This is a genomic window from Clostridium sp. YIM B02500 (genome assembly GCF_022324665.1).
GTDB lineage: Bacteria > Bacillota > Clostridia > Clostridiales > Clostridiaceae > Clostridium > Clostridium beijerinckii.
This window is the reverse complement of record NZ_JAKGTE010000002.1, coordinates 173,014-230,684: the sequence shown is the minus strand read 5'-3', so window position 1 is coordinate 230,684 and position 57,671 is coordinate 173,014. Positions and strand designations below refer to the sequence as shown.

Genomic DNA, 57,671 nt, shown 5'->3' with positions numbered 1-57,671 from the left:
CCACCATTGTAATAGATATCCACCTAATTCTTCATGGTCTATTTTGAATTTTTCTTTCTCTAAAGTACTTATCTCACCTAAAGATTTGTCAGCTGCTAATTTATAAATGTCATCATACTCCCTATCATATATCTTAAAGAAAGCTACTTTTCCTATATCATGAAGTAGACCTGCCGTACCGTAATAATCAGGAATCTTTTTACCTAAAGCTTTATTATATAGTTCTATTAGTATCTTATTAGTTAAGTTAGAGTGCTCCCATATTTCATTTTTATTATAAAAATCATTTCCTGATTTAAAAACTTCCGCAGTTGCCATAATTGCCTTTAAATTTACCAGTCCAAGGCTTAATACTGCTGTCTTTATTGAAGCTGTCTTAATCCCATAAAAAGCTGAATTTATAATTCTTAGGACTTCAGAACTTAAAGTTATATCTGCTTCAATTAATCTTACTATCCTATCTATATTGTGATCATCATGTTCAACAACGTCGCTTATTTCTTGCAGTACAGAAGGAATTGTCGGAAGCTTGCCCATTTCCTTTATATGGTTTAAGGATATATTATTATGTAATAATTCCTCAGTCTTAAAAACCTCATCAATAGCCCTTCTAAAGTCATCCTTTTTCCAAGGCTTAGTTATAAATAGCTTTGCTAAATTATTATAGATAGATTTAAAAACAGTTTTTTCATCTGTAAAGCCACTTAATATTAATCTTGTTACCTCTGGGTATAATAATTTAACTCTTTTTAATAATTCATACCCATCCATTTCAGGCATTCTCATATCACTTACTATAAGATCAATATGGTTTTTTTCAAGAATATCTAAAGCTTCTCTTCCACCATTTGCTATATATACGTCATAAGGACTGTCAAAAAATTCTCTTCTGATTGAATTCAAAATAGCTTTTTCATCATCTACAAATAAAATAGACTTACTCATTTTGGGTCACCTCTCCCTGTTCTTCATGTCTAATAGGAAGTTTTATAGTAATCTTTGTACCTTCTCCTAAAACACTGTCAACAATCAACTCTCCCTTATGAGTATTTTTTATAATATCATAAGCAATACTTAAACCAAGTCCAGTCCCCTTACCTATAGGCTTTGTTGTAAAAAATGGTTCAAATATTTTATCTAAATTTTCCTTAGGTATGCCTGTACCATTATCTTCTATAACACAACTTACAAATAAATCATCACTGAAAGTATAAATTTTTAATAATCCAAAGTAGTCTATATCCGCCTTCTCTTGTTTTTCCTTTATAGCATGGGAAGAATTAATAATAAGATTTAATATAACTTGGTTTATTTCGCTAGGGATCGCCTCAACTTGAGGTATTTCATCTAGCTCAATTTCAATATTAGAGTTATATTTAATTTCATTTTTAGCTATAACCAAAGTATTTGTTATTCCATAGTTTAAATCATATTGTTCAAAATTCTTTTCTACAGATGAATGAGCAAAATTTCTCATTGCAGCTATTATCTTTTGAACTCTTTCAATTCCACCTTCAGTGTCCTTTAATAATTCGTCAATGTCATCCATTATAAAATCTAAATTATATTTTCTTTCTAAACTCTCAACATTTGCCACTTCATCCTTAACCAAGCACATTCCTTCTTCCGAATTAGCCAGTAAACTTTTATATAGCAATATTATCTCATTAAGCTTTTCAACATATTTTTTTAAAGTTCCAAAATTACTTATAATAAAACCTAATGGATTATTAATTTCATGAGCTATTCCAGCAGATAGATGACCTAAGTTTGCCAATTTATCTTCTTCAATCATCATAAATTGAGCATTTTCTAAGTTCTTAATACTCTTTTGCAATTCTTCATCTTTAAGTTTCAATTGACTTAGGAGGTTTACCTTTTCTTCAATATTTTCTGAAATAACAAGATATTTCTTAACATTTGAATTTTCCTCAAAAATTTGACATATAGATATCTTTAGACAAAATACAGAATTTTCTTTATTTTTAGCATAAATTTCACCATTCCAGTTTTCAAATAGAAATAGATCGCTTATTTGACTTATCTTACTATCTTCTGCATAACTACTTTCAAAATAAAATAAATCATTAATATTCATATTTTTAAGCTCTTCCTCAGAATAATTCCACATTTTTTCTGTTGATGCATTAAAGAATTCTAACTTTCCATTAGAATCGGTGATTAGTAAGGACTGCTTGATATTTTTGATTATAGTCTCAAATAAATATTTCATTTCCATAAAAACTCAACCCCATTTTTAAATATTCTTTTATATTATTATAATTTCTACATCAAATACCAAAATCCTTCAACTTTACATTTATTTATAACTTATTACACGACAAATTATATTCTATCTTTAAAATTCCATTTATTTTTTCTATTTATTGTTAATTAGAAGTAAACTAAACCTAAAAACTTATACAAAATAAATAAAGCTAAGACTTTCTAAATACAAGAAAGCCTCAGCTTAACTAATTTTTCATTACATTTTTTTTGTACCCCTAATCTGAGGTCATATACATTTTTCAAATCACAATAAACAATCATTTGAAATTGGATTACTTAAATTTATTAGTGTACAGTTGTTTAACTTGACACTTATCTTAATGATTTAGAGGTACGCAGAAATATGTTATATTTGAAATATCCCAAGCATAGAGCCAAAATTTTTGATTGTGTGAGAATCACTTAATCAGCAAACGAACATGAGTCAATTTTCTGCTAGAGCTTGTTCCATTTAGTACTTATCACACTAAAAGTGGCAACATGCAGTTATGGGAGGCAATCCTTAATTTAGAGCTTTCCAGCGAAAATTTTTCCTGCAATTCCTAATGCGCTGCAAGCTTTAGGAAAACCTACATATGCTGCACATTGCAAAATAATTTCTAAGATCTCTTCTTGTTTTAATCCAGCTTTAAGAGCACCTTTTATATGGAAGTCTAATTGTTCAAATGCACCTTGTGTTATAAGAGCAGTTATAGTTACAATTTCTCGTGTTTTTAAATCCAAATTTGGTCTTGCATATATTTGACCAAATCCAAAAGAAATCATTTTATCCAAAAAGTCTGGAAATATCTCTCCCACAGAATTTATCATCTGTTCACCATTTTCATCTGTCATTTGTTTTAACATATTGATTCCGTTTTCATAATCTTTATTCATTTTACTATCCCCTTTTCATAGTTGGTGGTATTTCATTTGGATCAACCATAACTTCTATTAGAATTGCTTCCTTATGTAAATTTGAAATTTCTAACGCTTCTTTTAATTCAAGTTCATTACAACATCTATATGAGTTTACCCCAAGTGACTCACCAAATTTTTTACCATTCAATGGCACATTATAATTGGTTCCTACTGTCTTTCCAAAAAACTTTATCATAGCTTTTTCTGGCATATCTAATCTTCCATTATTTATTACTATAAAGGTAACTGGAATATTATAATTTGCTGCTGTTGAAATTTCAGCTCCCTGCATAAAGGTACATCCATCACCAGTTATGCAAACAATTCTAGAATTATAGTTTGCTAGTTGTGCTCCAATTGAGTAACCTATGGCATGTCCCATAGCTCCAAATACGTCATCAAAAAAGAATGTACCTGGTTTTCTGATATTAAAATATCTTATTGCATAAAAAGAATGACTACCATCATCGCCAAAAACGACAGCATCATCTGGTAATACTTTTCTTATTATTTCCATAGCATGAGCAGATGAAAGATACTTATTGTTTTCTTTAATATTATTTTTAAATTCATAAATCTCTTCTAATAAAGTATATTCTTTTCTTCTCTTATCTTTAGCTTTATCTAATACTAGATGTAGATTAGCTTTGATATCGCCAATAATAGGTAGAGTTTTAACTGGTAATGCTTTTTCTATGAATGTATTATCATAATCTAAATGAACTACTTCTTTAGGATAATTGTCTGGTGATATTCCTACTAAAGACATATCAGATAGTTTACTTCCTATGATTATCATTAAGTCTGTATCATTCTTAATATATTCACTTGATTTATCTGTACCGCCTAAGCCTAATGCGCCAAGTGATAAAGGATGGTTCTCAGAAAATGTTCCTTTTCCTCCTGGAGTCGTCATAACTGGTATGTCCCAAATTTCAGCTATGTTTTTAACTTCTTCGTAAGCTAGACTTGAATGTACTCCTTTGCCTGCCAATATAACAGGTTTTCTAGCATTATTTAGTTTACTAACAAATTCATCTAATCTCGAGGATATTAGTTTATCCATATTGTTAGGTAAATCAAGTTCAAATTCATCTATTTCTTCATCAAGTATGTCAAGAGGTATTGATAAATGAACTGGCCCTTTGGCACCTGAATAAGCTTTTTCTAATGCATGTTTTAATAATATTTGAAACTGATCAGCTCTTTCGACTCTAGCACTAAATTTAGCAACTGATTCAAACATCCTAACTAAATCTGTACCAAAAATTGTTGAATCTTGTCCTATAGCTTTTCCAACATTATGCATAGATTGCTGCCCAGTAATAAATAGTACTGGTACATGGTAAGCTTTAGCCTGTCCTGCAGCAGTTAGAGCATTTGTACCACCTGGACCAGAAGTTACAAGAGCAACCCCCAATTTCTTGTTAATTAACGAGTAACCTGCTGCTGCGTAACCAGCGCCACTTTCATGTTTACTTAAAATAAAATTAATATCTTGTCTATCCAATTCCATAATCAAAGAAGCAAGAGGTCTTCCTGGTACTCCAAAAACATTATTAATCCCCCATTTTCTAAAATTGGATACTAAAATAGATGCTATGTTTCTCATATGTATCTCTCCTTTTATAATTAATATTAATATTAATATTAATATTCTAAAAAGTAATTTTGGAATATTAATCATCTTATCTGATGCCCAGCTACACTAACACTTATATGCTTCCTGAATCAAGTTTTACCTTATTCCAAACTAATTGCTGCATAAAATCCCATACGCACAGCTGTACCAACGTTCCCAACTTTTTCACAATCGCCTATAAACCTAGTTTTTGTATAATATTTTGCTTTTATTGCCTCTGCCAGTTTATTGTTCATTACCATGCCCAAGGCATTAATCATACTATCAGCTTTTATAAATTCAGATGAACCATCATGTGTTTCTATATAAACGCCGTTACTATCAATTGATGTAACTTTGCTATTTGTATGAATTTTCACTCCAGATTTATAAAGCATAGGTATTAATGATGCTGCATTAACAAACAAAGCATCCTTTGCAACTGAATCTGACATTTCAATAATCGTAACTTTCTTACCATATTCAGTAGCTAGTTCCAAAGCACTATCACAGCCTGATAAGCCGCCCCCACATATAACAATATTTTCACCTTTTAATAATTCTTTATTTTTATGTACCTCAATTAAATTAATAATATTTAAACCGTCGATACCATGAATTTGAGGATTAGCTGGAACTGCACCTGTTCCTACGATGATTTTATCGCACTTTGCTAATATCTCATCAGCAGCAGAAACTTCTGTGTCTAGTTGAATTTTAACATTCAATTTCTTAAGCTGAACACCATACCAATCTATTAATCTGCATAACTTATTCTTAAAAGCAGGTGTCGAAACTGCTGCAATCTGTCCTCCAATTACTTTTTCTTTCTCAAATAGAGTAACCTTATGTCCCTCAATTGCAGCAACACGTGCTGCCTCCAACCCTGCTGGCCCCGCTCCTATAACTACGACGTTTTGTGGAATTTTAGTATGCTTAATATTAAAACGCTTTTCATTACAAGCTTGCGGATTTACAGAACAACTTAACTTAGTAAATCTAGCTGCAATGCGTCCTATACATCCCTCATTACAGCGAATGCATGGTCTTATATCTTCACGATTACCACACATAAGCTTATTGGGCAGTTCTGGATCTGCTATTAGAGGACGTCCAAACATGACAAGATCAGCATTTCCAGATTCTATTAACCTAACTGCTGTTTCGGGCGTATGATTTCCTGAATTAAGTATTGGAAGATTAACAGCTTTGCGTGTAGGCTCACATAAATATTCCATACATGCATCTCCCAAATATGAAGGTGGAAAAACATATTCAATTGCTTCAGACGATCCTGCATCTATATCTATTGCATCAACTCCTGCCTCTTCTAGTAGTTTAACAAGATGCATACTGTCTTCTATAGTACGCCCACCTTCAAAGCGATGATCAAGTGACATACGAAATAATATTGGCATATCTGGTCCAACAGCATTTCTTATTGAACTAACAATCTCAATAGGAAAGCGAGCTCGTTTTTCATTTGTTCCACCATACTCATCCTCACGTTTATTCCATATTGGAGACATAAATTGATCTATTAAATCGCCAGCATGTCCATGTATCTCAATAGCGTCAAAACCTGCATTTTTGACATTTTTGGCAGAACATGCAAATTTTTTAATAATTTTTTTTATATCGTAATGACTCATAGGCCTACAATTAACTTTTCTATTATATGCTGCTGGTATAGGTGATGCTGACATCGGTGGCTCTCCATATTCGTTTGGAAGTGCATCACGTCCTGTACCACAACATAATTGGGCAGCTATTCTTGCCCCGTATCTTTGCACAGTTTCACAAAGAGTAGTAAGTTTTGGTATTACATACGTATGCTCTAATATACCTGAAAGAGGACCTTGTGCTATATCATGTGAGATAAACTGAGCGCCCATAATTATAAGTCCAGCTCCGCCTCTTGCACGTTCTTCATAATAATCAATTTCATCATTTGAAATAGTACCATCACTATTGGATGCATTAATTCCTATAGGCGAAAAAACTATTCTATTTTTAACCTCCATGCTTCCAATTTTAAATGGTGTAAATAACTTCTTATAGTCCATAATAACTCTGTCATTCCCTTCTGGATACCTATCACAATCTATATAGATACATTAAATAAATAACTCACTACTTAAATAGCTTAGTTTATAAAATTTTTTCATATATTACTTTTATAAATATCACTTTAAAAATAAATATCAGAAAATTCAACATTAATGGCATTTACTAATCCATTATCTGAAGATATAAATGCTCTATTTTTCTCCTCAAATGTAACTTCTTTAATAGGTAGGGTTATTGTGAATTTACTGCCAATTCCTAATTCACTTTCTACCTCAATGCTTCCTTCTAATATTTCTACCAGCATCTTTACTAATGCTAAACCAATCCCACTACCTTCTGCCTGTCTTGAAAGATTATTATCAACTTGTCCAAATCGTTCAAAAATCACTTCACGCTTATCTTCTGGAATCCCTACCCCAGTATCAATCACAGCAATTGACACTGTTTTATTCTTCATATTTTCTGTAATTTCAACTGTTATATTTCCACCTTCTGGTGTGAATTTTATAGCATTTGATAAAAGATTCAAAATTATGCGTTCATATTTTTCATCATCTATTGAAGTATTTATACTATATGTGTTAGTCTTAAATCCAAACGTGATTTTCTTTTGCTCCGCATATATTTTTATAGACTCTGTAATTAATTGTGTTATAAATACAATATCTATATTTTGGGGGGTTAATTTAAATTGATCTGCTTTTAACTTAGTAATATCCAATAAATTATTTACAAGCCTCAACTGCCTGAAAGCATTTCGCTTTATGCTTCCTATTAAGTTTTTGACTGATTGAGGAATCTGATTAATATATACCTGTTCAATCAATTGAATAGCTGAATAAATTACATTTATTGGTGTTTTGAATTCATGAGTAATAAGGGTTATAAATTCATCCTTCATCACAAGGTCTTTTTCTAAAAGCTCCCTTTGCTTTTTTTCGGATTCATATAATAGTTCTTTTTGCTTATTAATCTTACGATTTTGTTTTCTAAGCAATAGCTCTCGTTCTATGGCATCAACTACAGTAGTTAATGTCATTAGGAAAAATGGATTATGGAGTATAACAGCAGTCATTATACATATAGTTCCAAGCAAATTGTCATCATCTGAATAGTGAAATGGTACTCCATAACATGCGCTCTTCTGTAAAGAATTATGATAATGATCCTTTCCTATTATCTGTATTGGATGATTTTGTTTAAGAGTCAAACTAACAACATTTGTTCCCATATCTTCCTCACGAAATTGAATACCTGGCTTAACTCCAAATTCAAACATTGTTTCGCCTATAGCTTCGTCCCCAAGAATTTCTAATAAATACCCATTCTCATCAGTAATAGTAACTAATATAGGCGTACCTTCTAAAGATTTAATCATTTTATTGCCAAAAAATTTAACAACATCTAAAACTTCTTTATATATATCTTTCTTTTTAGCTAATTCTAATTCTGATATAGCATTAGGAGACACTCTAGGTTTGTTGGGATCTAATCCTAATTTTCTACACTTCTTTTTTGATTCTATAATATAATCAGCTTCTTGTTCATCTATATCTTGCAACGTATATTGCCTCCTCAAAAGAAATCTTTAGTAATTTATGTATATCAATTCACTTTTTTACATAATTTACCCAACTATTATATCACTAAGTTTCTATTATCGGAATATTTATTCTAATTAATTTCATAATTTACAATAAATTCATATATATATTATATTTTGCATTCATAAAGTCACAAAAAAATATAAGGATGCAACCAATGTTGCTCAAAATAATTCAAATTAGCAAAAACAATTTTCCAACCATTTTTATTATTCTCTTATTTCATAACAATTGTCTTTTAGAAAATCTTTTAATGCATCTTAACTCTATGCCTAATATAAATTGTTACATTGTTAACTTCCTTTGTTTTTAAATTCTTAACTTTTTTCCTTTTTAAATTGTAAAAAAGTTTTATTTAAACCAATGTTCATTCAAAAAAATATTTAATGGAAACTTACTTTTAAGCGCTTCGATCTATCATATAAAAAATATTACTATTATTTAACTTAATCCCTCAATCACAAATAAAATAAGCGTAAATGCTAATCAATTTCTTAATTAATGCTTGAATATATTGATTTTGTATAATCGTAAAACGAATATTATGTAAATTAATTGATTGTTTTCCATTATAGGGATATAATTAATTGTACGGTAAAAAGACAAACTTAGTCGAATTTAAATATTACTATCTAAGTTTCATATACCAAAAGAACCACAAATAAAGCTAATACCATACTGTTCTTGGCTAAGTTCGAGAACCAAATATAGTAAAGGAAGTTAAGTCGCTTAAGCAACTTAACTAAGTTCGAGAAACCAAATGTAAAATTTGGACTCTCACTTATTACTTATTACTTATTAAGTATTTAGTTAGGGGGAAAATTATCAATGATAAACAAAAAAATTAGTAAATTATTAGGACCAGTTCTCGGAATTATGGGATTTATGTTAACCATGGGTGCATTAGAAATGCCAGCTTTAGCAGATGATAATGTACAAGCAATTTCTTCTTACACAAGTAGTACAACTTCAGCTGCTGCAACTTATAAAGATTATTCAGTTGATATAAATAAGAGCGTTACTCAAAATGGATTAAAAGTAACATTAGAAAAGGCAACGGTAACAAAGCATAAATTAAATGCAGTAATTAAAGTAGAAAGCACACAACCTTTTGATAAAACTAAAAATGATAATTCGATAATTCAATTACTTTATGGTGAAACTCAACGAGGCAGCGAAAGCATGTCAACAGATTTTATAGATGATCAAACTCTATTAATTACTATAGATCAAGATACTCATGACGAAGAATTCCCTAAAAGTGGTAACATAAGGCTAGATGTAGTATTTCCTAATTATAAAGTTAACATAGGAATGGATGCAAACGTAGATTTTTCAGGATCTTTTAATAACATAATTGAAAAAGATTTATCAACAAAAATTTCTGGTTCTGACGGGACCTTAAATAAATTAGAATCTGATGTTTTAGGAACAACAGTTACTTATAGTGAACCTCAAAAAGACCATGATGATAGGTATATGGATTCTTCAATGATCTTAAAGGTTGGCGATAAAATGTATAAGTTAAGATCCTCTGGAAGTTCTTCAGAGGATAAAGTAATAAAAGGAAGATATGAATCAAAGACAGCTACTTATGATATTCTTAAAGACCAAAAAGATATAAGCCTAATACCTTTAACTTGTAATATAACTTGGGACGAATTTAGAAAAACACATGAAAATGTTAATAAAAAAGAGGATACAAATAAAGAAACAACTAATAATGTAACCTATTCAAAATCTTTCGATTTCTCTGATGGAAGTAAAGGAGAAATATATAATATTGAAAGAAATGATAATACTGTAAAAGTATATTGTAAGGGAAGTTCAGAAAAGGCAAGTTTATTAATGGCAAGTAGCATGAGTATGTATTATAATTTTACAGAAGGTCAAGTTTATTACTCTAATTATGATAGCGATAAACATATGAGTTTTTATAAAGATCCAAATGTTGCTCTTGGATATATCGTAGAGTTTAATGATGTAGAAAAAGATAAATCATTAGATATAATTTCCAGAGATAATATAGAACAAATAGATAGATATAATCTAGGAAGTGAAATACAAATTTCTAAAAAAACTATAGATTGTATATTTCTATAGTTTTTTTATTAAACACCCATTAATCTTAAAACTGAATTTATGATAGTAAAAATTTCATTTTATTTAGAATAATAGAGTAGCTTTTATGCTACTCTATTATTCTATTTTTATAAAAGTATTCTTATAGCTTAATTTGCTCCTTCGTTGCCTTTCCTCAATATTAATTTTAACGTTTAATCTTCATCATTAATTTCTATTTGCTCCTTTGCCCAATCACTGAGACCTTTTAATGAAGGAATCAATTTCTTACTATTCTCCGTTAATGAATATTCCACACGAGGAGGCATTTCTAGGTATTGTATACGTTTTACTATTTTATACTGTTCTAATTCCTGCAAGCAGTTACTTAGTGACATATTAGTAATTCCATTTAGTTCTCTTTTTAATTCATTAAAACGTACTACTTCTTTTTTGGTTAATATACATAGTATAGTCAATTTCCATTTACCACCAATTACTTTAAGTAAATATTGTAGATGAGTATTTATGGACTTATCCTTTCTTTCATCGTTCATAATAAATAATCTCCTTAGTAAAATTAAATATACCTAGTCAAAAAAAGTTGAGTACTAGTATATTTTTGATTTAGTAATATAATTATATCATAATATAAATTTTATTTTAAATGAAAAGGAGCAAAACATTTATGAAAATTATCGCTATTAACGGGAGTCCACGTAAGAACTGGAATACAGCAACATTGTTAAATAAGTCTCTTGAGGGTGCAGCGTCAAAGGGTGCAGAAACTGAACTTATAAACCTATATGATTTAAAATATAGTGGGTGTATAAGCTGTTTTGCATGTAAAAGAAAAAATGTTGAGCATGGTAAATGTGCACTAAAAGATGATTTAACCCCTATTCTTGAAAAATTAAAAACAGCAGATGCAGTTATTTTGGGTTCTCCGATTTATTACATGAATATTACAGCTGGAATGACCGCACTTTTAGAGCGTTTCTTATTTTCTAATAGCATATATAGCGATGAAATACCAACTGTTTATCCTAAGAAAATACCTGTAGGATTTATTTACACTATGAATGCTACAGAAGAACAAATTGATCAATTTGGAGTTAAGCAAAGTTTTACTTTACGTGAAAATATGATTGCAAGAACTACAGGAAATCCACTAGAATCATTATATAGTTATAATACTTATCAATTCACTGATTATGATAAATATGAGGCTTCTAAATTCTCTGAAAAAGAAAAAGCAAAACATAAAGCTGAACAATTTCCTGTTGATTGTCAAAAAGCCTTTGACATGGGAGTAACGCTTGTCACAAATGCATAATGAAGCAGTAGCTAATCAAGCTACTGCTCTATTCTCCGTTTCACTGTTCTCTTTAACATTGAAACGTATAATCCAATTGCATATCATAAAAAACTGCTTTATCTATATGAATTATTCTGCATGCTTATACAAAATCACACTTTCAATATAATTTATATACCTTCTTAATTCATTTGATTCTTCTCTAGTAATTTCTCCTGATTCATACATATTACGAACTGCTGAACGCTCTATATCCATGGCTTTAATTCTTAGTTCTTCCTTTTGTTTTATGCTTTCCTCATTATATTTAACCACGTTTCCTTTGAATCTATTAATCATGGTTCTATAATATAAAATTACGTCTTGTGCAGCGTTTGATCCTTCATGACTTCTTAGATATTCCTCTAAGGCTTCAATTGCAGCTTGAAAGGATTTTAATTGAATATCTTTTACTAATTTCAAATTATCTAGCTTGATTTCTTTCCTCTTTTTGAACTTTTTGTAAAAAATCTTTGTTGCTCTCATTAATTTCCTTACAAGAAACATAGTATCTTGACTAGGATTTCTTAGAAAGACTTCTTCTCTATAATCTAAAGATTTATCAAGTGCTTTAAATACTTGTTCATCAATCTCACTTTTACCCATTAATTCATTAATATATTTTCGTTCTGCCTTTAACGCTATTAATTGTATTTCAACCATTTCTTGTTGATTAAAATTTCTCTCGACTGCGTTTGAAGTTTGCTCAAATCTAAGATTTTGAGATATATGTTTATATTCATGAATTAATTCATAAGCTACTGCTTCATTTTTATCATTTATTTCTGACTCAATAGCTTTAATACCGGCTGATAAGAGTCTGTTTTTTGCATCAATTAAGTTTTTATCAATAATCTTTTCGTCTTCGTTCAACTCATCTTTACATAAAAATGGCAAGAACACTGTTGCACATATTAATGTAAATAATATTACACCAGCAGTTAAAAAAAGTATAAGTGAGCGTTCTGGAAATGCATCTCCATTATCCAAGAAAAAAGGTATTGATAGAACTCCCGCCATTGTAACCGTACCTCTAACACCTGTTAAACTAGTTAATAACGCTATCTTTACATTAGGTACTTCTATATCTTTATTTTTGCTTAAACGATATTCATAAAAAGCTGAAATATAAGACCAGACAAAACGAATTGCCAAAATAACAAACCCAATTGCAATAACATATCCAATAGCCTTTAAATTCCCTATATTGGGATCAGCTATTGTTTCACTCATTGATAAAGGAATATTTAATCCTAATAATAAGAATACAATTCCATTTAACACAAATAAAATAATGGACCATATATTTTCTGTAAGTACCTGCTCTTCCGCTATGCTAGTTTCAAATCTTCTGCTAATAAGTGAATTAACAATACCTGCAACCACTACAGCAATTACTCCTGATGCGTGTAAAAGTTCTTCAGTGATTATAAATATTACAAATGGAGCTAATATCTGCAGAAGGGAGTGAAAGACAACATCATTTATTCCCTCTTTACGTAAATTAAATCTTATTAATGTCAAAATCAAGGCAAAAATCAACCCTAAGGCTGCCCCCGCTAAAAATAAATACGAAAAATTTAAAATTGCGTCTTTTAATGAGAAATAGCCTGTTACTACAGCAGCTATAGCATAATTAAAGGCTACTATACCTGATGCATCATTAATCAAAGATTCTCCTTTAACAAGATTTAGCACTTTTTCAGGTATATGAATTCTCTTTGCTATACCATTTACAGCCACTGGATCAGTTGGTGATAAAATAGCTGCTAATGCAAAGGCAGCTGCAAGAGGAATTCCTGGTATCATCCAATGAATGAAATATCCTCCACCTATAGTTGTTAATAAAACTAATATTAAAGAATTTCCAAATATTGAACGCCTCATTTTCCATAACTCTTCTCTTGGAAAGTATTTTCCATCATTATATAAAATCGGTGCTACGAATAAGAGAAAAAACCATTCTTCTTCTAATTCAAAAGAAGTGTGTTTAAATGCAAATGCAATAATTACACCAAAAACAATTTGTGTCAAAGCTGTAGGTATAGATGGAACATAGTGACTAATAATATTTGAAATTAATAAACATCCCATCAACAATAATATCGTCATTAGTAAATCCACTTCATATCCCCTCCTCTGGTCTATTTTAACTTATATGTTATTACTATTATACATGATAAAATTGCTCAACAATAACATTTTTTTATAAATTAGTATTTTAGGTATGTAATCATATTTCTAGTTTGCCCTATAAATATAAAAAAACTTACTAGCTTTTTAGAAGCTAATAAGTTCTATTTTATCGAAGAAATTTAATATAAACTATTAGAATGCTTTTACTGATTTTAACACTTATTCTTTGCTAAATAGTAAAGAGTCCTTACACCAACTCCTGTACCGCCTTTAGAACAATAGCTACTTTCCTTTTCAGTCCATGCAGTACCTGCAATATCTAAATGTAACCAAGGCTTATTTTGTACAAATTCACCTATAAATAATCCAGCAGTAATAGTACCTGCATGCCTGCCTCCAGTATTTTTTAAATCTGCTATATCGGACTTAATAAGTTTTTTATAATCATCAAAGTTAGGTAATCTCCAAATTTTTTCATCAGCTTTGAGTGATGCGCTTTCTAACTCTTTATAAAACTCATCGTTATTAGATACTACAGCTGTTGTAGTAACTCCAAGTGCAACTAATGCAGCTCCTGTTAATGTAGCTAAATCTATAACCTTATTAGCTTTTTCCTTTTCAATTATATAATGTACTGCATCTATAAGAGTAAGTCTTCCTTCTGCATCTGTATTTAAAACTTCAATATATTTACCAGCCATAGAACCAATTATATCTCCTGGTTTATATGCTTTGCCAGATATTAAATTTTCACATGCAGCAATTACTCCTACAATATTTATCTTTAGCTTTTTCTTTGCAATAGCACTTATTGCTCCAATAACTGATGCAGCTCCACCCATGTCTGATTTCATTGAATCCATGCTGCTAGTTGGCTTGATAGAATATCCACCTGAATCATAAGTGACTCCCTTTCCAACTAAACCTAATATGTCGTCCTTTTTGCTTTCATCTCCAAAATATCTCATTACAATAAGTCGAGGAGGAAGTTCTGATCCTTTAGCAACTGATAGGAAAGATTCCATTCCAAGTTCATTAATTTTCTTTTCATCGAATACTTCAACTTCAAATCCATATTTGTTTCCGGAACCAATAACCTTTTCTGCAAGAGTTTCTGGATATAATACATTAGCTGGTTCATTAACTAAATCCCTTGCAAATTTAGTTGTTTCAACAAGTATCAAAGCTTCATCTATATATTCATCTATTGAGTTTGGCTTTCCATTTTCATCAGTACAGATACTTACTTCAATTTCCGAATTTTCATTAGCTTCAGTCTTGTATTTGTCAAATCTATATTCTCCAAAACCAATTCCTTCAACCATAGACTTTGTAATATCTTCAACTGATAACTTCTCATTAGATATTATATTTAATGCTATTTTTTTAGCTTTTAATTCAATTGCCTTTTTTATTGCCTTTCCAAAAGAGCCTCTTATAATTTCTGTTGTCAACTCATCCTTGCTTCCAAGTCCAATAAATATTATGTCTTGAACTCCACTTTCAACTACATTGGTAGCCACACATATTTCCCCAGCATTACCTTTAAATTTATTGCTTTCTTTAAAGTGCTTATATATCACTGTAAGCTTTTCATCTTGTAAATCTTTATTTTCACGATAAACAGGAAGCATAACTAAGTCAGCTTCATTAACTTTAATTGTATTAATTTTAAATTCCATACTATTCCCTCCATCTATAAAAGTTAGTTGATATTCGTAATTTTATATTTACTGTTCACTACGTGTACAAACACTAGAAATATTTCATTCCTTTATAGTTTATTATTTCAATCATAAACTTTTTATATGTTATAGATAACACAATCATAAGCTATGAAATATCTTCCAACTAGAAATAGGTAATATACTTTTGTGGAATGTTTCATTGGTAATTTTGATGAATATGATTCTTAATTGAAATTCCAAATCTATGATTTGGTCAATTGAAATCACTCAGTGAACGAAGTGAGTCGAGTTTCCTTTGAACTATTCCAAATGTGCTAGTTCACAGCTTGTTCTTTGAGGCTAGCACTTTGGGTGCAACTTTATATTCTTAGAATCACCCATCAGAATTACCTAAAAACTGGAACAAAAGTATATTATTCATTTCGGCGAGTTATATGCATAAGTTCAGGTCTTAGTTGGGTTATCTATATTGAAATAATAAATCTGCACTAAATGCTTACTTAAGCCTGGAATGTAGAAACTTGATTCCAACATGCGTATTAAAATTGTAAACAGTATAGATATAATTTGTTTAAGCCTTAACATCTATCATTGATGTTACGCTTTTATTGTAGTTATTATACCATATAATACGAATATGAATACTTTTTTCCATCTTTATTCAATTGGTTCTTTTCAAAACAATTGAAAATCATATTATATAAGTTATAACTTCAAATAAAGTACAACAGCAGCAAACTTAACTAAATTATAATTTACTACGAGATAAAGCTATTATTATAGTTTCTGAAAGCTTTGCCTTAATAGGTAGTTCCCAAATAATGAAAAGCACTGCACTAAATATATTATTTTAGTAAAATGCTTACATATTAAAAATAGTTTTATTCAATTATACTGTTGAGCTTTAAAGAATCACGCTTACTTGCTTTTGTCATCATTATAGAACTTCTCATCGTCATTTATCTTTTTATCTAGATAAATTAAATATTCTCAAAACTTCTTCCACAGAATTAGTTCTATTCATTTCATCTATAAAATCATCTTGTTCTATTATTTTCATTAATTCCTTCAAAGCCTTCATGTGACTTTTATTATCTATTACTGACATAGTTATTATTACCTTTACCGGATCATTTTCAAGGTTTCCAAATTTAATTGGATATTTTAATGTCATAATACTAAAGCCAATTTTATATACTCCATCTTCTGGCCTTGCATGAGGCATTGCTATTCCTGGTAAAATAACTATATACGAGCCCAATTTTTCAACATTATTTATCATAGCATCAATATAAGAGTCATTTATGCAACTGTTTCTTTTAAGGATTTGTCCACCTTTTACTATTGCATCTTTCCAGTTTTCTGCTTCTTCATTTAGTTTAATGTATTTATCATTTATTATTTCACTTAATGAAGGCTGAATTATTTCTTTGTATGAACTTAAGCATGTCACTATTTCTTTTTCTAAATTTGAGTAGTTATTTATTATGCAGTTCTTATCAACTATATTTAGTATATTTTTTATGACACTTCTTTTTGATTCCAAATTCATATTATAATATTCATCATCTTCATTAAAACATTCAGAAAAACTTTCTTCACTTTCAGACTCTTTCTTATTTTCAATATCATCAAGTGCTTGTGAATATTTTGAAAAGAATAAGCTTAACTCACTGATATTTTTTTCTGTCAAAAATGGACTTACTAAAATACATCTTATACCTATTATATTAATTGGGATTGTTGTTATAATTAAATCTATAGGTTCTCTTTTTGCTATCTTTTCAATATCGTGGCTTGAAACTGTATCTATTATGTTTATGTCAAATATGGATTTAAGCTTTATTGATACAAATTTTGATGTCCCAGCTCCAGTAGCGCATACCACTAAAACTCTAGGCTTTATCTTGTTTAAATTCTTTATCCTCTCTAAAGATGCCATAAAGTGCAAAGTTATATAGCCAATTTCTTCTTTGCTTATTTCTGCATTTAAATCCTTTTCCAAAAATATCAGACTTTCTTCTACTAAAGTAAAAACTTCCTTATATTTATATATAATTTCATCAAGAAGAGGATTATTTATACTGACTCCATGTTTTAATCTATAAATCATTGGTCTTATATGCTGAATTAATCCTTCTAAAAGATGCTCATCCGCTTCAAAATTATACTTTGTCCTTTTTCCAACTTCACTTATCAATGTAGCGGAAATAAGCTGTATATATACTAGATCATCATTTTTTTCTTCTTTTAACATTACGTTACTTCCAAGAAGATGTATTGTCATATACCCAATTTCACTTTTTGGTATTTTTATATCATATCTATTCTCCAGCATTCTTGCCATTGCAGAAGCTATAGAAAATTCACAAGTTTTACTTAAATTTTTAAGCTCATTATCATCCATCACAATATCTTTAGCAAGTTCAATCCTCTTTATGGCAATTGCAATATGAATTAATAAATTGTTAAATGAATAATCAGATAATGTACTTTCCAATTGATCTTCTGCAGTCTTTATTACATTACCAATAAATTCTATATCCATATCCTTAAATAACTTTTTAAAATTAACACCAATCAAATCTGAGTCAGCTACATTTTCAAGCATAAGATTCGAAACAACTTTTCTAAGATCTTTCTCATCTCCAATAGCTTTTATTCCTTTGGATTTTTCACTTTGAAGCTTTATATTATTACCTTCAAGTAATTTTCTTACTTCTTTAAGGTCATTATTAATAGTTCCCCTGCTGACGAACATATTTTCAGCCAGGCTGTTTATTGTTAGATAGCTATTTTTTTCTAATAACTTATAGATTATATAAATTATTCTTTCCTTTTGAGACATAACATAATCATAGCTGTTTATGGATTCCATTAAGTTTAAAAGTCTCTTATTCTCATCTTGCCTTAAATCTATTGATATTCCCTCATTAGGTTTCCTAACTAATGGTTTTAAATTTATTTCTTTTAAATATTCATCTATTCTATCTAAATCATATCTTATACTTCTAGAACTTATTTTAAACTTAAGAGCAATATCCTTTATAGTTATAGGTACACTGCTGTTTGCTATGAGTTTTAGTATATCTGAACACCTGCTATTTAGCATATTATACACCTGCTTTTAATAAGATCACTCACTTTTTTATGACTATGAAAGAAAATAACTGCCCTAAATATACCATCGACTTGCTATTCCTTTGATAATACCTTAAATATTCATTAACTTAAGCAAATGAGTTGAAAGCTTAATTTACTTTCAACCCACTAATATTATTTATATTGAAGAGAAAGGATATTATGTCATTAAGATAAATTCCTTTAATTTATTAGAAATATCAATCTAGATTATTAATTGCTTTTGATTTAGTTTTTATGAAATTAGGAACAATTAAAACTACTAGTAATATAACAACAATAGCTATAACACCAAATTTACCTATTAATTCTGATGCTTTACCAAGTATAATACCTAAAACTCCAAAATCAAAATCACCAAAAGTTGTGTTTTGGAATCCTAATGAACCAAGTACAGGTAAAAGTAATGCTGGTGCAAAAGTAATCAAAAGCCCGTTTACAAGTGAACCTACCATAGCACCTTTACGACCACCAGTTGCATTACCAAATATTCCAGCAGTTGCTCCACAGAAAAAGTGAGGTACTAGTCCTGGAATTATCAATACTCCTCCTGCAAATCCTAAAAGAATCATGCCAATAACACCACCAATGAAAGAAGATACAAATCCTATAACAACAGCTGTAGGTGCATAAGTAAAGAATACTGCACAGTCAACAGCTGGTACGGCATCAGGGATAATTCTAGTTGCAATACCTTGGAATGCTGGAATAAGATCACCAAGAATCATTCTAACACCACTGTAAACAATTGTTACTCCAACTGCAAATTTTAATCCTGCCATAAGAGCAAATAATATAGGTGAAGTACCATCTGAAATAGTTGCTACAAAAGTTGGACCTGCCGCTATTGCTGCAATTAAATAAAATATCATCATTGTTAATGCAGTAGAAATAGTTGTATCTCTTAAAAATCCCCATTTCTCTGGTATTTCAATTTTTTCAGTACTTTCTTCAGGTTTTCCTACCTTAGATCCTACCCATGCTGAAATATAGTACGCTAAACTACCAAAGTGACCTAGTGCAATATCGTCACCATCAGTTACTTTTCTAGTAAATCTTTGTCCTATCGCAGGAGATATTGAACTCCATGCTCCAAGTAAGAATCCACCGAATAATATTAATTCAGTTCCGCTCATACCTGTTGTCCCAAGAACAGCTGATAAAAGGCAAGCCATGAAAAAACTATGATGACCTGTTAAAAAGACATATTTAAATTTTGTAAATCTTGCTATCAATAAATTAATTAAAAGTCCTACAATTAAAATTGTCATTGTCTCTACGCCTAATACTTTTTGTGCAACAGAAACAATAGCTTCATTATTTGGAACAACTCCATTTATATGAAATCCCTCTTGTATCATTTTTCCAAGAGGATCTAGGTTAGAGGTAATAAAATCTGCTCCAGCGCCAAGCATCAAGTAACCAAGTATAGGTTTTAAAGTTCCCGTCATAATTTTATGACCAGGTTTCTTAAGTGCAATAAGTCCAACGAATGACATAATTCCCATTAATAAAGCCGGCTGTTTCAATACGTCTCTAAAAAACTCAAGAACTGACATATACTTACCCCCTATTTATTTAATTCCATATACTTCTTTTTAATAACTTCCAAAACATCTTCTGTTATCTTCTTTTTATTTATATAACTTCTCACTACTGCAACATCTCTATTATCAAACTGCTGAGCAAGTTCCTTGACAGTAATTATCAAATCTGCCTTCTTCCCTTGTGCAGAATTAAAATCAGTTGATTCAACATTAGCTTTTATATTATTTTCCCTGCAGATTTCCTCAATCTTCATAGCTAACATTAAACTGCTTCCAATTCCATTGCCACAAACCGTTAATATTTCCATTTTTCTATCTCCTTTATAATATTACTAAAAATCCTTTAAGCTAATTTAAAAGCTTTTTGAATTAATATAACTAAGAACATCTTCTTTTGAAGATGAATTTCTTACAATGCTTAAAAATTCATTATCCTCAATAAGTGTCATAAGTTCGGCCAAGGCTTTTAAATGCGAAGTCTTATCTATTGCACATATAAAAATCAATATATCAACAGGATCATATTCTTCATTACCGAATTCTATAGGCTTCTTAAGTTTTATAAGCCCCATACCAATTTTCTTGACTCCATCTTCTGGTCTTGCATGCGGCATAGCTATTCCCTTTTCAATAACAATGTATTGTCCCATATTTTTTACTGTATTTATCATTGCATCAGTATATTTCGCTTCAGTATTTCCATTCTTAACAAATAGACTTCCACAAAATCTTATAGCATCTACCCAATCATTTACTTCAACATTTAATTCAATTGTTTCTTTGTTAAATAACTTTTCAATCATAGCCTTGCCACCTTCCTTAATGCTACAAAATAGAAAATCCTAAACTTGATGCATCCTTATAAAAACTTCGTACAGTTTCCAAAGAATATTCGTATAAATCTTTTCCCATAGTAGGGAGTTTCTTTAATATATCATTAGTTACAGTAATTATTTCACAACCACATTCATCTGCTTCAACAATATTGTATAATTCCCTACAGCTTGCCCATAAAAGTTCTACACCTTTATTGGCTTTACATAGCCTGCTACTAGTCATCATAAGCTTCATTGGATTAGTTCCAGCATCTGCTATTCTTCCTGCAAATACAGACACAATACTCTTAACTTCTGGATTTAATGAAGTTACCGCATCTTTTACCTGATCCAAAGTGAAAATTGCAGTAACATTAAGATGGTATCCTTTTTCCGATAACTTTTTAATTAGCGGAATTGAAGATTCTCCCTTAGTATTCATGATAGGTATCTTTACATAAACGTTTTCACATAGTTCAGATAAAACGTCTGCCTCCCTTTCCATAGTCTCGAAATCATCTGAGAAAACTTCGAAAGATACTGGTAAATCTTTAATTTCTTCTAAAACATTTTTGGCAAATTTCTTATAATCATCAATTCCTGCCTTTTTCATAAGCGAGGGATTTGTAGTAAAGCCTTTAACAATACCTCCCTTATAAACCTCCAACATTTCATTTAAATTTGCCCCATCTGCAAATATTTTAATATTTAAATCCCTAAAATCCATTTATCTCCTCCATCAAATTACTTGTTTTACTTTATAACCCAATTATATATTCCAAGTAACCACCAGTAAAGCTCAATATATTTCATTTCGATTGTGGCAATTTTGTAGTTTTTAATAATCTATTTTTATAAGCTTGTATCATTTGGTAGTGATATAATAATTATTATATGAAGCTATAATCTAATGGATAATATGATTTTTCAAAATTTATATAATGAAGTAAATTAAAAACTATATAGAAAAGAGGAATATATTTGGAAGTAGTAAATGCAACCCACAAAAGTATCGATATTTTTTCAAAGGTTTTAAATGACTCTGCCACATGGCTTAATTCTATTAATCAGCCAATGTGGAAGTATGAAGATATAACAAGTGAGGAATTGCTAAAGAAATATAGTATTGATGATATGAAATTATGCTACGAAAACGGAACCTTAATTGGAGTATATATTTTGCAATGGTATGATCCTCTATTTTGGGCAAACTTACAGAAGAATGAATCTGGAATAATGCACAAGTTAGCTGTTTGTAGAGAAAGTGTGAAAAAGGGATATGGACACAAACTGATACAATCTGCTGAATTAATTTGCAAGGAGCATAATGTAAAATGGTTACGGTTGAATTGTGGTACATTTAGAGATAGGCTGAGAAACTTTTACGAAATCAATGGTTTTAAGATGGTAGACAGAGTATTTATTGATAATAGAGATCAAATTAGATATGAAAAATTTCTAAATCTATAGAAAATAAGAATATGCTTAAATATTCTTATATATAATTAAATGACTTTAAATTTAGATAAACATTATATATTTATCTATGAAAATGTTTCTATTATAATAAACCGAATTTACATGCATTTCTGTATAAGCACTCAGAAAGTTTAACAATAATAGATTTATACTATGAAATATAGCCCAACTAGAAAGCAGAAACATTTTTATGCAGTAGGCTTTTGAAAATAAGCTGTTAAAAGTTCTTAATTGTAGTTTGTTCTACTAATGCTTGTCACAATTAAATTTGGAGCAAGCATTAGTAGAACAAACTGCAATTTAGCACTTTCAGCAAAATTTTCATAGTCCTGCGAAATAACAATGTTTCTGCTTTCGGTGGAGTATGGCATAAATCTAATGTTGTTTATAAACTTAAAGCTTTTTCATCTTATCCTTAATCAAGCTAACATAACTTCCAAGCACCGCAAGAATTTTCACCACTTCATCCAGATCAAAATTCAAAGAGTGTCTTTTCATTTTTAGAGCTTCCTCCAGCTTAAAAAGCATATATGCTCCTTCCTTTAATCCAAATTTATCACAACTTACTGCGAGTCTATTAACTTCTCTTAAAGTACCGTCTAAAGTTACACTTACTCCACTTAATAAAATTCCATCCAAAAGCATTTCTATGTCATCAACCATAATTTTCAAGTCTTGATTATTTTCCATAAAATCACATCCTTTATGTAATTGAATTAAATAAACTACCGTATACATATTGATAGCTATATTACCTATCTTTTCTGTAAGATAAGAAGACAAGGCAAGCTAACTCAATTACTGTCTACATAGTCAAATTCACTAATGTACCATTTTTATAATAAGCTGTTATAGGGAATGCAGTAAGTCCAGTTTCGTTAAGGTATACTTTAGTCAAGAGCATAAACGGATAGTTTTTCATTCTTTCCATTCTCTCCAGCTTTTCTATAAGACTTTTATTATTAATAGAATACTTAACCTTAATGGTTACACATTCTTCTTTTTCATCATATAATGGCATTTTGAATAGCTGCTGTATTTTATCAAAGCTGCTTTCTCCAAACTTCAATGGCTTTATAAGAAATAAATTATAATTTTCTTCTCTTTCATTAAAATATAATCCTGAGTTATTAGAAACTGCTGAAAATAAATCCTTCCAAGAATTAAAGGTCTTGTCCTTAAGATAAATACTTTGAATATCTGTGGTACCTACAATTTCCCCTTTGCTATTTTCACTAGAAGATAACCTAAAATCTCCATTTATTTTTCCATTAATAAGCTTTACTCTAACTTTAGAGAAGCTTTCTATATCAGAAGCAATCCCCCAAGGACAGCTTTCTCTGCTATAGCTGTTTTTATTATTGTAGGATGAATTTCTAGATATAGTGTAAGTAAACCATTTGTTAAAGCCTTCTACTGTAAAACAAAATGTAGTTCCTTCATAGCCTGACTCTGTTATCCACTTGCTAGCTCCTACTGCTGCAAGTTCTATAGGATGAATTTCATAATAAGAACTTTTATGCTCTCCCATTAATTCTCCTAAAGTTTTTTCGTCGCTGTAATTTTCCATAGCCATAGTTAATATATAAATACTTTGTAGCAAATACCTAAAACCTTCTACAGAAAAAGAAGCATTTTTATTAATATATAATCTAAGTTTTCCTTGAAGTGCTTTTATCTTCTTCTCAATACTTGGAATATCGCTATTATGACAAATAATTGATACTTGTTCCAACTTATCTAAAAAGCTTTCAGGCATTCTTGCAAGACCTGTAAAATATATTTCCTCTAGAGTTTTTCTAACTTCTTTTATACAGCTTTCTAAAGTTTCCTTGCTTACAATTTTGTCCTTAGCAATTAAATAAATAACTTCTTCTTTCTTTAACATGCCTTTGTAAAGACCATAGTGAATTACTGCCTCTGCCTTGTGTCTACAAAGTGCTTTACTCTTGCAGCTGCACAAAGCATTATTGACTATACTGCTATCCTTTATGGATATTTCTTTCTCTTTTTCGCCATTCACAGAAATAAACTTTACAGTTTCTTCTCCTGCAAATTCCACCTGAAGAAGGGCATCTTCTTTTATATCTGCTCTTAATCCAAACTCCATTCTCTTAACAATATTTCCAAATTCTCTGTCACCCAAAGCAGTTTTTATACTCTTTAAGTTTATATTTAAAAGTTCTGAATAATCTGGACTAAATTCTTCATGTTGTTTTGATATTTCCATTTCTTCACTAGAACTCTCATTTAAAGAAGAGGACTCTCCAAAGATTTCTTCCATATGATTCTTTATATATAAGTAACTCATTACAGTATGCTTACAAATACTCCTCGAAGGACAGCTACACTTAAACGCTTGTATATCTTCATTTACGCTACATGAATTTCCATCTGGCAGTTCACATTTTATAGATGTTTCTTCCACTGTAATTTTAACACCAGCATCGGAGTTTAAGTCCTTTGACGCTCTATTAAATATACCTTTATTGGTAACTCCAATAAGATATTCATCATTAATAGAAAGAATATAAGATTTTAACTTACTTAGGAAATTATCTTTGCTATCCATTTAGCTAACCCTCCTGGCGTCATCGCTGCAACCTCTGCTCCAAGTGCAGTCATCTTAGCTGCAGCCTTCTTATCATAAAAGCCATTAGCTTTATCATCCAAGGCTGTAAGAATTATAAGCTTAGCTCCAGTTTCAATTATTGCCTTAGCCCTTGCATACATTATGTTGTAATTATACCCATCATAAAGGTCTGTCACCATTACTACCATAGTTCTTAAAGGACTTTCTATCAATTTTTCCGCATAACCTAAAGCCTTTCCTATATTAGTCCCTCCTCCCAGCTGAACACTCATAAGTGTTTGAACTGCATCATCCACATAAGAAGTTAAGTCTACTATTTCCGTGTCAAAAATAAAAAGGCTGGTTTTTAACATAGGGAGCTTTGAAAATATGCCTGCCATTATAGCACTGTGAATAACAGAAGAGAGCATACTGGCACTTTCATCTACAGCAACAACTATGTTCCAAGGATTGTATTTTCTTACTCTTCCATAAAAATAAACTTTGTCTACAATTATTCTCTCTTCTTCTTTATCATAATTTTTTAAATTAGCTCTTATCGTTCTTTTAAAATCAATGTTTCTAGCAGACTTCACAGCACTTCTTTTGTTTCTGTCCACTTTTCCCATAATAGTAAGCTTTACTTCATTTTCTAGACTTTTAGTTATTTCATCGACTACCTTTTTAACTATTTTTCTTGCTGTATCTAAAACATCTCCCTTCATTAAATGTTTCATCTGCAATATATTTTTTAAAAGCTCTGCATTAGGCTCCATGGCCTCTAGCACTTTTTTATCTGTTAAAAGCTCCTTCATGTTATATTTTTCTAGAGCATGCTTTTCTAATATTTCCACTGTTTCTTTAGGAAATAAGCTTCTAACCTTTGTTATCCAAGAAGGCACTGTAAGCTTAGAGCTTCCTCTTCCTCCTCTTGGGTCATCTACTCTTATTCCTCTTTCTTCATCATAATCTCTATCATATAAGAACTCTAGCAGATCACTAAGCTCTGAGTAATTGCTACTATCTTCTGAAAAACCTATTCTATCCTCTGCAAACTTTCCAAGTACTAATCGCCATCTATTTAAACCAATTAAATCTTCATTCATACCTTACCCTTTCTCTTTTAAAGTAAAACTTACACTTAGCAAATATTATTTCACATCATATAACTGTTAACTCAAACCAATTCCCACAATATAAGTTATTTAATCTGCACTTTATCTAGAATCTTACATCTGGTACTTTATGGATGTATATTCCACTTCTTCAAAATCTCCATTGCATATTTATCTAATGATACTGCTAGGTTTATATCCTCTTCTTTTAATGCCTTTTCATATAGAATGCTATCATCATTAGTGCTGTACACTTTTGCTGCCTCTTTAGCAATACTGTCAATTTCAAAAGGATTAAAGAATGTAAAACTGAATCTTAAATCTGGAAGAAGTGCCATGAAGTGTTCCTCTTCTATGTTTCTCATAAAGCTATCTATTCCATTAAGTAAATCCTCTTCGATAAGTAATAAGTCTTTAGCTGTAGAAAATAGTCCTTTTAAAAAGCTTCCTGACTTCATAAGTTTTTCCCCAGTTCCATAAAGATACTGCATTGCCTTATCTGTTACTTCCTTAGAATTAATAGAATTTAATCCGTATAATATACCTAATGCTGCTCCTTCAACTGCGCTGTTTAGATTCTTCTTATTAATAAGCAGTTTTAAGCTGTCGATTAAGGTTTCACTATCAAAATCAGCTTTATTAGAAATATGATAAATATCTTTTAGCTTAGATATAACTTCATTTTCATTGTCATAATCTACAGTGCTTAAACTTGTTATTTGAGACACAGCTTTATTATAAGCAGCAGTAAAGAATTCTTTAAGCTTTTCATTCATAGTAATGTTAAGCAAATCCTCTGAATTACATAAAAAATTTAGATTGTAACAAGAATTTGTAACTGATACAAAATCTTCATCTCCATTTAAGATCTCACCAAATGAAGGAAGAAGTCCCTGAAAACTGCTTTCAACGCCCATAAGTGTAGCTTCTATTAAAAGCAGTGAAGCTTCTCCAGATACATTTTCACAAGAGACAAACCTCTTTGTAAGTATAGAACTCGCTGCCTCCTTTAAGCTCCCGCCATGCACTGAAAGTTCTATAAGTGTACTTTGAAGCTTAGTAGTCCATTTATACTTCCATACTTCTCTTACTAAATTGGTATTTTTCCTTTTAATAAAATCAGGTCCCTTTTCCATGAAGCAAAAGTTAGTATTTAAGAACTTCATTATATGAAAAAACTTACTTTGCTCCCTATGTTTTTTACTCTTATAAATACTTAATGGCACTTCATTTTCTAAAGTAGTGGTTTTTATGTTAAACTTTCTGCACAATTCATTAAAATCTTGTACTATAGGTGGCACTTCTACTAATGCACATAGCTTACCTATTTTATTTCCTGTAAGCAGGTCTCTCAAATATTTTAAAGAAACTTGTGCCTCTGCATCCATTTCACCTTTTACAAAAGAAGATGTTATGCCATCCTTAAGCTCATAAACTCCACATTCATACTTGTTTCTTAAAGATTTAAGTCCCTTTGCCATATTAAAGGCTTCAATTTCATCTGCTGTAGAAAGATTTCCATGATTTTTTCTTATAAGTTTCCCGCAGTGTACAATATAATTAAGAACTGCTTCTTCGTAAGGCTTATCCATCTTTTTCTGAATATTTTCAAAAACTCGTTGATGAAAAGCAGGATGAGGCATTCCACTGGCATAACCATTTAATTGATCACTTTCCTCAAAGGAATAGACCATGGCATATACTCCTGTGTCCTCTTGTGCTATATTATGAAGAGTTATTTCCTCATTAGATTCGAGTCCATCAATAAGAGCAGAAGTATGAAATCCTCCGCTTACTACAAGAACTTTATTGTATTTTTTAATAGCTTCTCTTATTTTCATACTCATAAATTTTTCTCTAGAAAGGCATCCATCTTCTTTAAGCATTTCTTCATTATAGCTTTCCCTAGAAAGATAGCAGGAAAATATCATATTTTCTATAAACTTCTCAGTACTTATCTTAAGTCCATCTATTTCGAATAATTTTTCCCAAAGCTCATTATAATTTCTGCAGCCTTCCTTTTCACAAAGGGTTTTAATAAAAATACTTTCCTTCATTAAATAATCATCATTATAGGCATTTTTCTCCTGAGCTTTTCCCATAATCTCTAGTTTTTTGCTGTTTATAAGTATTTCAGCATATGATAAATCTATGAACTCGCAAGCAATATTTTTCTTTTTTCCTTCTCTTAATGCTAAAAGCTCTGGCGAAAAATCTAAAAAGGGATAATAGCACCTATACTTTTCTTTATTTTCTTCTATAAATGAATTTCTATCAAAATAACTATAGTAAATGCATACAGGAGCTTTAGTTTCCTCATGAGCTATATATTTTATTACTTTATTGGCCTCTACAGGCCCTTCAATTAATATAATTTCAGGATTATAACTCTCTATTACATTTTTCAGATGAAAGCTACAGGCAGGGCTGTGGTGTCTTACTGGGAAAAACATTACTTTGCTTTCTAAATTATAAGCTTTTTTCACATAGTTTTTTATTTTATTATCTATATCCTGATTACCTATATTTTTACCCATGCTAGCTCCACCTTTATTTAATCCACTTTTTAGCTTCATAGAAATCCTTCCAGTTACCACCCATTTTTGTACTTTTACCTTTAACTACAATATTAAAATAACTCCTTAGTTTATCCACATCTTCACGGCTTTCCTTAAGGACAGAACCTAGTATGTTTTGTACCATAGTACTCATATCAATTTTAGAATCTCCATAGTAAAAACTACTCATAAGAGTTTGATAATAAACTGACACTGCCTCAGCTGTACTCATTACTGCAGAAGGCTTGTCAATTCTACTACCTTCAGAAGATATCCCTTCTCTTAACTCATGAAAGGTTGTAGCAAGAATTTCTGCTGCATCTCTATCCACTTCCATATCAATATTTGAATTCCTAATAAGCTTTTCAACTTCCCCTTCTATAATCTTAGCTTCTAAAGAAACATCGCTTATTGGGAATACAGTTTCAAAATTAAATCTTCTCTTTAAGGCGCTACTCATTTCATTAACTCCACGGTCTCTAGTATTAGCAGTAGCTATAACATTGAAACCAGGAGATGCACAAAGCATTCCTTCTTCTCCAAACTCTGGTATATTTAAAACTTTATCACTAAGTACACTGATTAAACTATCTTGCACCTCTGCTGGGCATCTAGTGATTTCCTCAAATCTAGTTATAATTCCCTTTTGCATGCCTATATACAAAGGAGAAGGTACTAGCGCTTCTTTAACTGGTCCTTTAGCTAGAAGCAAAGCATAATTCCAAGTATACTTAATCATATCCTCTGTTGTTCCTGCAGTTCCTTGTATAGTGTTTGTACTATATCCACAAATAGCAGCAGATAAAAGCTCACTTAACATGGTTTTAGCTGTCCCAGGCTCTCCAACCAGCATAAGTCCTCTGTTTCCAGCTAAAGTTATAATACATCTTTCAATAAGAGTATCATCTCCATAAAATTTCTTTGTAACATTAACATTCTTTCTTTTTAACTTTAAAGGCTTACTGCTTCCTAAAATAAAAGTCCTTACAGCCTTAGGAGATAATCTCCAGTTTGCAGGTTTAGGCCCGTTATCGTTAGCTTCTAATGCGGCTAATTCCTCTGCATATAATATTTCAACGGTAGGTTTTAATGCTTTTATTTCACTCATATATACTCTCCTTTATTCTTCCTTTTAGCCCGCGATATCTGCTGACTCAAAACTACCATTTATATTTCCGCTGACTATAATGCAGTGTCCTGCAAACAAGTCTCCATCAAAAAAGAAAATCTCAAACTCACCTTCAGGATAAACACTTATGGTATCCAACTCTATAGATTTAATAAACATTTCTTCTGTAACTTCGTCAATTTCATCCTCTTCATCAATCCAATCATTGGCAAGTTCTAAAAGTTCACTTGCAGCATAAGCTCTAATTCTATCGCTCCAATCTTTTTGATTTTTGAAAAGCTCATGAGCAGTTTTAAGAGAATCTTCCATTCTTTCATCCTCATCTAGATCAAAATATAATAGTCCTTCTTCTCCGGCCCAAATGATATCATTCTGAAAAGTCTTAATACCTTTATCTAATTGAAATTTTCCAAGGATTTCATCTTCATAAAATACTGGTTTAAGTTCTTCTGCTAATATATCCTGAAGCTCCTTATCCTTATAGTTTGCATCCATGAGCTCCACAAGCATGAAGGATTTTTCGCCTTTTCTAAGTTTAAGTTTAATTATAGAATTTCCTTTAATAGTCTTTTGCCATTCCTTTAATCCTTCGCTATCAGTAAGCCACGATAAATTAATCTCCTCTTTTACTGATGGCTCATTGCTGTTTAAATCCTTCCAAGCAATAAGGTTTATAGAAGCCCTCCATAACTCTTCTTTTCCTCCTTTGCCTGCACCAACTCCTAGAGAGGATGTTACAGCAGCTACCTCAAATATCTCATCTTTGAATCTTCTATCAAAGGTTTTTATCTCTTTATTTTTACTCATACTTTCCTCCTATTTCAATGAATTTATCTATAACCTAAATTTCTCTTTAAAATTGTCAGGATGTATTACCTTATATTCATCCTCATCTTCGCCATCACCATGTGAAATAGCCACAATCCCTGATTCATAAATGTCATTATCTAAAAACTTTTCATTTTTTAAAATTTGTAGAACCTCATTTACATCCTCTTCTGGATTTTCTGATGTCATGAAAACTATCATGGAATTTGTATCATCTAAGCTATAATCATATCCATTATCTTGAACTTTTCCTTTTGTCACTTCTTCAATTCTACCCGGAACTAAATATCTTAAATCTAAATCTAGATTTTCAAGTTTTTCTGGATTTAATTTAATAATAATTGTACCCATGTATCTACTCCTTTTCGACTTTATAAAGATAATTTATTATTTCACAAATATATTCATAAAATGTCTTTCCAGTCCTCTCTATGGTTCCTAAATCATCATCCCAGATTTCTCCTACTTTCCAATTGTCATCGACTAAAAAAACTAAAGCTTTATTAGAATGGTCACATCCAAATTGTAATACTCTTTCTTCAAAATTTAAAAATTCCAAAAGACTCTCATCATAGAACTCATCAAGTTCACATAAATCTCCAAAGATAGTACAAAACTCATTTCCCAAACTACCTGCTCCTATCTCTGAAAGATACTCTAAATAATCCTCAGGAATTTGAGGATACTCTTTTCTCATTTCTTCAACCTGCTTTTTAGAATACAAGTCTCTTTCTTCTTTATGCGAAATCAGTTGGTCTATATATTTTAATGCGTCAAGTTCTTTTTCATATCTCACAATATCACCATTCCCTTAAATTTAATTTCTCCAAATACAAAGTTTCTTTTGGTAACTTCTACCTTATAACCATATATCTTAAGCATCTCATCCATATATTCACTAATTCTGCTCATTACAAATTCCCCTTTATTCAATAACAATACCTTGTTTTTTCATTGGTTCTAAGGCTTCTTCCTCCACCATACTAATAAGCTCTACAGATTTTAGATTTTCAATTACTTCAAAGCCTTTTACTGATTTAACATCAAAATAGTAATATTCACCATCCCAGTCAGGTTGTATAACTCCATAAATTTCATTGCCACCATCAAAACATAATTCCTTAATCTTATCTAAATCTTTCTTTTCTATATTTAACTGTGCAAAAAACTCAAGTATTTCTTCAATGGGTCCTGCATCTGTATACCATTGGTAATTTTCAGCATACTCTTCAATTAATGCTTCTAATTCTTTTTCAAAGGATGGATTTTTATCTAACAAAGCATCAATTACTATAAGCTTGAAATTAAAATCTTCAAATATCCCACTTTTATCTGTATATATTTTCACTTTTAACATCTCCTTATTTCTCTTCTCTCCATTTATCATTGTTTCCTGTTTTAGAAACCAAAGCTCTACTCACTTGATAAAGAATTTCACTAAAGAATCTCTCAGGCAGTGTACCTATGGATATAGTATTTTGTTTCTGTGTTTTCTCATTTATATACGCATACTTAGACATGGTTCCTAATTTATAAAAACACAAATCATATACTGTTACTTCTTCACTTTCATAGCCTACAGATACACCGCTGAAATTTAGTCCTACTTCCACTTTATGATTATTGTCTTCTTTATAAAAAGCATAATAACCACCACCATCGCCAATGGCTCCTCTAATCCATCCAAAGTCCGTTAATTTACCAAGTAAGGATAAACCATTTAACATGACTCCACCAAAGCGCTCTACAGTATTTCTATTTCTTTCTTCTTCTGTAACAGTAAAGATTTCTCTATTTAGCTGTTCAAAAGGCTGTTTAATTTCATAGTTTTCAAATTGTTCTTTCCATAAAGCTATGTCTTCACTATTTAATTCAATAGGATGAACAATTCCTATTATCATTCCATCTTCTAATTCATACTCTTCTTCATCCTTAGTATTAAAGCTGCCATCTTCCATATATCTAAAGCTATCAGTTAAAACATCATCTTTATAAATCCCCCAGACAAGACCTATAGCAAACTTATGCATAATAGGATTTTCAACAAAAAGTTTTATCCAAGATTCTTTTGTCCATTTTCTATTACTAGATAAGGCCATTTCTAAACGAATCGCTTGTATATTAGCAACTGTTTTTAACTGCTTCTTTAAATTTTTAAATTCTGCAGAAGCTTCCTTTGCCTTAACTTCATCATCCTTCTTAGCTGGAGTTGGCAGGCTTTTAAGCTTTTTGCCACTTTCATCAGTTACTTCTAAAGTGAGCTCTGGAGTAAGTGATGCAATAAATTTTCTATCTCCATAATCAAAAATTCTTTCTCCTCTTACATCAAAGCCTAAGTTTGGAACTATTCTATCAGAAAGCTCTTCTATGTCTATTCCCATTTGCTCTGCTGCAAATTTAAGAGCTGAAGCTGCTGCATTTTTAACTTGCTTAAATTTAAACTTTCTTGATATATTGTCTACTATTATCAAAGCCTCATTACTTCCATTTAGAGCAAGAGCCTTAACTGCTTCACTAGCTATTGCACCTCTTGAATTCTTAGGCCACTCTTCTATATTCTTTTTAATTAAACTTATCACTTCATAGTCTCCATAAACTGAAGCAAATGGTAGTACCCATTTTTTCTTACTTTCTGCACCTGCATCCAGCCACCTTTGTAGAACTTCTAAGGCAAGTTTAGATAAGTCCCTTTTATCTAAAAGTTCTCCTACCTTTAAAGCTTCACTACTTAATCCAATTTCAATACAGGAAGCATAACATACAAGCATATATTTTATAATTTCACTTTCTGCATAAGCTTCACTATCCTTAAACTTTATCTTTGTCAAAGTATCACAATTCAGCCATCTTAGAGTTGCTGCTTTATTACCTTTTAAACCCTGCTTACAGTATTTTAAAATATCTAATTCTTCATTTTTTTCTTCCAAAGCACTTTCTAGATTTAAAGCTTCCCTTATAAGCGCTTTTATCTTTTCACTTTTTTCTACTTCTAAGGCTTTGTTTAAGGCTTCCATAACTTTTTCATCACCGCTCTTTAAAAGCACCTTTACTGCCGATTCCCTAACTGCCTGTTTTTTTGAACTTAAGCTAGTTATCACCATCTGCTGCTTTATCTTGCTTGGGCTTAAAAGCTTTATTACTGTTTCCTTTACGACTTTAGATGAATCGCCTAAATACTCTATAAGAATTTTTGCACTTTTAGTCTCCTCAAGAGTTTTATTTAAAGTTTCTAAAATTCCCTTTCTACTTTCAGCATCACAATTAGTGATATTTTCTATTACCTCTTCTTCCTTTGTTCCAATTAACTTTTCTATAATTTTAACTGCTTGGCTGCTTAAGCTATTTCTGACGTAATTACCAAATGCACAATGTCCTAAATAACATATATAGTTTTTAATAGATGCTCCACAATTTACAAGTAGTTCAATGTAAGAATTCAAATCATCTTCTGATGCTTTTTTTCCCTCGTATTTAAGATAATCATTATACATATTTCTTAATATGTCTGGATTTCCTATGGCAATAAATATATCCATGGCCCTTGAAAACATCAAAGATTGATCCTTTAGCCAAAATAGAATTTTAGAAAAATTAAATGAAGACATGTACATATCTCGTTTTCTAAATAAGCCTTCCAACGACTTATCTATGTCACTAAAAGAGATATTTCCTTCTAAGTATTGTATAAAATCTTCGTAAACCTCTCTTTCAATACCATTCTTGTCCATAAACGTAGAAAATTCATGTATAAAAGCATCTTCTGCATCATTTAGGAATTCCTTACCTTCTCCTTTTTGCCAAAGAAGGAAGGCCATATAAGCTTTATTCATGCCAAAACACATTTCTGTAGCTTTTTTAAATTCTTCTATGTGTTTATCTGCTTCTTCCTTTAATTCTTTTCCATAGGTATAGTTATAATTTAAATTGTTAGACGCTCCAAGCCATGCGATGTAAGATTCTCTTTTAATTTGAAGCGCATCCACAAGGTTTGATATTACATTATATCTGTTATATTTTAGATAGTTATGTAAATCGTAAAAGAACTCTTTATAATCAAATTCTGCAGCAAATTTAGTAAATCTTCTTGATATTTCAGATTCAACGCATATAGTACAACTAGTTCCTATCAAAAACCTAAAAATATACTTATTAAGGTTTACTACTAATCTGCTATCATTCTTTAAATTTTCCACTATGTCTTGCAGATTGGAAGTTCCTTCCTTTAAATATTCAATTAATGCGTCTTTCTGCATTTCAGATATACTATTATTAAATAAATTTCCTATGGATTCAATCATGTCATTTTCTAACCACTGGAAATATTCTTTATCTTTTTCCTTGTAAGCTAAATAAGTTATTATTATAGCTTTTTCATTTATTTCGCTTATCTTAATAGCTTCTAAAAATGAATCTCTATACTTTTCATAAAGACTATCATAAAACAAAATAAATCCACGATCTAAAGTTTTTTCCTGCTCAGTGATAGACGTGGCATAATAAGCTATAACAAAGACTGGACTTAAACCGTATTTTAAAAACTCTTTATAATAAGAAGTTGGTTTATAATAACTTGTCTTATCTAAGACAAAAAATAAAGAAGACTTGCCCATTTTAAATAGTATTCTTAAATATTTTGATAAATATTCATTAGCTTTATGCTTGACTAAAGAATGATATGCACTAACTACAGCATCTAGTGCATCACTCTTTAACTGTTTCATATCTATACTAGGAAGTTTATTAAAGAAATCCTCTTCTTTGATGTTGCCTTCCACATATTCTTTAAAATCATCAATAACTTCATACGTTAAGCCTAAATCTAAAAGCACATTACTTATTTTTTCCGTTAAATGCTGTTCCAATCCCATTTTACTTAACACTCCTCATCTACCTATACTTCATTAAAATATTATTTATATATGCAAAGCTAATCTTCTTCACAAAAATCGTAAGTATCACTTAACGAATATACTATGCCATTGCTATCTTTCAGCGCTTCTGTATAAAATTCTTTTAGTAAATTAATAAATTCCATATCTCTTTCGCCAATTTCATCAAAGGAAATTCCCTGCGATTTAAGTTCTTCTTCTATACTTTTGCATAAGCCTTCTATATTCAGTTTTTCTAAATCTGAAATTATATTTTGAATATTTTCTATGGATATGTACTTTAAATCAACATTATCATGATTTGTGAAGTTATTTGCTATCATTTGCATTTCTTCTTTATCATTCTTATTTATGCCATAGATTTCAACTACTTTTTCTGCTATTTGTTCTTCTGTAAGATTTTCTATTCCAAGTTCAATCTCTAATGCACTATTTTTATAATTGAAATCGCTTATTCCAAATAGTAAAGAATGAATAACTTTTTCTTTTTTATATTTCTTATCATTCTCGTAATTCTTAATATAATAATCTTCACGAAAAATTTCACTTACAACATAATCACTTGTTTGGTATGCTATCATTTCATCACAGTTAACATTGCCATTTATAATATTTATTAAATTCTTTTGTCCATCAATAGAGTCCATATAATCTTTTTTGACATTAATAATCTTTACACTTTCTATTTCCATTTTTTCTCCCCAATTTAACAGTTATGTGTAACTCCAGCAAAAAAGCATTCCAAAAATTCTTTAAAATTATCCAAAATTGTTTCTCCTAATTCTTCTAGCTCTTCTCTGGTTTCACAACTATAGTATTCTTCATGATCAAGCCATACAAGCTTATAGCTGTTATATACATCAAAGCAAAGAGGACCCCATCCGTTAAAATCTCCAATTGGTATATACCCGAATCCTATTATCTCTTCGCATTCTTTATAAACATTTTCTATAACCTTTAGAGGCTTATTTGATGGTTGAGGCAATATATCAACATAAATCTCCTTGCCATCCTCACAATGGAAATCATCTAAAACTCCATCTAATTCTTCAAACATATGAAAATATGTAGAAATAAATGCTTTATATAAAGATGGTAATTTTACATTGATCTTTTCCTCTAATTTGAAAATATCTTCTTCTGAGACATTTGATTCTACAAGCACCCATTTGTTCTCATCAGTGCAATTCTTCATATCTTCTGGAACAATAGCTTGTCCATTCTCATTAAGCATTTTTTCTATTTCAAATTTTTCGGGATGATTATTACTTAAAATTTCAAAGTATTTTTTTATAACCTCCCTATCTTCTTTAATCATTTTCCACCTCACAAAATATTTCATGTTCCTTCATAAATTCATACCATTCTTTATCAGTTCCAAGTTCTAAGTATTTTTCTCCTAATACATATTTATTCATAAACTCTTCGAACATAACATATTCTTTCATTTCGCACTTTAAGCCAGGTTCATTTACAACACAACTCACAATACCTGTTTTTATATTGAGCAACAGTGGATATGGTTCAACTTCTCCAATACATATCCATTCTTTTTTCCCTGAAACCCCATAAAGCATAAGGTATATTTGACGCTCGTTAAAAGTTTCTTCATCTACCCAAAATATTACATCTACAAATCTTAAATAATCATATTTATTTTTTATTTCGTAATATACACCTAGGCTTGTTTCATAATTATTTATTAAATTATTATTTAAATTTTCTTCTACATGCGCTAAAACAATATATTCACAACCATCACCTAAAATATTTTATATTTTTTCTAGTTTTGCTTTCAATTCTTTCCTCATAATTACCACCTGTATTTTAAGCTATCTTCATATTTAAATAATATCCATCTGCATAGTTGTTATCTATATCTAAAACTTTATTAAAATATAGTACTACCTTTTCATAATCCCTATTATTAAAAAATTTTAGTCCTTTTTCAACTTTAGATTCTGAATTTTTATCCATGCTACACCTTCATAAACATTAGTCAAAATACCATTCTTTAAAGCTGAATAATACTCCATTCCAAAACTGCTTATTATTTTCATTACCGTCAATAACTACTTTACTGTCTATTAAGATAAATTTTTGCATATCTCTTTCAAACATCTCTTGAATTTTTTCTACGCTTTCTTGTTTTCTAAATCTTAAGACTTTATCTTTAATTTCCTTAAAGTAATTCATACTCTCATAAGCTTTAGGAAAAGAAGAGTTAACGAAATATGTTACTATTTCCTCTATAACTTCATGTTCAAGTTCATAAATTTCACCTGTACCTTCTTGCATTGCTATTAAATTTCCACTATCTAAATTTTCAGCAATAACGTGATAGTCTCTAAATTTTTCAAGCTCTCCTAAAAATTCTTCCACATAATCTTCATTTAAGTCTTTTAGCGTTAAATCATTTATTTTTGTCCATTCCACCACATCACATAAGAAACCATTTTCTTCACTGAAAAATTTAATATTTATATATTCAAATTCATCTTCTTCTATCTTTGTTTTTAATAAGAATTCTTTTGCCTCCTGTGGAAGGTTTAAATTCACAATAGTATCTCTCATCTTTTCTTTCCTTTCCTAACTTTTTAATCAAGTATTCCACTCTATAAATTAATAACTTTTCTTGTCTTAAAGGCCTTCTCTGCAATTTCTCTTGCACTTGATTCATGACCATATTCCTCAACATCATACCAATATATTAAATCTGAAATATTATCATGAGGAATGCTTTTTTCTAATAGATCTATGTAATAACATATATAGTCGCCTACTTCTTCCACCTCTTCAATTCCTTCTGGTGACTTAAGTTCAACAATCATCTGTACTATTTTAGTTACTTCCTCAACACTTATGTCACTTACCACTGGCGGATTCGGTAATGATATCTCTTTAGCAAACTCCTCAAGTGACATGGCTCCTATATAATTTTGAAAATCCAAAGGTTCATATTCTTTATGAACCTTTGAATTAAGCTGATCTATTTTATTATTTAAAATTGTCTTTTCATTTTTCTCATAATATTCTTCATAGTATTCGTGAGATAAATCAGAAATTTCTTCAATAAGCTGTATTAGTTCTTTTACTAGATTTTCATCAATTTTAGGTGGCTGTAATTCTCTTCTCAAGATTATCATGTTTCTCCATTTCATTATTATAAAAATTAGTGATTTTCTTGATATACATTTATTTTATATTCTTCTGGTAAATTGTCTCCAATCAATTGAAGTAGCCTTTTATAAGTATGGCTACTTATAACATTTTTTTCTTCTAATCCGAATTCCATATCTTCTAGTACTAATGGTTGTGAAAATTCTAATACTTCAATTTCCTTGTTATTAAATGCTGTTTTCTTATACTTTTTAACCTTAAGATTTTTCAAATTTGTTACATTATTCTTATTAACTTCCTTTAAAACCTCATCCTCAAATGAATAAACCTCAATTCCATTTATACTTATAGCTTCAAAATCATCTATTTTCCATTTAAATAATTCAATTTCATCATATTTTATATTCATGTAATAAATGAAGCCTAAATTATTCTCCATAAATGCCACAAAAGATTCTTCAAAACTTCCATAATAAATACTTCCTACAGACCACAATCCTGTAATTTCCATTAAACACCTCCCCGTTAGACTATACCTCTTCAAACTCATTTTGGCTTACTATTTCATCCAATTCATTTGTTTCAATTAAGCCTTCTGCTAAGAAAAATCCCATATCCTTATCTTCTCTATTTGATGCTATATATCTGTTATCACATATCATTATTTGTCTTTCAGCATATCCATTTACGATTTCCATATACGTATCGTATTCTTTTCCATTCTTAAACCACTCCAATTTGAACTTTATATACATTGAATCATTCCTTACTGTAAAATTTTCACAAGAATATTTTATATTATTAAAATTTTGAGAACAATAAATCAATACATTTTTAGGTGCTACCTTTGCTAAAACTTGTTTTGAATATAAATATATTCATAATCTTCTACCCTAATGTTTTAATAATTTCCTCGATTGATATAGGCATATAATTATTTGCATCAACACCTACATCGTATCTCTTTACTTCATTTTTTAGCATTTCAAGATTATATGTAATATCTGAATGTATATGTCCATGTAAATGAATAGAACCATGCCCTTTTTTGTTCCATTCCAGTATAGGATAATGAAACAGTACAAATTTATAATTTCTATATTCAATTTCATGATAATCTTTAATCCATTGAAATAAGTCTTTATTAAAAGCATTGTCGTCAATAAAATTATCATGATTTCCTTTTATTAAGTATTTAGTACCACATAATAATTGTAAATAATGATTGGCAATTATGCCGCCTTTCATAGTAAAATCCCCTAAAATATAAACTTCATCATTAGGTCTTATGACATTATTCCAATTTTTTATTAATCTTCCATTCATTTCATCTACCGTATGAAATGGTCTGTTGTGTGCTTGATGATTTTTTCATGATTAAAATGTAAATCTGATGTAAAATAAATCATATTTCTCTCCTGATCCGCCAATATACTATTTTAATTTACCACTCTAACATTAATATATTAGGCAATTTCTACATAGTTTCATAATCAATCCAGGTTTCATCTATAAAACCACAATTTGTACACCTTGTGCTTATTGTAATCCAACTAAAAGCATTTACCCAGTCCTCTTCACTAAACTCTGTATCTTCACAATTTTCTAAGAAATCTTCTTTACCTCCAGATGAAATGGCTACTGATACTTCATGGTGCTCGTCATTACATTTTTGGCATCTCCATAATTTTTTAAATTTTTCCATTGGAAAATCTTCATATCCCTTAAATCCAGATTCGTCACCACAAACGAATCCATTCCAACCATGAAGATTATCATCAAATATTAAATGTACTTTCCCACATTCTTTACATTTGCATTCTATTGCTAAATAAAAAACGCCTTCATATTCACATAATGTAATAATTTCGTTCTCATATGCTCCAAGGTAACTTAAAGAAAATTCTTTGTTTCCGCATGTACAAGCAATATCTCCTGCCACAAAAAATTCATCATTCTTGTCTCCTTTAGGAATTAATATATTTTTAAGATGTGTCGGTATTGGTAAAATGCTTTTTTTCATTATTTGTTCACTCCAATCTTCTAATAGGTTTTTATATTTCTCTATTATCTCGTGCAAATTCTTTTTCAATTAATTCATCAATAGACTTGCATAAGAATCTTACGATTTTTTACTTATCCCCATTCATTCTCCAACTTATCCTAATTTTAAAGAACTTTCTCCACTTTCTATGTAAATTTTTAGGTCTATAACAATATTCTCACTTATAGCAAAATTACAGAGTTTAGTTCTAAGCAAATATAACTTTTACAAATACCCAAGTTCATAATAATTATTAATTTGTGGATATTTTAATAGTATATATTTGATTAGCTCATATGCATTTTCATCATACTCTGATTTCTCATGTTCAAGCAGATATCTCCCATCAATTAATTGGAAGACTTCAATTGCTGTAATTTCTTTACAAATAGGCTTTTCTAACAAATATTTAATTGTTTTAAGATCATCATCATAGTTAAATCCTAAAATATAACCATGTATAAGTTCTGAAGTATTCAATTTATCAAGCTTACTAAAACACTCTTCATCATATAATAAATCATCAATTAATTGTTTCTCCTCTTCATAGAGTCTAAGACGAATGGAATTATGTGTAGCTATGAGTAAATCTGCTATATTACAATCATTCCTTGCAAAAAACCACGGTGTATCAATGATTCCAATGTCTGAATTAAGTTCAAATCCATAGTTTATCAAATACTTAATGACATCAACATCTTTAAATTTAATTGCTTTTATCATAGCATTTTGTCCAGATTTATCCTTTAAATAGGGATTGGCTCCTTTATCTATCATATCTTTAAATATATCTAGTGGTAATTTATTAATAATTAAATTATGTAGTATTGTTCTTCCAAACTTATCTGTTTCATTAATATTTTCACTCGTATAATATTTAATAATTTCATCATATTGTTTTTCTTTAATCAATTTTTGAATCATATAATTCCCTCTTTCACTAATGCGTACTTTACTCAATTTCATTATCTTCTATATTTTTGCCACATTCTAAAAGGCCTCTAAAAATGAAATCTTCCATATTTTTAGATAATACTTTCATATATTCAGCATCGTGATACACAATTACAATTGGTATTTTAATTCTGCTCCATTGATTTCTAATAAAAATTCTTTATATATATTGGGAATGTTGTATTATTCTCTATTAATTATTGCAATATCAATTATTCTGCGGAGTGTTACTGATTTTCAGCACCACTCCGCAAGTTAAAATTTTGAAAGTTATACAACTTGCTCCAGTATGCTTGGATCTTTTATTTTACTATCTTCTGCTAAAATAGCAATTTTAGATATTATTTCCGCACTCTTTGGATCACTGTCTATAAATGGTAAGAATAATTTTCCTCTTTGTCCAGAATGTATAGGAATTATATTAATAGCACCACTTCCCATCTTATGAACTATACCGCTTCCTAAGTGAACAGTATATTCACCATAGACTCCTGAAATATGAGCATGAGTTCCTTTTAACTTAACATTGCTTAACTTCATAAGCTTTAAAATTTCCTCAACAATTGCTGTTCTTACTTCAATAGTTGACATGCTTGCTTCCGGATCTACTCCTCCAACATGAGCTACACTTACAACTAAATCTAAATCCCTCATTACCTCTGAAAAAATCAATTTTGATACTTCTTCTAAATTTAAAAGCTTGTAGGTTTTTCTATCTTCAAATCTTACAAATTCAATTGTAGGCGACTCTATATCTGCTGGTGAGAACCAATCTGCTAAGGCATATATAGTTGCTATTATATTTTCCTTGTAATATACCTTTTGTAAGCCTTCTTCATCGCTTGCCATCCAGCCCCTAGTCTTTAAAAGTGCCAAAGTCTTTTTAGGCTGTACTTGATGGCCTGCATATCTTCTCGATAAAGTCTGTTCCTTTAGCTCATCTTTATTTGGCAGGTAAAGTTCTCTAAATACTTGTTTAAAAGGCTGCACAATTTTCTTTTCAAATATATCCTTTTGATAATCTCTCCAAACTTTAGCTTCATATAAATGAAGTGGATGAGCAATTATAATATCATCATCTTCTTTTAACTTAAATACCTCATTTTTATAATTTATCAAACTATTTTCTTGTAAATATCCTATAAAAGCATTAGTTTTAAAAACAAGACTTTTTATTATTGGTGCTAATACTGGATTTTTACATAACTCAATAAGTTCTACACCTTTAAATATCTCCCCATTTTCCATGGCATCTTCAAAGCTTTTTCTTGCTCTTGCATATTGATCCTTTAGATCCTTCTTTAATTGATTTATTTCCAATATATACTCATTTTTCTTAAGCTTTGCTGGTATACTCTTTAATGCTTTTCCTGCCTTAATACAAACCACATCCGCTTGTCCAAATTCGTCAATTACAAGCTGAACTTCAACTTCCTCAATTGCTTTAGGCTCCAAATAAGCTAGTACACTTTGAATTTTTAAAGTTTCCATATTCCAAATCAATCTATTTATATCCGAAAAGCCAGCATTTCTAGCCAGGTTAAGCAATGCTATACTTCCACTTCTTCTTTCACTTGATTGTCTTTGTGCTCCAAACTTCTTACTTTCCTTAATAAATTCTTGAATATATTCATATCTATCTAGTACATCTTCTTTATTCTTAACTGGAATTAATCCATAAGTAAGCAAATAATCCTTATTTCTCTTATCCTTAACTCTATTTTTAACTTCTTCTAAATCAAGTTTTCCGAGTGTTGCATCTGCAAAAAGCTGAGATCTCTTATGTAGAGCACCGCCTGCAATATATTTTGCACTATCGTAAACCACCTTAAAGTTCTTTTCTCCAAGAGTTTCATATGCTTCTTTAAACCATTCCTGATCAAAGGCTCCATCCTTTAAATCTTCAACTGTTATAGGTGTATACCTTGCTACAATAGCAGTTTTTTCATCTGAAAAATAATCATTAACGTGAGCGTGGAAGTACCAACAGGCAGATTTTAGTCCTTCATAGCCCAAATATTCAGCTACTATATCTAACCATCCAGGTGAATACATAGCTGCTTCAATCAGCTGTTTACTGGTTACTTTTTTACCCTTTAAGAACTTCTTTAAATTTTCAGCTGTTTCACCTGCTTTTGGATAACAACATTTTAATAAATGACTTAAGATTTGTTTCTTAGTACAATCTCCACTCACAAAATTATAGCCTCTAATATAAGTATCTTTCTCTGATGCTAATATTATTGAAGCAAAAATGTTTACTCCATAGCATTTTTTTACTTTCGAAGCTAATAGGGTTACTTCTGTATCTAATTCTCCCCTATTTACTTCTATTTCACCTATAACTTCTACAGCCTTACTTGCAAGTTCTAATAACTTTTCATATTTTATAACTCTTTCTCTATGATATTTGTGTACACTAGTTAATAATTCAATATTTTGACTACTATTAGGTCTTCCCATAATTTCTTTTAAAGCTTCATTTTCATCTATAATATCAAGGTCTAAAGCCTTTCCAAAATCATATATTTCTAAGCTTCCGTTAACGTTATACTCACTAGCTTTATAATAATTATAGGCTATATTAAAATACTCCTTAAACTTATCATCAGTTTCTGAGTTATTTTTTAGAAGGTAAAGCCAATCATTAATTTCACTTGCTGCTGAAAAATACGCTTTTATTCTAGTACCACTATTATAGTAGCTTCCTTCTGAATATTTTTTAGTATGTCTATCTTTTGGAATCACTGTATATATATATTCTGTTATTGTTTTGCTTATATTAAAGATCTCATCTTTTTCTATTTCATCTGCTAACAAAATAAAGTAATCTTTTATCAACTGATAATATTTTATTTTCTCTAGACTTTTACTAAGCTTTTTAACTGTTCCATAATTAAAATTCATTTCTAAAAACTCATCATACCATTTGCTATTAGCAGAATACCTTCTAAAATGAACAGCTTTCATATAAAAATTTAACTCTAAAAGCTTCCAAGCATCTAAACCAATATTCCTTGCTGCTGTCCTAATTTCTTCTGCTAATGGGTAATTATTTAATTTCCTACTTTCTGTGCTAAAAGGCTGAAGATAATAAGAGCCGCCTAAGATAATCATCTCTTTATTTCCATCCCAGCGTGTTGTCTCATATTCTAAGTCTCTGTTTTTATCTATTAGCTCGCTGAAAGTATTAACTATCTTAATAATTTCCTCCTCTGTAGAACAGAACTTGCTTTGAATATCAAAATTATTATTTTTAATTTCTATAGGTTCATAATCTTTTGATGGATCATATAATCCAAAGCCGTTATTTAAATTTTTCCCTTCTTTTTGATCATTACCTATGTTTTCCGTAAGCAGTTTACCTTTCTGCAATACATCTTCCATAGCAGCTACGGCTTTTAAGCTCTCCTCAAAGATAGGTTTATGGTTTGTATCACCTTCAATAGCATTTACAATATCTATGGCAGCCAGCTTTTTATTTTCATCTTTGCTATTTATGAGATTGTTAATACTTTTCATTAATTCCTCATTAGATTGTTTTAATAGCAGCTTTATTGCATTTTTTCTCAAATCTCCAGATTTATATTTAAGTAAATCCTCTATATATACATAATCTTCCCTGTTCAATTCTAGAGCATTAATAGTCTTAAAAGCTGCTTCTCTAACAGATTGCCCCCTATCTCCACAAGCTTCTATTAGAGCATTCCTTTGCTTAAGATTTTCAGGCTCCTTTAAAAATTTTTTCACTAAAACTTCTCTAGCCTGAACACTCATCTTATCCTTATAATCAATCAATATATCAAGTATTTCATCATTATAGCTCATACCTACAGCTAAAAGCATATTATCCATTAGCTCTGTTTTTGTAAGTTCAAAGCTTATCCATGGAAATAAGGATTCCTTAAAGGTTATTTCCTTTTTAGGCATATTATCAAGTACTCTTTTCAATTTATTAAAAAGTCCTACTCCATAATAAGCTTCTCCTAGTTCAACATAAGGTTTAATTAAATTTTTATTATAAATCAAGCTATAAGCATTTATACCTGTAAATATATTTTTCAAAGCGGAACCTACAACTTCTAAATCTTCATCCTCTAACATTTCACAAGCAATTTTATGCTTATAGGTTTCAAATTGAATTTGACTTAAAAACTGCAGTGCTGCTAATTTCTTATATTTTACCTTTCCATGTAATAGCTCATTTAATACCTCTTTTGCATCTTCAAGTTCATTAAAGGCAACAGACCAAATACCTGTATATAAAAGTATATTATCATCTGAAGCTAAGCACTCCTCTTGATATTCTTTATCCTTTAACACCCTATATACAGCCTCAAAGCATTTTAATATGAGCTTTGGTTTTTCAGCTTCTAAATATAATCCTGTCCATACACTAAAACCTCTTACTACAGAAGAAAATCTAATTAAATTATTATCTATTATAAGTTTTAACATATATATAAAGGCTTTTTTAGAACCTTCATCTAAGTTTTCGACTATAACCTGCCTTAAACCCTCTTGAAGTTTTGCTGCAAGTAAAAGGTCTCCAAGGATTCTATGAGCTTCTTCATTTTCACTCATTAACAATCCTCTTATGATTTCCCTAGTCACTATTGAAGTATTATTATCACTATAAATTACTTCTTTTATTTTTTCTAAAACCTCATTATCATTCCTGTCAAGCTCAACAGCTATAATATCTGAAATAACACCTATACCATTATACTTTTCCTTATTATTTTCAAAATATTTTACTAAAGAAAAGTCTGAAGCCTTTAAATATATAAGCTCCTTTAGCTTTTCAATGTTTTTGTTTAAATATAGATGTGAAGATTTTTTAGTTCTGTAGGATCTTCTATAATAACCAATAGAATAAGGATATTTACTTGCATTATCCCAAATTATTTTACCAAGCTCTGCATAATCTTCCTGAAGCAATAATTCTAATTTTTTGTAATTTTCTCCCTTAAATACCTCTTCAATCGCCTTTATACTTTTATCCCATAAAAGCACTTTTAATCTATCAGCTTTTTTTTCAAGTTCTCTATATGGTGGATTAATATTTTCTGTAATTTCTTTAGCTAAAGCTATATTCTTATCTGAAGAGTTTTTTTCTATAATTGTTTTTAAATATCTAAAAACAATTTCTTCCTTTTCGTTATCAAAATACATTCAACTTCCTCCATTTTACTACCATAGTCTACCAGAAAGCATAGTGAATCTTATAAAGGTTAATGTATCATCACCCTTTAACTCTATCTCTTCATCTAACTTTCCTGCCTCCTTATCACCAACAAAGACCTTATAAATTCCGTCTTCATATGCTAAGTATGCAGACTCCAGTGCTTTGCCTAGATCCTGCTTGGAGTCATTATACATACTTCCAAAGGAAACTTTGCCAATTTCAGCTTTATCTTCAATCTCTCTATTTGTAAGATAATCTACAAGTCTTTCCTTTTTTATATTTTCATTAAACTCTCTAACATTACTCGTAACTGTATATTTAATTAATTCCCTTAAAGTTGAAGGTACGCACTCCAACACCACTTCCTCTTTTGTTATAAAATTTTTACGTGAACCTGCCTGCTTTATATTAAAATATAATCTCATGATTTTTACCTATCCATTTTCCAATTAGCTGTAAAACCAGTCTTAGCTTCTAACGTTCTGTCCACATCATAAAGTATCTCGCTAAAGAATCTTTTGGGAACCTTCATTGGTGCAATTGTATTCTCATCAGTTACTTCATCATAAACATAGCTTCCTCTTTCGACCGTACTTGCTTTGTAGAAAACAAGTTCATAAATAGTAGTTTCTTCATCTTCATAACCAACTCCAAGATACTCAAATTGAAGCTCTGCACCTATTCCTATTTTTTCATCTTCCTTATAAAACTGATAATAGCATCCTGCATCTTGTATTGAACCTCTATACCATCCCATTTTAGTAAGCTTACCTACAAGTGAAAGCCCATTAATCTTAGTTCCGGCAAAACGTTCTATATTCTTCATTTCTTTCTCTTCTTCAGTCACAGTATAAACCTTCCTTTGTAGTTGCGGGAAAGGCTGTACTATTTCATAATCTTCAAATTGCTGCTTCCAACCTTCTAAAGTTTCTGTTTCCAGTTCTAAAGGGTGTACAAGTCCTATAAAAGAATTGTCTATAAGATTATATTCTTCCTCATCAACTGTATTAAAACTACCATCTTCCATATATCTAAAGGTATCTTTTAGTTCTCCATCTTCATAAATACCCCATACCAAGCCAAGAGAAAAATTATGCATAATGGGATTTTCTACAAAAAGTTTTTCCCAATCTTTTTTCTTCCATAGTCTGTTTACTGCAAGAGCCATTTCTAGTCTTAAGCTTTGGGCCGAAACAATAGTTTTCATCTGTTTCTTTAAAGCTTTGAATTCATTTGCTGCCTCTTTAGCTTTTAGCTCATCATCAGATTTATTTGGTTTTGGCATAGTCTTAATTACTTTTCCAGTATTATCAGTAATCTTTAAAGAGAAATCTAATCCGAAACTTACAGTAAAACTTCTGCTTCCAAAATCAAATACTCTTTCTCCTCTTTTGTTAAAACCTAAATCTGGTATTATTTTATCGGCTAAATCATCTTCAGTTAAATTAAACATCTTTGCTGCTGACACAAAAGCTTCTCCTGCCGCTTTTTTAATCTGTTTATGCTTAAATTTTCTAGCTATACTATCTATTATTATCAAGGCATCATCACTGCCATTTAAAGCTAAAGCTTTTACCGCCTCACAAGCGATAGCTCCTCTTGAAGTTTTTGACCAAACATCTATTTGAGTTTTTAATGTATTTACTACATTGAAGCCTCCAATTGCTGAAACTAGAGCTAGTACCCATTTTTGTTTTGTATCTGCACCATTATTAATCCAAAGATTTAGAATTTCACTTCCAAGGGCGTCTAAATCAGCCTTATTGCACCTTTCTATTACCTTTTCTGCTGTAAAATTTCGTTCTACCATATTTTCAAGAGAGTATTTACTTATAATATAAGTTATTACATCCTTTGATAAAACATTTCCATCTTCATACTTTACGTCTGTGAATCCTTCTACAACCATCCATTCTGGTGCGGTATACGAAGTTTTCTTGAGCCTCTCACTGCAGTAACTACTTATACTATTAGCACTTTCAAGTATTTCGGTGTCTAAATAATCTGCATTTACAATGTTTAAAAGTAAAATCTTAACTTTTTCATTTTTTTCTTTCTCCGCAAATTTTTCGATTTCTGCTTTAAATTCTCTCATATCAAAATTCATTAAGATTTTAGCAGCAATTTCTCTAGTGGCTGTCTTTTTGCTTGCTAATATCCCTAAAACTTGCTTTTTGCATCCTTCATAAGAACTTAGAAGTCCTGCAATTTTATCTCTAATAAACTTTGAATTATCTGATAAACTTCTAACTAAAATCTCAGAATATTTTTCCTTATCAGCTTTAAATAAAGCCTCAAGTACAACTTCTTTTGACTCACCTTTTAAATTCTCTGCAATATTTATAATCTCAGTATTTTCTTCATTACATAACATTTTTAAATATTCCTTGGCTTTTGGATTTAAAACTGCATCAGCAACTAGAATCAAGTGCTTTTCATTTATACCTTCACTTAAAAGTTTTTTTGCAAAACTTATGTAACTTATATCATTATATCCAGTCACATATGATATAACTGAAGCTACTAAGGCATATTCTCCAATATTAACTGATATATATATAAATCTATGTATAATATCTCTAATTTCCTCTATAGAATACATTAATTGAAAACAAAGACCATGATATCGCCATATATAACCACTATGTCCATCAAATTTCTCAGTCCTATGAAAAAAGTCCTCTAATAAATCTTCATTTTTGCCTTCTAATACATACTCTAGTATTTTAGCTTTTTCTTTTCTCTCTAAAACTTCTAATGTTCTATCAGAACATATGAAAAGATTCAAAATTATTCCTATAGCATTTTTTAAGTTTTCAAGATCTACTTCTTCCTTAGAGTAGCTATAAATAAAATAAGCAAGTAAGAATACTTCTAAATCATGAAAATTATCTTGACCAAGCTTCTTTTTCTTTAGAGCTTCAAAAGTTTCTCTAAAAACTAAAGGTATTTCTTTTATCCTTTCTTCTATCTCTTCACGTATCTTCTTATTTTCTTCTCTAACATATATACTTATTAATCTATGTACATATAGCTTTTTATCAATATTAAATCTATTTGCAATATCATAACTTTGTGCTGTTTTATCATAAAAACAAATAAATTCTACTAATTCGTAAAATAACATTTTTCTATTAGTGCTTTTACTAATGATATTGCTGACAACTTCCTTTAACTCATCACTTTTATCGCAAGCATAAGAGAAAAAATCAACTAAAGCTGTTTGCTTATCCTTTAAATATTTATTTATATTATCTGCATCTTCAAAATTATGTTTTATAAATTCTTCTTCATTCTCTGGTAAACTACAGCCATTTTTAATTGCTAAGGCTGCTAATGACAATTTAGTAAACTCGTCTTCTGCTTCTAAAAAAGTTTTTGATAATATTTCCTTGTCTTCTGATACCATTTCTTCAACGATTGTAATTACTTCTATTACATTTCTGCGATAAAGACAATTTTTTATAAGCCATAATAGAAGCTTTTCTTTATGTTCCATAGGTTTTAAATAATTTACAGTTTTAGATACAGAATAAAATCTTCCATTTATTATTTGAAAGAAGCTCTCTCCTCCTATAGCAAAGAATACATTTATTATTCTTTTAAAAATTTCTTCTTTCTCTATAAAACCGTCCATTAGCTTCCAAAAATCTGCTCTTATGTTATAGTGACTTCTAAGAGCCTTTTCCATATTATATTTATGAAATTCTTCTAAATTTAAAGAATTTTCTCCACTTTCAATATAAACTTTAATCTTTATAATTTCTTCATCTTTTATAGTACAGTTACAAAGTTTAACCTTTAGTAAATTTAATAATTCATCCATTTATTTTTCCCCCATTTATATATTCTAAAATTTAAAATAAATCTTATTTCAGCGAGCTATATTCACAAGTTCAAGTTTAATCTGAGATATTTATATGAATAAAATTATACCATACCTTTCTATTTATCATAATAATTGTAGTTTAAACTAAAATATGTTAAATTGTTCTTTCTTAAATTCTCAATGGTTTTTCTATAAATTCCTATATAGTTTGTCTTGTTGAAAAATTATATATCTAAAGTGTGTTCCGTAAATTTTATAATATAAATGTGCATTGTGTTACTCACTCAAAGCTTCATCATCACCAAATATTTGATCATCAATGGTTGTATTATGTAACATTACTTTAATTACTTCCTTTTGATGCATGTAAACTTTACCATAACTGATAAAAATGGTATAATTTAAGACATAATAATTAATATACATTGTTAAAGAGTTAAGGGGGAGTTTTTTATGGCAAAAATTATGATTGCACCAAGTAAATACATTCAAGGTAATGGAGAATTGAAAAATATTGCAGAATACGTATCTGTACTTGGTGAAAAAGCATTATGCTTGATTAGTGAAAGTGGCTTAAAAAGGGTAAAAGATACTATAGATAAAAGTTTTGAGGCTAAAAATATAGGTGTAAAATATGATTTATTTAACGGAGAATGCTCTATAACTGAAGTAAATCGTATTATCAAAATTTGTGATGAAAATCAATTAACTGTTCTCATTGGTATTGGCGGTGGAAAAATTATTGATACTATTAAGGCTGTTGGATACTATGCAAATCTTCCTGTTGTGATTGTACCTACCATAGCTGCTACAGATGCTCCATGCAGTGCTTTGTCAGTTTTATACACTGATGATGGCGTCTTTGATAAATACTTATTCTTAAAGCAAAATCCTAATATAGTTTTGGTTGATACTGGTATTATTGCAAAAGCTCCAGTTCGTCTTTTAGTATCTGGTATGGGTGATGCCTTAGCGACATATTTTGAAGCAAGAGCTTGTGAAAAATCCAATGCTGGAACATGTGCTTTTGGTACTACTACTATTACAGCTCAAGCATTAGCTAGACTATGCTATGATACATTAATTACTGAAGGATATAAGGCAAAACTTGCTGTAGAAGAAGGAGTTTGTACAAAATCAGTAGAAAAAATAGTTGAAGCTAATACTCTTCTTAGTGGTCTTGGATTTGAAAGCGGTGGTATTGCAGCTGCTCATGCTATCCATAATGGTTTAACTGTATTGCCAGCTTGCCATCATATGTACCACGGTGAAAAAGTTGCATTTGGTACATTAGCTCAATTAGTACTTGAAAATGCTCCAATGGATGAAATTGAAGAAGTATTAGATTTCTGTACTAGAGTCGGTCTTCCTGTTACTTTAAAACAATTAGGTATCAATGAAATAAAGCCAGAAGAAATTATGGAAGTTGCAAAGGCTGCTACTTCAAAAGAAGATACTGCACATAATATGCCATTTGAAGTTACCCCTGAAGATGTCTACGCTGCTATTTTAACAGCTAACAGATTAGGACAAGAATATATGTAACAAATAAAAAAGAATCGCAGATGGATAATATTTCTTTTTTTGTTCTTTTTAGAATATAAAAACTATTCAATTATTTTTTAAAGTTGTCTGCAGAGTTTACTGGAATAAAAGTTCCTAAAGACTAAAAAAGGCTTAAAGTAAGTAAATATTTGCTCACTTTAAGTCTTCTTTATATTAGCATAAACACATTCTCCAGAAATTTTATATATTTAATGATAACTATATATTAAATTATTCTAAAAGTCTTAATTTCATATGGATTTATAGTAAAGATGAATTTTTTTAGTTCTGTAACCCTCTATATTGAAAATATTAATGTGTAATCTTTAATATTAATATCTTCACCAAGGGTATCTAAAACATCCATGCCCAATATGCAGTCTAATTAAATTATAAGAATCTATTAACAGATTTTATGTATTTCCAAAAATTTTGTATTAAAGTTTCCTTTTCTAAAAGTTTCATTATCCATTAATTTTTTGTGAAAAGGAATTGTTGTTTTAACTCCTTCAATAACAAATTCATTTAATGCTCTTTTCATTCTTAGAATTGCTTCATCTCTATCTCTTCCCCAAGCAATCACTTTTGATACCATTGAATCGTAGAATAGTGAAATAACGTATCCTGGATAAACTGCACTATCTATTCTTAAACCAATTCCCCCAGGTGATAAATAATTTTCAACCTTTCCTGGACAAGGAATAAAGTTTCTAGATGGATCTTCCGCATTTATTCTACATTCTAAAGCGCATCCATTTATCTTAACATCTTCTTGAGTAAAAGATAATTTTTCACCACTTGCTACTAATATTTGTTCTTTCATAAGATCAATGCCAGTTATCATTTCAGTGACACCATGCTCAACTTGTATTCTTGTATTCATTTCCATAAAATAAAAATTATTATCCTCATTTAAAAGAAATTCAACAGTTCCTACACTATTATACTTTACAGCTTTAGCTACTTTTACACCCGCTTCACCCATAGCATTTCTTAAATCTTCATTTAATGCTGGTGATGGTGATTCTTCTACAAGCTTTTGATGACGCCTTTGTATTGAACAATCTCTTTCACCTAAATGAACTACATTTCCATAATTATCTCCAATTATTTGAATTTCTACATGTCTAGTATACTCTAAATATTTCTCCAAATAAACCATAGGATTTCCGAAATAGTTTTGTGCTTCCTTTTGGGCAGTTTCAATGGAGCTTATTAATTCATCTTCAGAATTAACCACTCTCATTCCTTTACCTCCGCCTCCTGCCGATGCTTTAACTATAACTGGATATCCTATTTCTTTTGCAATTGCTATTGCTTCATTAATATTTTGTATTTCTCCATCTGTCCCAGGAACAGTAGGCACTCCGGCTCGCTTCATTGTATCTCTTGCATTAGATTTATCACCCATTAAACTTATAATTCCAGGACATGGACCTATAAATTTAATTCCAAATTCCTCACACATTTGAGCAAAATTTGTATTTTCTGAAAGGAAACCATAACCTGGATGAATAGCATCTACTTTAGCATGTATAGCGACACTCAATATATTTTGCACATTAAGATAACTATCCTTTACAAATGTTTTACCAATACAATAAGCTTCATCAGAAATTTTTACATGCAATGCATCTTTATCAGTTTCTGAATAAATAGCAACTGTTGAAATTCCAAGCTCTCTGCAAGCACGTATAATTCTAACAGCAATTTCTCCTCTATTAGCTATGAGAATTTTCTTAAACATATCTTTCTCCTTTTCAAATCACTTACTTACTTTTTATCTCAAATAGTGGTTGGCCGTATTCTACAAACTCTCCATCCTTAACTAATATATCAACTATAGTTCCTTGAACGCCCGCTTCAACTTCATTAAATAATTTCATTACTTCAATCAACCCAACAACAGTATCACATTCTACCTCATCATTAACTTTAACGAAGGCTTGTTCATTTTTTTCTTTGGAAGAATAGAAACTCCCTGCAAAAGCGGCTTTAATATATTCCTTCTCTGTAATTTCTGGCTCAACGTCCTCATTGATACTTTTCTCAATTTTAGACTGAGTAGCTTTAATTTCGCCTTTAGTAAACGTATTAGTACCAGCTAAACCTTCACATATCTTATTCTTATCTATTATTATCTTGCTATCTTCATGTTGAAATTCAAAGTGAGAAACCTCGAATTTATCAACAACTTGCATGATTTTTTCTATATCCTCTATATTAATCATAATTTCACTTCCTATTATAATATTGTAAGTCTTATTGCTTTTTTTAGTTCATCAATATATTTTTCTCTTTCAAAGTACAGCCTTTCAGCTTCCTTTAATGTAATCTGTTTAAATTTAATTTTACTATTAGGTTTTAGTTGAACTATTTTTTGAATATCTACAGAAACTACGTGAGCTATTTTAGGATATCCTCCTGTAGTTTGCCTATCTGCTAATAAAATAATAGGGTTACCGTCAGGTGGAATTTGAATAGTCCCAACAGAAACTTCTTCAGATATCATTTCCAATCTTTCTTTAAGTTCTATTTTTTCTCCACATAAACGATATCCCATTCTATCTGATTTATTGTCTACATTAAACTCTGAATTAAAAAGTTTATTTATACTTTCATCAGAAATATTATCAAATTGCCTGTCTTTAAAAACTCTAATAATTGTGCTATTGATATTTTCTACTGTTGAATCCCCAATATACCAACTGGGAGCTACAAACTCACCTTTTTGAGTTATCTCTTGCAGCTTTTCTATTATTTTAATAGCTGCTACACTTTTAGTACCAATATTTAATATATCTCCCTTTTTCAAAGTTCTTCCATTAAAGCCTCCAAATTGTGCTCTTAAATATGTACTTTTACTTTCCATAACTTCTGGAACGGCAAAGCCGCCTGCTATAGCTAAATAAGAACGACATCCAGCTATACACGCTCCAAAATTTAATACACAGTCTTCCTTTAAATAAACTGGTCTTCCCATTGGAATTTTCTTTCCATTAATAGTAGGTGAAATATTTCCACCTGTTATAGAAATTAAGGCTCCCTTTTCTAACTCTAATGAGGGACCAATCATTGTAATTTCCAAAACACCTTCATTTTCATCATTTCCAACTGCAATGTTTGAAATTCTCATAGCATAAACATCCATAGCACCGCTAACTATAACCCCATATTTTTGATATCCATGTCTTCCCAAATCTTGAATAGTTGACTGCAGTCCTGGATTTAAAACAGATATACTCACTATTCTTCCTCCTTTAACTGTACATATTCTTCATAAGAAATAGGATAAAACTTAACTATATCTCCTGCCTTTAAAAGGCTTTTAGAATTTCTCTTTAAATCAAATAATTTTAATGGTGTCTTTCCTATAAGCTGCCAGCCCCCAGGAGTTTCTATAGGATATACCCCTGTCTGCATTCCAGCAATACCAACTGAACCTGCTGGTATTGCTATTCTTGGAGATTCACGCCTTGGAGCCGCAATTTTTTCAGACATTCCACCTAAGTATGGAAATCCTGGAGCAAAACCAATCATATAAACTAGATATTTTCCTTCAGAATGAATTTTTATAACCTCATCTACAGTAATATTATTTATTTTTGCAACTTGCTCAATATCTTGTCCAAATTCACCGCCATAGCATACTGGAATTTCAACTATATGTTCTTCATCTCCTAAAGAAAAATCAAGTTTAGATATTATATTATCTAAAATAGCTTTTACCACTTCATAAGGGGCTTCACTGTCCATATCCAATGGATTATAAATAACAGAAACACTTGTAAAAGCGGGTACATACTCTACCATTCCATAAAAAGGTTTCTCGTCAAGATAAGTGCAAAATGTTCTTACTTTTTTATTTATATCCTCACTAATTTTTCTTCCAAACTCAACCAAAGCTGCTGTTTCACTTATTTGAGAAATTTTAGCTTTAAACTTGCTTTTTTCCATATCATTGTTTCACCCCTTTAGACCTTTTTCCTAATTTTATTTATTTTTCATTATCCCTATATAATATTTAAGCTAATTCTCTGTAAAGTCTTTGAACTCTTTTCCCTATACCGCAGACAAACTCATAATTAAAGCTTCCAGCCATATTAGCTAATTCCTCAACATAAATAATATTTTCTCCATCTTTCCCAACTAAAGTCACTTCATCTTCAATCTTCACATTATCTATATGTGTAACATCCACCATCATTTGATCCATGCAAATCCTTCCTATAATTGGTGCATATTTACCATGTATCAATACTCTTCCCTTTGAAGAAAGAGCTCTAGGATATCCATCAGCATATCCTACAGAAAGAGTTGCTATCTTTGTTTCATTTTTTGTAATATAGGTTTTCCCATAACTTACTCCATGACCTGCATCAACTATATTTACATTTATCACATGGGTTTTCCATTGAAGCGCTGGTTTTAATGTAATAGCATTTTTATTAACTTCTTCAGATGGATATAATCCATAAGTAATTATTCCAGACCTCACCATATCAAATCGATGATGATCAAATTCCATAATTCCAGCACTATTACACATATGCTTAATAGGAATATTTATATCTCTTTCTTCTAGTAAAGCTACAAATTTATCATATTTGCTTATTTGCAATTTACTATAACTTTTATCAGCTTCATCTGCTGTAGCAAAATGAGTAAACAAACCTTCAACTACTAAATTTGAAAAAGTTAAAATCTCCTGAACTTCTGCTATTCCATCTTCATTTGCATCAAAACCTATTCTAGTCATACCAGTATCTAGAGCAATATGAACTTTTGCTTCTTTTTTGCATATTGCTCCTGCCTTTGACATTTCCTTAGCCATTTCAGTATTATACACAGTTTGGGTAATATTATTTTTGACTACTTCTATATATTGACTAGGTGAGGTATATCCGAGAATTAATATAGGTAATTCTATTCCAGATTTACGTAACTCTAGAGCTTCCTCTAAAGTAGCTACACCATAATAATCCACTTCACTTTTAAGAAAATTACCTAGGGCAGCAGCGCCATGTCCATATCCATCAGCCTTAATTATTGCCATAATCTTCACATTTTTTTCTATTCGTTTTTTTGCTTCATTTATATTATGCAAAATAGCCTCTAAATCTATTTTTGCATAAGTTCTAAAATATTCTCCCATAAAAAGCCTTCTTTATTATATATTAATATATTTTGTG

The 57,671-nt window shown here is 30.2% G+C and carries 48 protein-coding genes (2 of these 48 only partly in view); 4 read left to right on the top strand and 44 right to left on the bottom strand.

All coding sequences use genetic code 11. From position 1 onward, the window contains the following. From L1S46_RS02200 to L1S46_RS02175, 6 genes are all read right to left on the bottom strand, one after another. Nucleotides 1–945, bottom strand: partial view of an HDOD domain-containing protein gene (locus L1S46_RS02200; protein WP_238899067.1) — the 5' portion only. The gene continues 231 nt to the left of window position 1, outside the view; the window shows 945 of its 1,176 coding nt (coding positions 1–945); the start codon lies at nt 943–945; its stop codon lies off the left edge, out of view. Further along, nucleotides 938–2,239: an ATP-binding protein gene (locus L1S46_RS02195; protein ID WP_238899066.1), complete on the bottom strand. Its 1,302-nt coding sequence runs from the start codon at nt 2,237–2,239 to the stop codon at nt 938–940. Before L1S46_RS02195 ends, L1S46_RS02200 begins: the two co-directional genes overlap by 8 nt. A gap of 557 nt (nt 2,240–2,796) precedes the next feature. Further along, a complete protein-coding gene (locus L1S46_RS02190) occupies nt 2,797–3,165 on the bottom strand; it encodes a carboxymuconolactone decarboxylase family protein (RefSeq protein WP_012058935.1) in 369 nt (122 codons plus the stop codon). 4 nt (nt 3,166–3,169) lie between these two features. Further along, nucleotides 3,170–4,801 (bottom strand): thiamine pyrophosphate-binding protein, encoded by a 1,632-nt coding sequence (locus tag L1S46_RS02185; protein WP_238899065.1) that lies wholly within the window; start codon nt 4,799–4,801, stop codon nt 3,170–3,172. A gap of 131 nt (nt 4,802–4,932) precedes the next feature. Continuing rightward, nucleotides 4,933–6,876, bottom strand: coding sequence for an NAD(P)/FAD-dependent oxidoreductase (locus L1S46_RS02180; protein ID WP_012058937.1), 1,944 nt, complete (start codon nt 6,874–6,876; stop codon nt 4,933–4,935). Nucleotides 6,877–7,001: 125 nt separating this feature from the next. Then, the gene (locus L1S46_RS02175) at nt 7,002–8,441 is read right to left on the bottom strand and encodes an ATP-binding protein (protein ID WP_012058938.1); all 1,440 of its coding nucleotides are present in this window, start codon (nt 8,439–8,441) and stop codon (nt 7,002–7,004) included. Nucleotides 8,442–9,312: 871 nt separating this feature from the next. On the opposite strand from L1S46_RS02175, the gene L1S46_RS02170 reads away from it, so the two are divergent. Further along, on the top strand, nt 9,313–10,587 hold the full coding sequence (locus L1S46_RS02170) for a hypothetical protein (protein ID WP_012058939.1): 1,275 nt from the start codon (nt 9,313–9,315) through the stop codon (nt 10,585–10,587). 173 nt (nt 10,588–10,760) lie between these two features. On the opposite strand, the gene L1S46_RS02165 is transcribed toward L1S46_RS02170, so the two are convergent. After that, entirely contained in the window at nt 10,761–11,102 is a 342-nt protein-coding gene (locus L1S46_RS02165; RefSeq protein WP_012058940.1) for a helix-turn-helix domain-containing protein, read from the bottom strand. Between the two features lie 131 nt (nt 11,103–11,233). Here L1S46_RS02165 and L1S46_RS02160 point away from each other — a divergent pair, with 131 nt between their 5' ends. Continuing rightward, complete coding sequence (locus L1S46_RS02160; RefSeq protein WP_012058941.1) at nt 11,234–11,881, top strand: flavodoxin family protein; 648 nt, start codon at nt 11,234–11,236, stop codon at nt 11,879–11,881. Between the two features lie 111 nt (nt 11,882–11,992). Here the strand turns inward: L1S46_RS02160 and L1S46_RS02155 are convergent, their stop codons facing one another. The 7 genes from L1S46_RS02155 to L1S46_RS02125 form a co-directional block, all read right to left on the bottom strand. Beyond that, on the bottom strand, nt 11,993–14,026 hold the full coding sequence (locus L1S46_RS02155; RefSeq protein WP_012058942.1) for a Na+/H+ antiporter: 2,034 nt from the start codon (nt 14,024–14,026) through the stop codon (nt 11,993–11,995). Nucleotides 14,027–14,250: 224 nt separating this feature from the next. Further along, a complete protein-coding gene (locus tag L1S46_RS02150; RefSeq protein WP_238899064.1) occupies nt 14,251–15,720 on the bottom strand; it encodes a leucyl aminopeptidase in 1,470 nt (489 codons plus the stop codon). 973 nt (nt 15,721–16,693) lie between these two features. Next, the gene (locus L1S46_RS02145; RefSeq protein WP_238899063.1) at nt 16,694–18,838 is read right to left on the bottom strand and encodes a BglG family transcription antiterminator; all 2,145 of its coding nucleotides are present in this window, start codon (nt 18,836–18,838) and stop codon (nt 16,694–16,696) included. Nucleotides 18,839–19,067: 229 nt separating this feature from the next. Beyond that, nucleotides 19,068–20,426, bottom strand: a complete 1,359-nt coding sequence (locus tag L1S46_RS02140) for a PTS ascorbate transporter subunit IIC (RefSeq protein WP_077831583.1) — start codon at nt 20,424–20,426, stop codon at nt 19,068–19,070. An 11-nt stretch (nt 20,427–20,437) separates the two neighbouring features. Further along, nucleotides 20,438–20,722 carry a PTS sugar transporter subunit IIB gene (locus tag L1S46_RS02135; protein ID WP_039768568.1) on the bottom strand — a complete coding sequence of 95 codons (285 nt, stop codon included), beginning with the start codon at nt 20,720–20,722 and terminating at the stop codon, nt 20,438–20,440. A 45-nt stretch (nt 20,723–20,767) separates the two neighbouring features. Next, nucleotides 20,768–21,217: a PTS sugar transporter subunit IIA gene (locus L1S46_RS02130; RefSeq protein ID WP_077856802.1), complete on the bottom strand. Its 450-nt coding sequence runs from the start codon at nt 21,215–21,217 to the stop codon at nt 20,768–20,770. Nucleotides 21,218–21,239: 22 nt separating this feature from the next. After that, nucleotides 21,240–21,956, bottom strand: a complete 717-nt coding sequence (locus tag L1S46_RS02125; RefSeq protein ID WP_238899062.1) for a transaldolase — start codon at nt 21,954–21,956, stop codon at nt 21,240–21,242. A 254-nt stretch (nt 21,957–22,210) separates the two neighbouring features. Here L1S46_RS02125 and L1S46_RS02120 point away from each other — a divergent pair, with 254 nt between their 5' ends. Further along, nucleotides 22,211–22,699, top strand: a complete 489-nt coding sequence (locus L1S46_RS02120) for a GNAT family N-acetyltransferase (protein WP_238899060.1) — start codon at nt 22,211–22,213, stop codon at nt 22,697–22,699. A gap of 402 nt (nt 22,700–23,101) precedes the next feature. Here the strand turns inward: L1S46_RS02120 and L1S46_RS02115 are convergent, their stop codons facing one another. The 24 genes from L1S46_RS02115 to L1S46_RS02000 form a co-directional block, all read right to left on the bottom strand. Continuing rightward, nucleotides 23,102–23,398, bottom strand: coding sequence for a hypothetical protein (locus L1S46_RS02115; RefSeq protein WP_238899058.1), 297 nt, complete (start codon nt 23,396–23,398; stop codon nt 23,102–23,104). A 115-nt stretch (nt 23,399–23,513) separates the two neighbouring features. Further along, nucleotides 23,514–25,280 (bottom strand): hypothetical protein, encoded by a 1,767-nt coding sequence (locus L1S46_RS02110; protein ID WP_238899056.1) that lies wholly within the window; start codon nt 25,278–25,280, stop codon nt 23,514–23,516. Further along, nucleotides 25,256–26,386, bottom strand: a complete 1,131-nt coding sequence (locus L1S46_RS02105) for a VWA domain-containing protein (protein WP_238899054.1) — start codon at nt 26,384–26,386, stop codon at nt 25,256–25,258. The genes L1S46_RS02110 and L1S46_RS02105 overlap by 25 nt, the downstream gene beginning before the upstream one ends. 137 nt (nt 26,387–26,523) lie before the next feature. After that, the gene (locus L1S46_RS02100; RefSeq protein ID WP_238899052.1) at nt 26,524–28,971 is read right to left on the bottom strand and encodes a DUF5682 family protein; all 2,448 of its coding nucleotides are present in this window, start codon (nt 28,969–28,971) and stop codon (nt 26,524–26,526) included. After that, nucleotides 28,946–30,061, bottom strand: a complete 1,116-nt coding sequence (locus L1S46_RS02095) for an AAA family ATPase (RefSeq protein WP_238899051.1) — start codon at nt 30,059–30,061, stop codon at nt 28,946–28,948. The genes L1S46_RS02100 and L1S46_RS02095 overlap by 26 nt, the downstream gene beginning before the upstream one ends. A 24-nt stretch (nt 30,062–30,085) precedes the next feature. After that, nucleotides 30,086–30,889 (bottom strand): DUF2262 domain-containing protein, encoded by an 804-nt coding sequence (locus L1S46_RS02090; RefSeq protein ID WP_238899049.1) that lies wholly within the window; start codon nt 30,887–30,889, stop codon nt 30,086–30,088. Between the two features lie 27 nt (nt 30,890–30,916). After that, nucleotides 30,917–31,261, bottom strand: coding sequence for a hypothetical protein (locus tag L1S46_RS02085; RefSeq protein WP_238899047.1), 345 nt, complete (start codon nt 31,259–31,261; stop codon nt 30,917–30,919). A 4-nt stretch (nt 31,262–31,265) separates the two neighbouring features. Next, nucleotides 31,266–31,706 (bottom strand): hypothetical protein, encoded by a 441-nt coding sequence (locus L1S46_RS02080; RefSeq protein ID WP_238899045.1) that lies wholly within the window; start codon nt 31,704–31,706, stop codon nt 31,266–31,268. Between the two features lie 129 nt (nt 31,707–31,835). After that, nucleotides 31,836–32,267, bottom strand: a complete 432-nt coding sequence (locus L1S46_RS02075; RefSeq protein ID WP_238899177.1) for a hypothetical protein — start codon at nt 32,265–32,267, stop codon at nt 31,836–31,838. Nucleotides 32,268–32,271: 4 nt separating this feature from the next. Continuing rightward, the gene (locus L1S46_RS02070) at nt 32,272–35,778 is read right to left on the bottom strand and encodes a DUF4132 domain-containing protein (protein WP_238899043.1); all 3,507 of its coding nucleotides are present in this window, start codon (nt 35,776–35,778) and stop codon (nt 32,272–32,274) included. A 59-nt stretch (nt 35,779–35,837) separates the two neighbouring features. Further along, nucleotides 35,838–36,491: a hypothetical protein gene (locus tag L1S46_RS02065; protein WP_238899041.1), complete on the bottom strand. Its 654-nt coding sequence runs from the start codon at nt 36,489–36,491 to the stop codon at nt 35,838–35,840. 14 nt (nt 36,492–36,505) lie between these two features. Further along, nucleotides 36,506–37,117 carry an SMI1/KNR4 family protein gene (locus L1S46_RS02060; protein WP_238899039.1) on the bottom strand — a complete coding sequence of 204 codons (612 nt, stop codon included), beginning with the start codon at nt 37,115–37,117 and terminating at the stop codon, nt 36,506–36,508. Beyond that, nucleotides 37,110–37,376 carry a hypothetical protein gene (locus L1S46_RS02055; RefSeq protein WP_238899037.1) on the bottom strand — a complete coding sequence of 89 codons (267 nt, stop codon included), beginning with the start codon at nt 37,374–37,376 and terminating at the stop codon, nt 37,110–37,112. The genes L1S46_RS02060 and L1S46_RS02055 overlap by 8 nt, the downstream gene beginning before the upstream one ends. 250 nt (nt 37,377–37,626) lie before the next feature. Beyond that, entirely contained in the window at nt 37,627–37,776 is a 150-nt protein-coding gene (locus L1S46_RS02050) for a hypothetical protein (protein ID WP_238899036.1), read from the bottom strand. Nucleotides 37,777–37,794: 18 nt separating this feature from the next. Beyond that, nucleotides 37,795–38,373: a hypothetical protein gene (locus L1S46_RS02045; protein WP_238899035.1), complete on the bottom strand. Its 579-nt coding sequence runs from the start codon at nt 38,371–38,373 to the stop codon at nt 37,795–37,797. 41 nt (nt 38,374–38,414) lie between these two features. Next, nucleotides 38,415–38,945, bottom strand: a complete 531-nt coding sequence (locus L1S46_RS02040) for a hypothetical protein (RefSeq protein WP_238899176.1) — start codon at nt 38,943–38,945, stop codon at nt 38,415–38,417. A 26-nt stretch (nt 38,946–38,971) separates the two neighbouring features. Next, the gene (locus tag L1S46_RS02035; protein ID WP_238899034.1) at nt 38,972–39,430 is read right to left on the bottom strand and encodes a hypothetical protein; all 459 of its coding nucleotides are present in this window, start codon (nt 39,428–39,430) and stop codon (nt 38,972–38,974) included. Nucleotides 39,431–39,449: 19 nt separating this feature from the next. Continuing rightward, nucleotides 39,450–39,656, bottom strand: a complete 207-nt coding sequence (locus tag L1S46_RS02030) for a hypothetical protein (RefSeq protein WP_238899033.1) — start codon at nt 39,654–39,656, stop codon at nt 39,450–39,452. A 151-nt stretch (nt 39,657–39,807) separates the two neighbouring features. Next, nucleotides 39,808–40,245 carry a hydrolase gene (locus L1S46_RS02025; protein WP_238899032.1) on the bottom strand — a complete coding sequence of 146 codons (438 nt, stop codon included), beginning with the start codon at nt 40,243–40,245 and terminating at the stop codon, nt 39,808–39,810. A 151-nt stretch (nt 40,246–40,396) separates the two neighbouring features. After that, nucleotides 40,397–40,942 carry a hypothetical protein gene (locus tag L1S46_RS02020; RefSeq protein ID WP_017210635.1) on the bottom strand — a complete coding sequence of 182 codons (546 nt, stop codon included), beginning with the start codon at nt 40,940–40,942 and terminating at the stop codon, nt 40,397–40,399. A 246-nt stretch (nt 40,943–41,188) separates the two neighbouring features. After that, complete coding sequence (locus tag L1S46_RS02015) at nt 41,189–41,887, bottom strand: ankyrin repeat domain-containing protein (protein WP_238899031.1); 699 nt, start codon at nt 41,885–41,887, stop codon at nt 41,189–41,191. A gap of 300 nt (nt 41,888–42,187) precedes the next feature. Further along, a complete protein-coding gene (locus tag L1S46_RS02010; protein WP_238899030.1) occupies nt 42,188–47,092 on the bottom strand; it encodes a DUF4132 domain-containing protein in 4,905 nt (1,634 codons plus the stop codon). Between the two features lie 18 nt (nt 47,093–47,110). Then, on the bottom strand, nt 47,111–47,530 hold the full coding sequence (locus tag L1S46_RS02005; RefSeq protein WP_077853936.1) for a hypothetical protein: 420 nt from the start codon (nt 47,528–47,530) through the stop codon (nt 47,111–47,113). A gap of 5 nt (nt 47,531–47,535) precedes the next feature. Further along, a complete protein-coding gene (locus L1S46_RS02000) occupies nt 47,536–50,931 on the bottom strand; it encodes a DUF4132 domain-containing protein (RefSeq protein ID WP_238899029.1) in 3,396 nt (1,131 codons plus the stop codon). Nucleotides 50,932–51,387: 456 nt separating this feature from the next. Here L1S46_RS02000 and L1S46_RS01995 point away from each other — a divergent pair, with 456 nt between their 5' ends. Continuing rightward, entirely contained in the window at nt 51,388–52,479 is a 1,092-nt protein-coding gene (locus tag L1S46_RS01995; protein ID WP_238899027.1) for a glycerol dehydrogenase, read from the top strand. Nucleotides 52,480–52,882: 403 nt separating this feature from the next. Here L1S46_RS01995 and accC read toward each other — a convergent pair whose 3' ends face one another. The 6 genes from accC to L1S46_RS01965 all read right to left on the bottom strand — a co-directional run. After that, nucleotides 52,883–54,226 carry an acetyl-CoA carboxylase biotin carboxylase subunit gene (gene accC / locus L1S46_RS01990; protein ID WP_238899025.1) on the bottom strand — a complete coding sequence of 448 codons (1,344 nt, stop codon included), beginning with the start codon at nt 54,224–54,226 and terminating at the stop codon, nt 52,883–52,885. Between the two features lie 22 nt (nt 54,227–54,248). After that, entirely contained in the window at nt 54,249–54,710 is a 462-nt protein-coding gene (locus tag L1S46_RS01985) for a biotin/lipoyl-containing protein (protein WP_238899023.1), read from the bottom strand. A 14-nt stretch (nt 54,711–54,724) separates the two neighbouring features. Further along, nucleotides 54,725–55,726, bottom strand: coding sequence for a biotin-dependent carboxyltransferase family protein (locus L1S46_RS01980; protein ID WP_238899022.1), 1,002 nt, complete (start codon nt 55,724–55,726; stop codon nt 54,725–54,727). Then, entirely contained in the window at nt 55,726–56,436 is a 711-nt protein-coding gene (gene pxpB / locus L1S46_RS01975) for a 5-oxoprolinase subunit PxpB (RefSeq protein ID WP_238899021.1), read from the bottom strand. Before pxpB ends, L1S46_RS01980 begins: the two co-directional genes overlap by 1 nt. A gap of 67 nt (nt 56,437–56,503) precedes the next feature. Then, complete coding sequence (gene alr / locus L1S46_RS01970) at nt 56,504–57,634, bottom strand: alanine racemase (RefSeq protein WP_077853930.1); 1,131 nt, start codon at nt 57,632–57,634, stop codon at nt 56,504–56,506. A gap of 22 nt (nt 57,635–57,656) precedes the next feature. Next, a protein-coding gene (locus L1S46_RS01965) for a 5-oxoprolinase subunit PxpA (RefSeq protein WP_238899020.1) crosses the window boundary here: on the bottom strand, nt 57,657–57,671 show its final stretch. Its footprint extends 753 nt past the window's final position; the window shows 15 of its 768 coding nt (coding positions 754–768); the start codon falls outside the window, past its right edge; the stop codon is at nt 57,657–57,659.

Bases quoted from the DNA above. Each gene is read 5' to 3' on its own strand.
- L1S46_RS02195 (WP_238899066.1), bottom strand. From the start codon at position 2,239: ATGGAAATGAAATATTTATTTGAGACTATAATCAAAAATATCAAGCAG.
- L1S46_RS02190 (WP_012058935.1), bottom strand. From the start codon at position 3,165: ATGAATAAAGATTATGAAAACGGAATCAATATGTTAAAACAAATGACA.
- L1S46_RS02185 (WP_238899065.1), bottom strand. From the start codon at position 4,801: ATGAGAAACATAGCATCTATTTTAGTATCCAATTTTAGAAAATGGGGG.
- L1S46_RS02180 (WP_012058937.1), bottom strand. From the start codon at position 6,876: ATGGACTATAAGAAGTTATTTACACCATTTAAAATTGGAAGCATGGAG.
- L1S46_RS02170 (WP_012058939.1), top strand. From the start codon at position 9,313: ATGATAAACAAAAAAATTAGTAAATTATTAGGACCAGTTCTCGGAATT.
- L1S46_RS02165 (WP_012058940.1), bottom strand. From the start codon at position 11,102: ATGAACGATGAAAGAAAGGATAAGTCCATAAATACTCATCTACAATAT.
- L1S46_RS02160 (WP_012058941.1), top strand. From the start codon at position 11,234: ATGAAAATTATCGCTATTAACGGGAGTCCACGTAAGAACTGGAATACA.
- L1S46_RS02150 (WP_238899064.1), bottom strand. From the start codon at position 15,720: ATGGAATTTAAAATTAATACAATTAAAGTTAATGAAGCTGACTTAGTT.
- L1S46_RS02145 (WP_238899063.1), bottom strand. From the start codon at position 18,838: ATGCTAAATAGCAGGTGTTCAGATATACTAAAACTCATAGCAAACAGC.
- L1S46_RS02140 (WP_077831583.1), bottom strand. From the start codon at position 20,426: ATGTCAGTTCTTGAGTTTTTTAGAGACGTATTGAAACAGCCGGCTTTA.
- L1S46_RS02135 (WP_039768568.1), bottom strand. From the start codon at position 20,722: ATGGAAATATTAACGGTTTGTGGCAATGGAATTGGAAGCAGTTTAATG.
- L1S46_RS02130 (WP_077856802.1), bottom strand. From the start codon at position 21,217: ATGATTGAAAAGTTATTTAACAAAGAAACAATTGAATTAAATGTTGAA.
- L1S46_RS02125 (WP_238899062.1), bottom strand. From the start codon at position 21,956: ATGGATTTTAGGGATTTAAATATTAAAATATTTGCAGATGGGGCAAAT.
- L1S46_RS02115 (WP_238899058.1), bottom strand. From the start codon at position 23,398: ATGGAAAATAATCAAGACTTGAAAATTATGGTTGATGACATAGAAATG.
- L1S46_RS02110 (WP_238899056.1), bottom strand. From the start codon at position 25,280: ATGGATAGCAAAGATAATTTCCTAAGTAAGTTAAAATCTTATATTCTT.
- L1S46_RS02105 (WP_238899054.1), bottom strand. From the start codon at position 26,386: ATGAATGAAGATTTAATTGGTTTAAATAGATGGCGATTAGTACTTGGA.
- L1S46_RS02100 (WP_238899052.1), bottom strand. From the start codon at position 28,971: ATGAAGCTAAAAAGTGGATTAAATAAAGGTGGAGCTAGCATGGGTAAA.
- L1S46_RS02095 (WP_238899051.1), bottom strand. From the start codon at position 30,061: ATGAGTGAAATAAAAGCATTAAAACCTACCGTTGAAATATTATATGCA.
- L1S46_RS02090 (WP_238899049.1), bottom strand. From the start codon at position 30,889: ATGAGTAAAAATAAAGAGATAAAAACCTTTGATAGAAGATTCAAAGAT.
- L1S46_RS02085 (WP_238899047.1), bottom strand. From the start codon at position 31,261: ATGGGTACAATTATTATTAAATTAAATCCAGAAAAACTTGAAAATCTA.
- L1S46_RS02075 (WP_238899177.1), bottom strand. From the start codon at position 32,267: ATGTTAAAAGTGAAAATATATACAGATAAAAGTGGGATATTTGAAGAT.
- L1S46_RS02070 (WP_238899043.1), bottom strand. From the start codon at position 35,778: ATGGGATTGGAACAGCATTTAACGGAAAAAATAAGTAATGTGCTTTTA.
- L1S46_RS02065 (WP_238899041.1), bottom strand. From the start codon at position 36,491: ATGGAAATAGAAAGTGTAAAGATTATTAATGTCAAAAAAGATTATATG.
- L1S46_RS02060 (WP_238899039.1), bottom strand. From the start codon at position 37,117: ATGATTAAAGAAGATAGGGAGGTTATAAAAAAATACTTTGAAATTTTA.
- L1S46_RS02055 (WP_238899037.1), bottom strand. From the start codon at position 37,376: ATGCTTTATGGGGTTTCAGGGAAAAAAGAATGGATATGTATTGGAGAA.
- L1S46_RS02050 (WP_238899036.1), bottom strand. From the start codon at position 37,776: ATGGATAAAAATTCAGAATCTAAAGTTGAAAAAGGACTAAAATTTTTT.
- L1S46_RS02045 (WP_238899035.1), bottom strand. From the start codon at position 38,373: ATGAGAGATACTATTGTGAATTTAAACCTTCCACAGGAGGCAAAAGAA.
- L1S46_RS02040 (WP_238899176.1), bottom strand. From the start codon at position 38,945: ATGATAATCTTGAGAAGAGAATTACAGCCACCTAAAATTGATGAAAAT.
- L1S46_RS02035 (WP_238899034.1), bottom strand. From the start codon at position 39,430: ATGGAAATTACAGGATTGTGGTCTGTAGGAAGTATTTATTATGGAAGT.
- L1S46_RS02025 (WP_238899032.1), bottom strand. From the start codon at position 40,245: ATGAATGGAAGATTAATAAAAAATTGGAATAATGTCATAAGACCTAAT.
- L1S46_RS02020 (WP_017210635.1), bottom strand. From the start codon at position 40,942: ATGAAAAAAAGCATTTTACCAATACCGACACATCTTAAAAATATATTA.
- L1S46_RS02015 (WP_238899031.1), bottom strand. From the start codon at position 41,887: ATGATTCAAAAATTGATTAAAGAAAAACAATATGATGAAATTATTAAA.
- L1S46_RS02010 (WP_238899030.1), bottom strand. From the start codon at position 47,092: ATGTATTTTGATAACGAAAAGGAAGAAATTGTTTTTAGATATTTAAAA.
- L1S46_RS02005 (WP_077853936.1), bottom strand. From the start codon at position 47,530: ATGAGATTATATTTTAATATAAAGCAGGCAGGTTCACGTAAAAATTTT.
- L1S46_RS02000 (WP_238899029.1), bottom strand. From the start codon at position 50,931: ATGGATGAATTATTAAATTTACTAAAGGTTAAACTTTGTAACTGTACT.
- L1S46_RS01995 (WP_238899027.1), top strand. From the start codon at position 51,388: ATGGCAAAAATTATGATTGCACCAAGTAAATACATTCAAGGTAATGGA.
- accC (WP_238899025.1), bottom strand. From the start codon at position 54,226: ATGTTTAAGAAAATTCTCATAGCTAATAGAGGAGAAATTGCTGTTAGA.
- L1S46_RS01985 (WP_238899023.1), bottom strand. From the start codon at position 54,710: ATGATTAATATAGAGGATATAGAAAAAATCATGCAAGTTGTTGATAAA.
- pxpB (WP_238899021.1), bottom strand. From the start codon at position 56,436: ATGGAAAAAAGCAAGTTTAAAGCTAAAATTTCTCAAATAAGTGAAACA.
- alr (WP_077853930.1), bottom strand. From the start codon at position 57,634: ATGGGAGAATATTTTAGAACTTATGCAAAAATAGATTTAGAGGCTATT.